The sequence below is a fragment of the Mycobacterium sp. 1165196.3 genome, from assembly GCF_001673415.1.
Classification (GTDB): domain Bacteria; phylum Actinomycetota; class Actinomycetes; order Mycobacteriales; family Mycobacteriaceae; genus Mycobacterium; species Mycobacterium europaeum_A.
The window spans coordinates 1-52,498 of record NZ_LZLU01000221.1 but is presented as its reverse complement, the minus strand read 5'-3'; the positions used below and the strand labels follow the sequence as shown (position 1 = coordinate 52,498).

Annotated in this window: 54 protein-coding genes, 1 tRNA gene and 3 pseudogenes; 33 read left to right on the top strand and 25 right to left on the bottom strand. The window is 63.9% G+C overall.

The annotated features are described in order from the left end of the window. The 4 genes and pseudogenes from A5659_RS27365 to A5659_RS22380 form a co-directional block, all read right to left on the bottom strand. A pseudogene (locus tag A5659_RS27365) lies at window positions 1–73 on the bottom strand (WXG100 family type VII secretion target); the annotation flags it as partial. Between the two features lie 158 nt (window positions 74–231). Further along, window positions 232–1,398: a PPE domain-containing protein gene (locus A5659_RS22390; protein ID WP_067184333.1), complete on the bottom strand. Its 1,167-nt coding sequence runs from the start codon at window positions 1,396–1,398 to the stop codon at window positions 232–234. Between the two features lie 56 nt (window positions 1,399–1,454). Next, entirely contained in the window at window positions 1,455–2,351 is an 897-nt protein-coding gene (locus A5659_RS22385) for a PE domain-containing protein (protein ID WP_066860520.1), read from the bottom strand. Between the two features lie 739 nt (window positions 2,352–3,090). Beyond that, window positions 3,091–3,420 (bottom strand): DUF732 domain-containing protein, encoded by a 330-nt coding sequence (locus tag A5659_RS22380; protein WP_066876612.1) that lies wholly within the window; start codon window positions 3,418–3,420, stop codon window positions 3,091–3,093. 184 nt (window positions 3,421–3,604) lie between these two features. Between A5659_RS22380 and A5659_RS22375 the strand changes: the two genes are divergently transcribed. From A5659_RS22375 to A5659_RS22325, 14 genes are all read left to right on the top strand, one after another. Beyond that, window positions 3,605–4,831 (top strand): bifunctional 2-polyprenyl-6-hydroxyphenol methylase/3-demethylubiquinol 3-O-methyltransferase UbiG, encoded by a 1,227-nt coding sequence (locus A5659_RS22375; RefSeq protein WP_067184329.1) that lies wholly within the window; start codon window positions 3,605–3,607, stop codon window positions 4,829–4,831. 30 nt (window positions 4,832–4,861) lie between these two features. Beyond that, window positions 4,862–4,938, top strand: a tRNA-Leu gene (locus A5659_RS22370). Window positions 4,939–5,282: 344 nt separating this feature from the next. Continuing rightward, the gene (locus tag A5659_RS22365) at window positions 5,283–6,251 is read left to right on the top strand and encodes a site-specific integrase (RefSeq protein ID WP_231997974.1); all 969 of its coding nucleotides are present in this window, start codon (window positions 5,283–5,285) and stop codon (window positions 6,249–6,251) included. A gap of 393 nt (window positions 6,252–6,644) precedes the next feature. Continuing rightward, complete coding sequence (locus A5659_RS27360; protein WP_082976159.1) at window positions 6,645–6,839, top strand: AlpA family transcriptional regulator; 195 nt, start codon at window positions 6,645–6,647, stop codon at window positions 6,837–6,839. A gap of 253 nt (window positions 6,840–7,092) precedes the next feature. Continuing rightward, a complete protein-coding gene (locus A5659_RS28855; RefSeq protein WP_255364657.1) occupies window positions 7,093–7,224 on the top strand; it encodes a hypothetical protein in 132 nt (43 codons plus the stop codon). After that, complete coding sequence (locus A5659_RS27910) at window positions 7,221–7,847, top strand: hypothetical protein (RefSeq protein WP_156749321.1); 627 nt, start codon at window positions 7,221–7,223, stop codon at window positions 7,845–7,847. The genes A5659_RS28855 and A5659_RS27910 overlap by 4 nt, the downstream gene beginning before the upstream one ends. Beyond that, window positions 7,844–8,137, top strand: a complete 294-nt coding sequence (locus tag A5659_RS22360; RefSeq protein WP_067184326.1) for a hypothetical protein — start codon at window positions 7,844–7,846, stop codon at window positions 8,135–8,137. Before A5659_RS27910 ends, A5659_RS22360 begins: the two co-directional genes overlap by 4 nt. Continuing rightward, a complete protein-coding gene (locus A5659_RS22355) occupies window positions 8,130–8,495 on the top strand; it encodes a hypothetical protein (RefSeq protein ID WP_067184322.1) in 366 nt (121 codons plus the stop codon). The genes A5659_RS22360 and A5659_RS22355 overlap by 8 nt, the downstream gene beginning before the upstream one ends. Before the next feature lie 124 nt (window positions 8,496–8,619). Further along, window positions 8,620–9,045 (top strand): hypothetical protein, encoded by a 426-nt coding sequence (locus A5659_RS22350; protein WP_156749320.1) that lies wholly within the window; start codon window positions 8,620–8,622, stop codon window positions 9,043–9,045. A 209-nt stretch (window positions 9,046–9,254) separates the two neighbouring features. Further along, window positions 9,255–9,707: a hypothetical protein gene (locus A5659_RS22345; RefSeq protein WP_067184315.1), complete on the top strand. Its 453-nt coding sequence runs from the start codon at window positions 9,255–9,257 to the stop codon at window positions 9,705–9,707. Between the two features lie 451 nt (window positions 9,708–10,158). Beyond that, the gene (locus A5659_RS22340) at window positions 10,159–10,992 is read left to right on the top strand and encodes a hypothetical protein (RefSeq protein ID WP_156749319.1); all 834 of its coding nucleotides are present in this window, start codon (window positions 10,159–10,161) and stop codon (window positions 10,990–10,992) included. 209 nt (window positions 10,993–11,201) lie between these two features. Continuing rightward, a complete protein-coding gene (locus A5659_RS22335) occupies window positions 11,202–11,765 on the top strand; it encodes a hypothetical protein (RefSeq protein WP_156749318.1) in 564 nt (187 codons plus the stop codon). Next, window positions 11,746–12,375: a helix-turn-helix domain-containing protein gene (locus tag A5659_RS22330; protein WP_082976158.1), complete on the top strand. Its 630-nt coding sequence runs from the start codon at window positions 11,746–11,748 to the stop codon at window positions 12,373–12,375. Before A5659_RS22335 ends, A5659_RS22330 begins: the two co-directional genes overlap by 20 nt. After that, a complete protein-coding gene (locus tag A5659_RS22325) occupies window positions 12,368–12,847 on the top strand; it encodes a hypothetical protein (protein ID WP_067184300.1) in 480 nt (159 codons plus the stop codon). Before A5659_RS22330 ends, A5659_RS22325 begins: the two co-directional genes overlap by 8 nt. A 226-nt stretch (window positions 12,848–13,073) precedes the next feature. On the opposite strand, the gene A5659_RS22320 is transcribed toward A5659_RS22325, so the two are convergent. The 6 genes from A5659_RS22320 to A5659_RS22290 all read right to left on the bottom strand — a co-directional run bounded on the left by A5659_RS22320 (window position 13,074) and on the right by A5659_RS22290 (window position 21,798). Further along, window positions 13,074–13,604: a hypothetical protein gene (locus A5659_RS22320; RefSeq protein ID WP_156749317.1), complete on the bottom strand. Its 531-nt coding sequence runs from the start codon at window positions 13,602–13,604 to the stop codon at window positions 13,074–13,076. Between the two features lie 627 nt (window positions 13,605–14,231). After that, window positions 14,232–14,975 carry a hypothetical protein gene (locus tag A5659_RS22310; RefSeq protein WP_067184290.1) on the bottom strand — a complete coding sequence of 248 codons (744 nt, stop codon included), beginning with the start codon at window positions 14,973–14,975 and terminating at the stop codon, window positions 14,232–14,234. 201 nt (window positions 14,976–15,176) lie between these two features. Continuing rightward, window positions 15,177–15,473, bottom strand: a complete 297-nt coding sequence (locus A5659_RS22305; protein WP_067184286.1) for a hypothetical protein — start codon at window positions 15,471–15,473, stop codon at window positions 15,177–15,179. A 50-nt stretch (window positions 15,474–15,523) separates the two neighbouring features. Next, entirely contained in the window at window positions 15,524–15,721 is a 198-nt protein-coding gene (locus tag A5659_RS28705; RefSeq protein ID WP_231997972.1) for a hypothetical protein, read from the bottom strand. 356 nt (window positions 15,722–16,077) lie between these two features. Continuing rightward, the gene (locus A5659_RS22295) at window positions 16,078–17,586 is read right to left on the bottom strand and encodes a hypothetical protein (RefSeq protein ID WP_067184280.1); all 1,509 of its coding nucleotides are present in this window, start codon (window positions 17,584–17,586) and stop codon (window positions 16,078–16,080) included. Window positions 17,587–18,930: 1,344 nt separating this feature from the next. Then, window positions 18,931–21,798, bottom strand: coding sequence for an NACHT domain-containing NTPase (locus A5659_RS22290; protein WP_197498144.1), 2,868 nt, complete (start codon window positions 21,796–21,798; stop codon window positions 18,931–18,933). Window positions 21,799–22,099: 301 nt separating this feature from the next. On the opposite strand from A5659_RS22290, the gene A5659_RS27350 reads away from it, so the two are divergent. The 4 genes and pseudogenes from A5659_RS27350 (at window position 22,100) to A5659_RS27340 (ending at window position 24,414) form a co-directional block, all read left to right on the top strand. Next, window positions 22,100–22,690, top strand: coding sequence for a recombinase family protein (locus tag A5659_RS27350; RefSeq protein ID WP_082976155.1), 591 nt, complete (start codon window positions 22,100–22,102; stop codon window positions 22,688–22,690). A gap of 96 nt (window positions 22,691–22,786) precedes the next feature. After that, on the top strand, window positions 22,787–23,185 hold the full coding sequence (locus A5659_RS22285; RefSeq protein ID WP_197498142.1) for a type II toxin-antitoxin system RelE/ParE family toxin: 399 nt from the start codon (window positions 22,787–22,789) through the stop codon (window positions 23,183–23,185). Further along, window positions 23,182–23,469, top strand: a pseudogene (locus A5659_RS28700) (XRE family transcriptional regulator); the annotation flags it as partial. The gene A5659_RS22285 and the pseudogene A5659_RS28700, both read left to right, overlap by 4 nt. Before the next feature lie 603 nt (window positions 23,470–24,072). Next, window positions 24,073–24,414 (top strand): AlpA family transcriptional regulator, encoded by a 342-nt coding sequence (locus A5659_RS27340; RefSeq protein WP_082976153.1) that lies wholly within the window; start codon window positions 24,073–24,075, stop codon window positions 24,412–24,414. A 24-nt stretch (window positions 24,415–24,438) separates the two neighbouring features. Here A5659_RS27340 and A5659_RS22275 read toward each other — a convergent pair whose 3' ends face one another. From A5659_RS22275 to A5659_RS22255, 7 genes are all read right to left on the bottom strand, one after another. Then, entirely contained in the window at window positions 24,439–25,428 is a 990-nt protein-coding gene (locus A5659_RS22275; RefSeq protein WP_067184268.1) for a hypothetical protein, read from the bottom strand. Then, the gene (locus A5659_RS29030) at window positions 25,429–25,929 is read right to left on the bottom strand and encodes an excisionase family DNA-binding protein (protein ID WP_369829397.1); all 501 of its coding nucleotides are present in this window, start codon (window positions 25,927–25,929) and stop codon (window positions 25,429–25,431) included. Window positions 25,930–26,704: 775 nt separating this feature from the next. After that, the gene (locus A5659_RS27905; RefSeq protein WP_156749316.1) at window positions 26,705–26,863 is read right to left on the bottom strand and encodes a hypothetical protein; all 159 of its coding nucleotides are present in this window, start codon (window positions 26,861–26,863) and stop codon (window positions 26,705–26,707) included. 25 nt (window positions 26,864–26,888) lie between these two features. Beyond that, window positions 26,889–27,269 carry a hypothetical protein gene (locus A5659_RS27900; RefSeq protein WP_156749315.1) on the bottom strand — a complete coding sequence of 127 codons (381 nt, stop codon included), beginning with the start codon at window positions 27,267–27,269 and terminating at the stop codon, window positions 26,889–26,891. A gap of 162 nt (window positions 27,270–27,431) precedes the next feature. After that, window positions 27,432–27,809, bottom strand: a complete 378-nt coding sequence (locus tag A5659_RS22265; RefSeq protein WP_067184261.1) for a hypothetical protein — start codon at window positions 27,807–27,809, stop codon at window positions 27,432–27,434. A gap of 342 nt (window positions 27,810–28,151) precedes the next feature. After that, window positions 28,152–28,544, bottom strand: a complete 393-nt coding sequence (locus A5659_RS22260; RefSeq protein WP_066876611.1) for a nuclear transport factor 2 family protein — start codon at window positions 28,542–28,544, stop codon at window positions 28,152–28,154. A gap of 95 nt (window positions 28,545–28,639) precedes the next feature. Further along, window positions 28,640–28,921, bottom strand: a complete 282-nt coding sequence (locus A5659_RS22255) for a hypothetical protein (RefSeq protein WP_066860553.1) — start codon at window positions 28,919–28,921, stop codon at window positions 28,640–28,642. A 295-nt stretch (window positions 28,922–29,216) separates the two neighbouring features. On the opposite strand from A5659_RS22255, the gene A5659_RS22250 reads away from it, so the two are divergent. From A5659_RS22250 to A5659_RS22205, 10 genes are all read left to right on the top strand, one after another. After that, window positions 29,217–30,323, top strand: a complete 1,107-nt coding sequence (locus tag A5659_RS22250) for a helix-turn-helix transcriptional regulator (protein ID WP_067022622.1) — start codon at window positions 29,217–29,219, stop codon at window positions 30,321–30,323. Between the two features lie 151 nt (window positions 30,324–30,474). Beyond that, entirely contained in the window at window positions 30,475–31,281 is an 807-nt protein-coding gene (locus tag A5659_RS22245; protein WP_067184258.1) for a hypothetical protein, read from the top strand. 124 nt (window positions 31,282–31,405) lie between these two features. Continuing rightward, window positions 31,406–32,161, top strand: a complete 756-nt coding sequence (locus A5659_RS22240; protein ID WP_067184255.1) for a dienelactone hydrolase family protein — start codon at window positions 31,406–31,408, stop codon at window positions 32,159–32,161. Window positions 32,162–32,170: 9 nt separating this feature from the next. Further along, window positions 32,171–32,443: a DUF6295 family protein gene (locus A5659_RS22235; RefSeq protein WP_067022617.1), complete on the top strand. Its 273-nt coding sequence runs from the start codon at window positions 32,171–32,173 to the stop codon at window positions 32,441–32,443. Between the two features lie 7 nt (window positions 32,444–32,450). Then, entirely contained in the window at window positions 32,451–33,221 is a 771-nt protein-coding gene (locus A5659_RS22230) for a DUF427 domain-containing protein (RefSeq protein WP_067184252.1), read from the top strand. 391 nt (window positions 33,222–33,612) lie between these two features. After that, window positions 33,613–34,722 carry a WD40 repeat domain-containing protein gene (locus tag A5659_RS22225; RefSeq protein ID WP_067184249.1) on the top strand — a complete coding sequence of 370 codons (1,110 nt, stop codon included), beginning with the start codon at window positions 33,613–33,615 and terminating at the stop codon, window positions 34,720–34,722. Between the two features lie 228 nt (window positions 34,723–34,950). Beyond that, window positions 34,951–36,579, top strand: a complete 1,629-nt coding sequence (locus A5659_RS22220; protein ID WP_067184246.1) for a fatty acid--CoA ligase — start codon at window positions 34,951–34,953, stop codon at window positions 36,577–36,579. Between the two features lie 19 nt (window positions 36,580–36,598). Continuing rightward, window positions 36,599–37,072 (top strand): SRPBCC family protein, encoded by a 474-nt coding sequence (locus tag A5659_RS22215; protein ID WP_067022606.1) that lies wholly within the window; start codon window positions 36,599–36,601, stop codon window positions 37,070–37,072. A gap of 25 nt (window positions 37,073–37,097) precedes the next feature. Continuing rightward, window positions 37,098–37,988: a class II glutamine amidotransferase gene (locus A5659_RS22210; protein WP_067184244.1), complete on the top strand. Its 891-nt coding sequence runs from the start codon at window positions 37,098–37,100 to the stop codon at window positions 37,986–37,988. Between the two features lie 23 nt (window positions 37,989–38,011). After that, the gene (locus tag A5659_RS22205) at window positions 38,012–38,881 is read left to right on the top strand and encodes a patatin-like phospholipase family protein (RefSeq protein WP_066860582.1); all 870 of its coding nucleotides are present in this window, start codon (window positions 38,012–38,014) and stop codon (window positions 38,879–38,881) included. Window positions 38,882–38,913: 32 nt separating this feature from the next. On the opposite strand, the gene A5659_RS22200 is transcribed toward A5659_RS22205, so the two are convergent. Continuing rightward, window positions 38,914–39,996 (bottom strand): patatin-like phospholipase family protein, encoded by a 1,083-nt coding sequence (locus A5659_RS22200; protein ID WP_197498140.1) that lies wholly within the window; start codon window positions 39,994–39,996, stop codon window positions 38,914–38,916. 99 nt (window positions 39,997–40,095) lie between these two features. After that, window positions 40,096–40,485, bottom strand: a complete 390-nt coding sequence (locus A5659_RS22195; protein WP_197498146.1) for a lipoprotein LpqV — start codon at window positions 40,483–40,485, stop codon at window positions 40,096–40,098. Between the two features lie 181 nt (window positions 40,486–40,666). Between A5659_RS22195 and A5659_RS22190 the strand changes: the two genes are divergently transcribed. Both A5659_RS22190 and A5659_RS22185 read left to right on the top strand, forming a co-directional pair. Further along, on the top strand, window positions 40,667–41,272 hold the full coding sequence (locus A5659_RS22190) for a cysteine dioxygenase (RefSeq protein ID WP_067184240.1): 606 nt from the start codon (window positions 40,667–40,669) through the stop codon (window positions 41,270–41,272). Then, window positions 41,269–41,706, top strand: coding sequence for a rhodanese-like domain-containing protein (locus A5659_RS22185; protein ID WP_066860588.1), 438 nt, complete (start codon window positions 41,269–41,271; stop codon window positions 41,704–41,706). The genes A5659_RS22190 and A5659_RS22185 overlap by 4 nt, the downstream gene beginning before the upstream one ends. 387 nt (window positions 41,707–42,093) lie before the next feature. On the opposite strand, the gene A5659_RS22180 is transcribed toward A5659_RS22185, so the two are convergent. The 4 genes from A5659_RS22180 to A5659_RS22165 all read right to left on the bottom strand — a co-directional run bounded on the left by A5659_RS22180 (window position 42,094) and on the right by A5659_RS22165 (window position 46,474). Further along, window positions 42,094–42,729, bottom strand: a complete 636-nt coding sequence (locus tag A5659_RS22180; protein WP_066860591.1) for a TetR family transcriptional regulator — start codon at window positions 42,727–42,729, stop codon at window positions 42,094–42,096. 111 nt (window positions 42,730–42,840) lie between these two features. After that, the gene (locus A5659_RS22175) at window positions 42,841–44,631 is read right to left on the bottom strand and encodes an alpha/beta-hydrolase family protein (protein ID WP_067184237.1); all 1,791 of its coding nucleotides are present in this window, start codon (window positions 44,629–44,631) and stop codon (window positions 42,841–42,843) included. A gap of 9 nt (window positions 44,632–44,640) precedes the next feature. Continuing rightward, window positions 44,641–45,423 (bottom strand): enoyl-CoA hydratase, encoded by a 783-nt coding sequence (locus A5659_RS22170; RefSeq protein ID WP_066881528.1) that lies wholly within the window; start codon window positions 45,421–45,423, stop codon window positions 44,641–44,643. 13 nt (window positions 45,424–45,436) lie between these two features. After that, window positions 45,437–46,474: an enoyl-CoA hydratase/isomerase family protein gene (locus tag A5659_RS22165; RefSeq protein ID WP_066860600.1), complete on the bottom strand. Its 1,038-nt coding sequence runs from the start codon at window positions 46,472–46,474 to the stop codon at window positions 45,437–45,439. A gap of 227 nt (window positions 46,475–46,701) precedes the next feature. Between A5659_RS22165 and A5659_RS22160 the strand changes: the two genes are divergently transcribed. Continuing rightward, window positions 46,702–47,553: a Bax inhibitor-1/YccA family protein gene (locus A5659_RS22160; RefSeq protein ID WP_066860603.1), complete on the top strand. Its 852-nt coding sequence runs from the start codon at window positions 46,702–46,704 to the stop codon at window positions 47,551–47,553. Window positions 47,554–47,745: 192 nt separating this feature from the next. Here A5659_RS22160 and A5659_RS22155 read toward each other — a convergent pair whose 3' ends face one another. Together A5659_RS22155 and A5659_RS22150 are read right to left on the bottom strand one after the other, a co-directional pair. Continuing rightward, complete coding sequence (locus tag A5659_RS22155; protein ID WP_067184234.1) at window positions 47,746–48,963, bottom strand: acetyl-CoA C-acetyltransferase; 1,218 nt, start codon at window positions 48,961–48,963, stop codon at window positions 47,746–47,748. Between the two features lie 92 nt (window positions 48,964–49,055). After that, window positions 49,056–50,018: an SGNH/GDSL hydrolase family protein gene (locus A5659_RS22150; protein ID WP_156749322.1), complete on the bottom strand. Its 963-nt coding sequence runs from the start codon at window positions 50,016–50,018 to the stop codon at window positions 49,056–49,058. 242 nt (window positions 50,019–50,260) lie between these two features. On the opposite strand from A5659_RS22150, the gene A5659_RS22145 reads away from it, so the two are divergent. After that, window positions 50,261–51,328 carry an alpha/beta hydrolase fold domain-containing protein gene (locus A5659_RS22145; RefSeq protein ID WP_066860612.1) on the top strand — a complete coding sequence of 356 codons (1,068 nt, stop codon included), beginning with the start codon at window positions 50,261–50,263 and terminating at the stop codon, window positions 51,326–51,328. Window positions 51,329–51,379: 51 nt separating this feature from the next. Further along, a pseudogene (locus tag A5659_RS22140) lies at window positions 51,380–52,441 on the top strand (cystathionine beta-synthase); the annotation flags it as partial. Between the last annotated feature and the right edge of the window lie 57 nt (window positions 52,442–52,498).

Genomic DNA, 52,498 nt, shown 5'->3' with positions numbered 1-52,498 from the left:
TCTGGGCGTGCACCTCGAAGCGGCCCGCCATCGCCCGCATCTCGTGCGGGTCGGTCATAAAACGTGTTGCCATGTCGACTGTCTCCTATCTTGAAGCTTCAGTTCGCCGAAGTCTTAACAGTTGTATTTGATGCAGTGGTGGCCGAGTTGTAAACAGGTTACGGCCTGCCGGTTAATTGCTCGCCTCAATTGGGTGACATGTACCCCCTTCTTCCCATATCACCGGACCTTCTAGACGACGACCTGCTTGGGCATGACGATCGGCTTGAAGCCGTACCGCGGGCCCGACCCGTACGCGCCGGCACCCTTTGCCGCCGCCGCCATTCCGGGCATGCCGGGCATCGCGCTGACCGGCTCGGCCGCCTCGGATGCGACGGTCCAACCCGAGCCCTCGAGCGGGGCGGTCGCCGAAACCAGTTGCGTCGCCGGGGCGGCCGCAGACCAACCGGGCGGCACCGACAGACGACCGACCATCGAGGCCTCCCCGACGGCCGCCGATGTCGCGGCGCCCAAGCCACCCGCCGGCCGCACCGAGTTGACGATGGTGCCCTCGGTGATGCCCGCAACACCGTCGGGCGCCACGTCGCCGACGGCGATGGCCGGCACGGTACCCAGGGTGTGGCCCAGCGACACCGCCGTCGGAATGGTGATCATCGTGAACCAGGCCGCGGTGTTGACCGCGCCGTTGATGGCGTTGAGGACGGAAGGTGTGCCGAGGAAGTTGTCGATCGAACCCAGGAGCCCGTCGGTTGTGAACGGCAGTGTCGGCGCCGCCAAAGTCGAGATGGGAGCATCCAAGGCCTGGACCGTGCCGCCCGCCGCGTCACCCGCGAGGGCGGCGTTGTCCACGGTTGCGGCGGCCGCCGGGTCGGTGGTCGAGGTCAGCGGCGTCACCGGCGTGAGCACCCCGGCCGCGGCCGATGCCGCCTGATACGCGGCCATGGCGGCGGCGTCCTGGGCCCAGTACTCGGCGTACAGGGTGTCGAGCGCCACGATCGCGGGCGTGTTCTGGCCCAGCACATTGGAGGCGACGAGCGCCGCCTGGGTGGCCCTGTTGGTGGCGATCACCGGCGGCGGCACCACAGCCGCGAACACCGCCTCGAACGCCGCCGCGGACGCCGTGGCCTGGGCACTCGCCTGCTCGAGCGTCGACGCCGTCTCGGTCAGGTAGGTGACGATGGGCTGGGCCGCCGCCGCGGCCGCCGCCGAGCCCCCGCCCGTCCACTGCTCGCTGGTGAGCAGCGAAATGATCGATTCCCACTGGGTCGCCGTGGTACTGATCTCGGCGGCCAGGTTGGCGTAGGCCGTCGCGGCGGCCATCAAAGGCGCGGCGCCCGCACCGGAGTAGATGAGCGAGGAGGTGATCTCCGGGGGTATTGCCGCAAAACTTAGAACCATTTTTGTCCCGCTCCTTATTTTGTCTGTTCGAATGCGACGTCTGGGGTGACCGCTGCTTAGACGGCCGTCGGCTTCGGCATGACGATCGGCTTCACGCCGTAACGCGGCGCACCGAAGCCGGCGCTGCTGCGCGCCGCCGAGGCCATTCCTGGCATGCCGGGGATGACCGTGCCCGCGCCCGCCTGCGGCGCGGCGGCGGTCCAGCCCGCCGTTTGGATCGCGCTGACCGGCGTGGCCACCGGTGCCGACGCGCCGGCCCAGCTCGGCGGCACCGCGAGGTTGCTGACCATGGTCGCCGAGCCCATCGAGGCCACCGGCATCGCGCTCATGCCGCCCGCGCCGCCTGCCGCGACGGTGGTGGCGCCGAGCCCCGGCGAGGCGGCAACATCCGAGGCCAGTCCGGCGCCCGCGGCGTCGGCGGATGTGTCGAGCAGACCACCACCGGCGAGCCCGATCAGGTTGGACGCGGCCGAGGCCCAGTTGCCAGCACCGATGTTCAAGATGTTGGCGCCGTTACTCGACAGGCCGAAGATCCCGCCGAGCATGTTCGGGTTGGTGCCGTTTCCGGTGCTACCGAGCAGCCAGGAAAGGAAGTCGAGGGGGGTGTTCGACGGAGTGGCCGCGGCGGCGCTGACGGGGGCGTCCAGAGCTTGCATCGTGGCCTGGCTCGCGTTGACGGCCTCGGTGTCGCCGTAGGCATTGGAGCTGATGCCCAGCGTTTGCGAGTACTGCTCCAGCAGCGCCTGCGCCTCGGCGGCGACGGTCTGGTACTGGGTGCCGTACGCCGAGAAGATTGCTGCCTGCTGGGCCGAGACCGGATCGGCCGCCGCGGGAGCAAGCACGGTGGTCGCCGACGCCGCGCCCGCGTTCTGCGCTGCCAGGTTGGTGTTGATCCCGCTGAGCAGCTGCTGCGCGGCTAACATCTCTTCGGTTTGTGTCGTCAGAAATGACATCCGTTGCTCCTAGTGTTGGAACGGACCGACCCCCTACGGCGAGCCGGCCTGTGTGTTTACGCCACGTCCCCTGTGCGTTGGGGAAAGGCTAGCTATCCACCGACCCCACGTTCCCGCCGAAAAGGCACACGTGACAGCCGTTTACGGCTTCTTAACGCCGAGTGTCGTAGTTTTAACAAGCTCCTGTCGGGCGATACCGGGACGTCATCTGAGCTCGGGCGGCGCAACAGGAAACCGCGCGCGGCGCGCGGATCCTAGCGGACGGCCGTCCGAGCCGCACGTTAGACATGTGGCAAATGGCGCTCCGGCGGTAGCGCCGACGGATCGCTGGCGCGTACCGGCGCCCCGGCGGCTCGACGTTCGGCCGCAGTCGTGCCAAATCCCCAAGCGCCCGTTGACGTTCGACCGTGGCCGGAATTCCGGGCGAGTCCAATCGACCCGAATTGCGGTTCTGGCCGCGCCTGCGCGCGGCGGTGTCACGCAAACTGGCCAGAGCTTGCGCTGGGTGCCCGGATAGCGTGCCGCCGGGCCCGCTGTGACGCACGCGACGCCATGGCCGTCGCGGACCGCGGACCTTTGCTCCCGGCGGTTAGGTGGTGTGGCTCCCGGTGTCAGGTAGCAAACCCGCGAGCGGCGAGGCGGGGTGAGAGACCAGGCTCCGGAAATTCCGGGCTGTGAGTGGCCGCCAACAGCGGCAGCGGCACCACGACGACGGTGCCGCCACCGCTGTTGGTGGCCCCTACAATTTGCTGCGGTTTTGCGGGCAGTACGCCGCGACCGCCGCTCCGACGATGATGTTGGCGCCGCCGTTGCTCAACCCGAGCGACTTCTTCACATCGCCGATGGTCTGAGCCGCGGTGTCCCCGCCATCGAAGTCCGTGCACACGGCATGCCCGACATTGATCATCGATTGGTCGGCGCCATCCGCCCAGCTGAGTCCGCGCAAATGCAGCGTCTGCAGGTACTGGTCATCCGCGGGGTCGGCACTCGCGATCGGCGCGGCGACCATGCCGACGACGCCGGCGGCCGCGATAGCGACCGGCGCGGCCCACCGTGCCGTGATTTTCACTCGTCGACTCCTCCGGGCCAATTCGTGCGTGCAGGAATCGAATCCTAATTGCGTCCGGCAAATCTGTCTCGACGAGTTAACCAGGCGTTTCTCCTCGCCCGGATATCGGCGAAGGCTTGTAAGTTGGTCGCCACCGCCAAACAAGGCAGCAAAACCCGCCCGTTGCGAAGGAGCCAGCGCCGTAGTGACCGACGATCCGCGGGGTGACGCCGTCTCCCGCCAATACGATCGGTGGGAGTATCCGCCCCCGGTGGCCGACCTCGCGGCGTGGTGCGAAAGCCACTGGGATTGGTTCGATCCGTTCTGGGCTCACCGGGTGTTGTGGCCGGACCGCGACTACAAGCCGGACCTCGACATCCTGATCGCGGGTTGCGGCACCTTCCAGGCCGCCCTGTTCGCTTTCAAAAATCCCGGCGCGACGGTGGTCGGGATCGACGTCAGCCAGAATGCGCTGAACCAGCACAACCGGCTCAAGGACAAGCACGGGCTGCAGAACTTGGAGCTGCACCTGCTGCCGATCGAAGAGGTGTCGGCGCTCGGGCGCGACTTCGACCTGATCGTTTCCAGCGGAGTCCTGCACCACATGGCGGACCCGCTGGCCGGGCTCACTGCGCTGGGCGCGTGCCTGCGCCGCGACGGGGCGCTTGCGGTCATGCTGTACGCCAAGTACGGCCGGATCGGCGTCGAAATGCTCGAATCGGTGTTTCGCGACCTCAAGCTGGCGCAGGACGACGCGTCGGTCCAACTGGTCAAAGAGGCCATCGCGATGTTGCCGGCCGACCACCCGGTGCGCGGCTATCTCAAGGCGGCCCACGACCTGGTCTCCGACGGCGCCCTGGTCGACACCTTCCTGCATCCCCGGGCGCGCAGCTACACCGTTGCGGAATGCCTCGACCTGGTCGCCGCCGCCGGACTCGCGTTCCAGTCATGGTTTCACAAGTCGCCGTACTACTCGCACGAGATGCTCACGCCGGCAAGCGGATTCCAATCTGCGCTTGGCCAATTGCCCGAGGCCGAACTGTGGTCCGTGATGGAGCGCCTGCAGCCGGCGAACGCCACCCATTTCTTTCTGGCCTGCCTCCCCGAGCGCCCCACGGAGCAGTACACGATCGATTTCGCGTCACCGGCCTCATTCGATTACGTACCGCTGCTGCGCACGGCGTGCCTGTTGTCCGGCGACGAAATCCATTGGCCGGGCGGCAAGCAAAAGCTCAACCCGGCCCAGTTGCCCTTCGTGCAACACGTCGACGGCCGCCGTACTATCGCCGAGATCATCGAATCCGTGGGACGCGCGGGTGCCGTCCCCGATGAGCACCGGGCTCTGCTGCGAGATTTCGGCCACAAGCTGTTCCAAGGGTTATGGCGGTTGGACTTTCTGGCCATGGCGCTGAACGCCGACCCGGCCGGATAGCCGGTCCCCGGTCGGCTACATTCGCGACGGGCCCCCATAGCCCAATTGGCAGAGGCAGCGGACTTAAAATCCGTCAAGTGTCGGTTCGAGTCCGACTGGGGGCACCAGGAAATCCCAGCTAGATTGCTTATCGGTAGAAATCGCACGTGCCAAACTGTATGCAGATTGTAAACTTCATGCCGTGCCGGGTTCAGAGAGACCGCAAACACCAGTACGTACGCCGGGGAGCGGCGGCGTCGTCGACTTGTGGAAAAACCGCGATGGATCACCTTCCAAACTAGCAACAGGCAGATGGGCGCAGGGCCAAGGCAAGCCGCAGGGAGTTGGAAAGCGGTGGAGGGCTTGGTACGTCGGAAACGATGGCCGGCAATACACAAAGCGATTCAGAACCGAGGTCGAAGCTGAGTCGTGGGTAGGCACCGAGCGCGGAAAGGTTGTCACCAACCAGTGGGTGCCGCCCGATGTCGGGGCTGATGCGTTCGGGGTGGTAGCAGAGCAGTGGCTTCTCACTAAGGGGCACCGAAAGCCCAAGACGCTGGCCGGTTATCGCAGCCTCCTAGACACGGTGGTGCTCCCAAAATGGGCGGACGTACCACTTAAGGCCATCACCTATGCCGATCTGTCTGCGTGGCTTTCAGGGCTAAAACTCTCCGCTAGCAGGGTTCGTCAGGCCCACCAAGTCATCGGTGCCGTTTACCGGTATGCCGTCAAAGCTGGCCTGGCGTCGAAGAATCCAGCCACCGAGATAGATAGGCGGCACGACCTTCCGGAGGAGCGCGAGGCGGAGCGGCACTACTTAACGCTTACTCAGCTGTTGGATCTGGCCGGGGAGACGGGAAGGTTCGAGGCTCTAACCCTCGTGCTGGGTTTTTGTGGTCTGCGGTTTGGTGAAGCGATTGCGTTGCGTCGGAGGGATGTTGGTGACCGAGAGCTGATCGTTAGACGGTCAGTCACGTATGTGCAGGGGCAGGGCATGGTGGAGACCGATACCAAGACTCGGCGCAGCCGCCACGTACCCGTTCCCGATCCGGTGTGGCATTTGTTGGATCTTCCCCACGATGGCGGCGACCTGTTATTTCCCGGCAAGAACGGGTTTCTGACGTTGGGGGAGTACCGCTGGCAGTTCGATAACGCCGTTAAGAGGCTTCAAGAAGCCGCGAAGGCCAAGCGCACGGAGGAAGCTGAGAACGGCAAACCGACCACCCCGGAGTTCCCGATAATTTCCCCGCATTCACTGCGCCACACCTGTGCGTCGCTCGCCATCTCCGCAGGTGCCAATGTGAAGGTGGTGCAGCGCCTGTTAGGGCATGCAACAGCCGCGATGACCCTGGACCTCTATGGCCATCTCATGGCCGACGATCTAACCGGGGTCGCGACGGCACTCGGCAACGCCATTACCGCAGCTCGATCCAGAAACTAGTCATCGCAGGGGCTGGCAAGTCCGCCTTCCAACCTCGGCAGCGATCAAACAGCGACTTCCTTGCTGCGCCCGTGTTCGCGCGTCATCTCGACTTTTCACCCCCGGCGTCACTACCCCATTTCACGTCTGCTTGGGGCTTTCGAGAGGTTCATGGCGGAAGATTAGGGATAGTTCTGCGAGCTTGTGGGACGGTATGGGTGGCATGTCCGCTAGCGCGTTTGCGATCCATTCGTCTCGAGTCATGTGAGAGCCTCTTAGCCTGTGATCCTGTGCATTGTAAGACGTATTGCCGGATCGATCGATCGTCTCGAAAATGTTGAAGCGGCAATCATCTTTAAGATTGTTGGTAGGGAGTGGCGAACTTGTGCCACCGATGACCGGCAAAGGGTGCAAATGGAACGGCTCACGACCGCGGAGGCGGCTAAATACTTGAAGCTTCCAGAGGCCACATTGAGATGGTGGCGACATGCGGGAGCGGGGCCGAAAAGCTACCGCCTGGGTGGGCGGCGAGTCTTTTATGACCTGACCGACCTCAAGCAGTGGGAAACCGATCAGAAAGCCACGAGTTCGGTAGGGGGTGTTGGGTGAGTCCGGGGTTCGCCACGGTCATCATCCGAGGCATAGGCGAGTTCAATCTTGAGCTGAAACGGTATGCGGGGAGCAACTGGCATGGTGAGCTCCACGATAAGGATTTGCTTGTGTCTTTATATCTTAACCCGCGACGCGGGCGCTGAGGGTTTCCTCGTATACCTCCACTCGGCATTCCGTGTTAAAATCATATTAGGAACATCAGTTTTCCTATTCTCACTCGCATTCTGCGAATTCTTTTCGGAGCATTTAGATGGAATCAACGCTGTTTATGAACCTGCCTGACTGGCTGGATGAAAAGCTGCGCGAGCAGGCCGAACGCGAAGCCACCAGCCGGCAGCGGTATATCCGCGCTCTGCTGATCAGGGAATTGGGAGCGCGGTGAGTGCAATGTTCCTCACTGCTCGCGAACCGTTCGTTATGACGTTCAGCAGATTCCACGAGAATCGCATAGGCGACTATGAGAGATTAAACCTGGACGAGCGACTTTACTCGCTGGCGATGGCGCGCACCAAACACAACTTACACACCCCAGTCGAACGCGGTGAAGTAGCGCAGCTCCTCGGCAGGATGAAAAACGGAGTGTGGGTAGCCGCGCCGCGTACCAGCCTTCTCGCTGCCTGCCAACGAAACATTCGAAACGAACTATTCGAACCGGACTCCGACGTTAATAGGTGTCTTATCCTCTCCTCCCGGGCCTTTTATATCAACCTCAAAGGACGCAACGCACCATGCAAGAAGTGCGGAGGACGCTCAACTAGTCAGCGCAAAGCCTATGCCTCGAATGATGTTGGGCTACAGGTTACCCATGAAGAGAATCTAAGAGTAATTCGCGAACGCGCAGATCACAGGCGCCTTTTTGACGAGAATTTCGACAGGTCTGACGATATTTACGACATTGCAGGTCAAGGCCATAATCCGAGGACTTTAGAGGACAATTGGCACCTCGCAGAACCGCCGTTCGATCCTGAATACGATACGGCAATTCCCGATAGGATTGAGGTATGAGCACGATCAATATCGACACCGACCACTTTCGGGAGATAATCGGTGCAAGGAAGTTGAATGACAAGCAAGCAGTCCTGGCAGTGAGAATGGTCCTCGCCGCGACTGACGACAATAGTGGCATCTATTGGTCACTGCTTCGCAAAGAGTGGAAGGGTCACTATTGGAACGCTGCGGTGCGCTGGGCGCAAAACATCGCCGACGAAGCCAGCCAACTCGGCCGGCTGGAAGATCTAAGGGACACCATGTTCTACGTACTCGAGCGAGCCATACCACCGAGACGCCATGGCTGACGAACACGAGCTAGAGATAGAAATCTTTCCCTATCCCAACCCGGCTCTCACAGAGCTTTTGGTCAGCGACGACATGGGGAAGATCGTCGGGGAGTACGGGCAGAAGGTCGAGACTGTGTTCCGGGCAAGCATTGCAGGCCGTGAACGCAAGGGCGATCCGCACCCTGGTCTCATGTCCAGCGAGGTCTACAGCAGGACCTACATCGGTGGCATGAAGGACGATCGATACGTGTGCGATGTCGGCTCGAATGTGGATTACATGTCCGCAGATGAGTGGGGCAGGAAGTCCCGGAATCCGTATGCCGGCCATCACGACCTACGCAACGCCCTCTACTCCGTGTTGCCGTATCAGCCATGAGTCAGACGGATCTTTACCCGTGTTCCGTTGAGGTCGTTGGACATCCGAGCCGCGGCGTTCTAGATGTTGTTTTCGACTTCGAGAGATCCGATATCACTCGGGTGAATCTCATGACGGATTTGGCGTGGATTTTGTACCGGAAGTTGTCACGCAAATTGGAGAACCAGTAAGCATCATGAGGATGTTCACTGTGCATCAGCCGACCGAGGCCGATCACGATTTCTTTCAGTGGACTGTCAGCGGCGAGCTAATTGTGGTCCCCGGCATCTGCCCATGGAACGAACGGACGACCATGCTCATGGTCCGCGAGGTGCACGTTCGAGAGGATGACCTAATCAGTGCCTGCCTCAACACCTTCGGGAACAGCGGGCACGATGACGAAACCTTCGGCGAACCGCTCGAATCGTTGGCCCGCGAAGTCGCATCCGATGCGATAGAAGCTGCGTCCAAATACCCGCTGGGAACACTGCTGATGCTGGTACAAGGGCGTGACGACGCAGGCCACTGGAACTACCTGCTTGAGCGCGCGGATGCGGTAACTCATGTCTAGATTCGGTCGCGGGTACCCGATGATGTCCGCGATACACCATCCTCCGCCAGTCCCTCGAGTATTGCCTGACGCCGTCGGACCCGGCGCTCAATTCGGCACGAGTGGTTCGTGGATACACCCGGTAGGCGGCGGCGCAAGCCTTGTCCTGGTTGGTTTCAACCTTCGCGTCCGGTCCAGGCACCCTGACCGCAAGCCTCGGTGGCTCCGCGATGGCACAGGTGGCAACCCAATATCAGTACTACTCCAATGGCGTCAACAGCTCCGGGCAGCTCACGGTTTTTGGGGCGTTTAACCCACCCAAAGGCAACCAGACCGTCGCCGTCAGCTTCACCGGCAGCTACAGCTACGCCCTCACCGCCAACTCAATGAGTTACGCCGGGGTGGTTTCACTCGGGACAGCAGTTGATGTCAGCGGCAGCACATCACCAGCCAGCCAATCCGCGACCGGCGGTGATGCTCGCAGCGGGTTCTTCCAGATATTCGGCGGCTACGCCAATTTCACCGGTTACAACCAGAACCAGCGCTGGGCAGCCAATATCAGCGGCAACTCGCGTTCGTGCGTGGTGGGCGATGCGCTCTGGCAAGCAGCATCAGTCTTTAACGCACCCATGGCGTCGAGCACCAACTGGGGCGGGATTGTCGTACCTCTGATTGCCCACTGACTGGCCCAGATGCAAGGCGTCCATCCAGTCGGCCCGGCTGCCTGGGGCGCGGTCGGGGTCCCGATTCTCGCGGTTGCCCGGAAGAGGGCTTATGCGCGACGAACTAACACACGTACAATAACGACTCCGGGCAACGCTTCCAGCACGGACAGAAACGGAGCTGTCATCATGTCTCGTCTCACCCGAATCCTCGTCGCCATGATGCTTGCCTGCAGCGCCGCTATGATGACGGGCTGCGGCGAGATACCACTGCAGTGCGGTTCGCAGTTCTGCAACGGGTAGCGGTTGATTCTGCGACCGTGGCAGTGACGTAGCGCCCCGCGTGTGCTGGTCACCGCCCCGTCATGTTTTCAGAGCGTTGAGGTACCACGGGCGCTCGAAATCTGCAGACCGCCATGGATTTCGCCGTGGCCGCTCGGCCCGGGCGCGTCATTAACTAGGCTTCCACGGCGTGGCTGAACAGCCGGTGCTAATTGGAATAGCTGACTTGCCGAGGCAAGAGCAGGCGGCTTGTTTAATCGCTATCCGAACACTCGAAGTCGCCGCCGCAGAGGCTTGGGATGTCGGCGCCCGTCAAGGCGTCGTCGACGTCATGCTGACACTTAAAGACGGGCGCCGGGCGGCATTCGAGGTGACAAACCTAGCGGCCGATGGCGCGCTTGAAACAGCTAGCTTGCTTGCCCGAGACCACCACCGGTGGCCACTGCCCGGTGAGTGGTTTTGGAGTATCGAGGTCGGCTCGCCGCAAGACCTACGTCGGCTCAAGCAGTGCTACCAGAAAATCATTCTGATCTGCGAATCGGCGGCCACCGCCTATCCCTCCCAGCATCCGCTTGCGTGGACGCCCGACGCGGATCCAGACCTGCAGTGGCTTATAGAGGATTCTTCATGCAGCATGGTCGGCCACCCAGAGCAACTCGCGAGCGCCATGCAGAAGCTGGGCGCAATGGTCACGCCGGCCGCTCGCGCCGGCTTCATTGACGACTCGTTATCAGGCTTTGCTCAGGAGCTGGGCACCGCATTCGAACGCCCACACATCCCGGGTCATTTTCAGAAACTCGCCAGGGCCGATGCCGACGAACACCACCTCTTCATCCCGCTTCACGGCAGCGCTCTCCCGTTCAGAATTTCCTCGGTACTCATGTTCGATGACGCGATCCCTCGCGAACCACCGCCCGTTCCGGCGCACATCAGCCACCTGTGGCTGGCACCTGAATTCTCGCGGCGAGTGCTCCTGTGGAGCCAACCAGACGGCTGGCGCAATGTGTTTCCCTACGACAATTAGCGCGGTCTTGACCCCGACGCTGCGATCGGGTCAGCGGGCCGCGACACCAATGTCCAGCCCTCTGGCCTGCCGGGGCCAGCACGGTTGTGGGTGTTTCAGTTGCGGAATCGGATGGGTAGATGGGTCGATAAGCCCTTAGAACTTATGGTGGTCGTCAATAGACGCATCCGCTTGCACCCGTGTGACGTAAATCACACCAGAATGGACTGATGAAACCGGAGGCTTTAGCGTTGACTAAAGTGGATAGTCATCGTATAGAGCGACGGCTTATCGCGAGGGGAGAGTTCCACGATGTCCATTGCGCTGTGCGGGCAGACAAGACGGGCTGCCCCGCGGGTGAGTTTCTCGATGCCCTGAAAACCGGCATGTGGGAGCCAGACCCCGACGCCGAGGAACTACCTGACGACGAACAGATCAGCGACTGGCACTGGTTCCTCAACGCGATCAGGCACTGGGCGAGTACCGGAGAACCGGTACACCCCGGCGCAGTCAACGACCTGGACGACGGTGTCTGGGAATTCAAGCGAGCCAAGAAGCGATTGAGCTTTTACGACACTGACGGCGCAGGTGGGTACACCCCGAAGCTGCGGATACTCGACCACCGCGACGCGGAGGCACCAAATAGCGATTATTGGCAGATTCCGTACTTCGACCACTGGATTCGCCTCGGGCACGCATTCCCGAAAGTCACCCAAGCCACACCGGAGTACGACCTTGAACAAACGACAGATGTACGAGAGGAGGACCTAGCGCATGACCGAACAACAGCTTGAAGTGAGCCTCGTCGAGGAAGTCGAAGCGACAGACGCCGGCGCCCAAGGCTTGGCCGCCGCAGACCTCGCCGGGCAAGTGAGCCGCGTTCTCCACGCGGCCCTGGCCGCCTCGGGAATGGACCAGAAAGATCTAGCCGAGAAGCTCGGCGTAACACAAGGCCGTGTCTCCCAGGTACTCAACGGCGACGGCAACCTTCGGATAGCCGCCGTCGCGCGCTACCTGCGGGCGCTTGGCTACGAAGCGACAATCGCGGCGCGACCCGTAGAAGGTGGACCGACGGAACTTCCCGCCCGCCGCCCGCCGCGGCAGCGGGCCCTCCCGGCGGCCAACGCAGCACTCGAGTCGCCGACGCGCTTCCTAGACATCGCCTATTCGGCGCCAGAGTCAGGGTTCGTGCGCGTAGGAGACGCGTGCATCGTTTCGGAGGCTGGCCTCAAGCAGCACCACCCTGCCGAAATTTGGAGCAGCGTGTTTTTGTACACGGGGGGATCCGTGGACGACTTGATGGCGACGACGTGCGAGCCCCGCACGATGACTCACGAGGTCGAGGGGCCATCGGGCCGCGTAGACCTAGACACCGAGTTCACAACCTACTGCCTCCATGAGTGACGACTCGTCGAGCGATCAGGCCACTTCGGGCGAAGTAATCACCGACATCGGCTCACTCCTTCAGCTCACCGACATCAAGTCGGTGGTCTTTAACGAGGTCTCGGCCAAACGGACCGAGAACGAGGACGCCGGCGACGAAGAAGAACTGGCCAGGTTCGCCATGCAGATCAGCTCACAGCTGACCACTGAAAGCATCGCCGTGCGATGCAATATCAACGTGACTGGCGCCGGAGGGAACTACATCTCGGACGCCACCGCCGTATTCGCATTGTCACGCCCGGTCGAGATCGATGAGCGGACCGTCACCGAGTTCGTACAACGCGTGGGTGTGATGGCCGTCTACCCCTACCTCCGTGCATCGATCTCAGACAGCGCCGCAAAGATCGGCCGAAAAGCTCCACTCCTCCGACTTCTGCGGCCGGGCGACGTCAAACTCGAGCGGCAGGCGCCCCCCGAGGAGCCAGCGCAGTAACGAGAGGCAGGCTCGGACGTCGGCCATCGCACCATGGCATGGCCCTGACAACCATGGTCACCCCACCTGACCTGCGCAAAACCAGACCATCCGCCCCCACCCCCGAAACTATTCGACCGGGGGGTCTCGAAGCGACCGCCAGGCCGTCAACTTTTTTACGTACAGCCCGAAAAGTTTCGGCTTGGTGGGCGATGGATCAGACTAAAACCTCTGGTCAAAGGCTGAATCACTCCACGAGACGTTCGAATTCTTCATCGGCAACGGCTCGCAGTTCTGCAAGCAGCTCGCGGCCGAATGGGCTGAGGTCGTACGCCCCGATGCCTGTCCCGAAATAGCCCGTCGCCGGCATGACAACACCCGTGTTCTGCAGGGTGGCGTGAATGGGCACCGGCTGGGCCTTATTGAATTCCTCGACTGGTCCACGACTGTTGTCTTCACAGCGTTCCACGGCTAGCTCGAGCGCGACGAGAGCGCGAACATGCACGGGCTCCAACTGGGACAAGGCGGCAACCTTGAGTACGCCCAGGTCGACAGCGGCCTCATCCAGTAGTGCATTTGCGACCGCTCTGCCCAATAGCCGCCGCTTTGCCTCGAAACCGGTTCGGGCGGCAGCGTCCAAAGCATTGCCGATGAGCGGCTCCAGGCGAGGATCCTCCGTCAGGCGAGCTAGCATCCTCTCCTCGCCCACCGCCGCCGCTATCTCCCGGGCAGTCGACTCGATCCGGTATCGCCGGCGCTCATCCACCGCGTCGTACACCGTTGACAAGGCACCCCCGACGTAGGGCACCAGGGACAGCCCAGCGCTAATCACGACAACCGCAGCCGGTCGAGGCCCAGTCATAGCCCTAGCTCCCGCCCGGAGGCTGGTTGGGAAAGGGGCCCCTGTGAGACGGCTGTGGTGGCCACGCCTGTGGCGGCCGAGACTCTGGGGCTTGCGGAGGTGATACGGGCGGCGGGTACCCCAGTAACCGGGGTGTACGAACTGGGAATTGGCGAGCGGAAAACATTGCGCTGGCCAGCAGGCCGACTCCCACGAATATCAGAGCTGTCGCCCAACTGTCTTTTTCGGAGAGTATGGGCGCGCATGCCACCTGGACATCGTTGTTGAGCGTGCCAGTGCCGGGGTCGAATGCCGAACCGCAACCGACGTTGGCGGAGGAGATGAGCGTTATCGGCGAGTACCCGATGACCAGGCCCGCGATGAAGGCGGCCACCCCGAGCGGCACCAATATTTTGGTTGGATTTATGAGATTCACGACGCCCCCTGCGGATCAATGCGGCCGCTTGATCTTGGCACCAATTCGACGCCGGCACACCTTGATTGCCTGTTTCGGCTAATTCGCTCCGACCAACTGGCCCGAGTGCCAAGCGACGGGTTAGGACGTCACCAGATGACGACTTCGGCGTTGTCGCCGCCAAAGCAGCGCGTCGATACCTTCGTCGACCCGTCGCTGAAATATGCCGGATATCTGCCGGCGCATGTCATTTCGTAGCCATCACCAGTAACTGGTGAGAACGCGGTGAAGCTCCCAGCCATGCCGGAGGCGTAAAAGACTTGGCGTACGTTCGCCGCGAACGCACAACTGGTGTGGTCGCCGACGACACCTTCATGCCCATCCGGGCAGATGGTGAAAACATGGGTGCCGCCAGGGGGCGGGAGCACCGGACCTGGTTTGACCGTGGGTGCTGGTGGCGGCAGGGCTTGCACCGTGACTGTTGCCGGCGCGGGCGCCGGGGGTATGACCGTCACCGTCGATGGCGGCGCCGCGGTGACCTTCGGCAGTGCCTCCGGAACGATCGTGGCAGGCCGTGTGGCTTCCGGGACTGGTGTCGGCTTGGTCTGATCGTGGAGATGGAACCCAAGCCATATCAACAGACCGACTGCGACAGCGACTGCGGCACCGGCGATGACGATGATGCTGGCGCGCTCTGCAGTGCGTCCCCACGAGTAATCGCCTCCGGCGTCGCCCTCCTCGTCGGACCACGCGAACTCGGACCCGGCGACCGTGAGGGGCGGTACTAGCTCAGTCTCATCGGCGGCCGGGGCCGCCCCGATCTCGGTCTCGTCCGCCTCGGCGGCAGCCTTGGTTAAGGGCTGCTCGTCGTCTTGGTCGTCGGTGCGGGCCATCGCGGGTCTCCTGTTTGATTCCTCATTGCATATTCGCACCGGGTAGGGACACCTGTCCGGGAAATGCGCCGCAGTATTCGCGACTATGCGTGCTTGTTAGGCCAGCCACCTGGGGTGCGCGCCTTACCCACGACAGGCGTCGTGCTGAACGAATCCGAGCGTGCTCCGCAGTTCAGTGAGCGGAAGGCACCCCGGTTCTCGCTAATGCGACGCGAGAAGTGCGCGGCCCTCGTCTTGGCAGCCGGCTATGAAGTCTGGCCCGGAGTCCACTTGGGCTATCTTCCCGCTTTTCAGATCGCTCTGAAGCACTTTCTGGCAGTACTGGTTCCAATCGGTGTCAGCACTTAACTGCACGTGGTAGTGCTGAATCTGCTCATCGATGGCTTGTTTACCTTGCAGGTACGACGGGGAGTTGGGGTCGGCCGCTGCTACAGGCGCGAAGGCGAACGACAAGGCGCAAATAACTGCTGCCAGCGTCAGTCTGCGGGTGAAAGCCACGAGACAAATTCTACATTGGCGTTGCTAGTTTGCTAGGTGTACGACTTCGTCTAGAAGGTCCACGAGCCGGAGGATTGTAGGACGAATCCCCGGTTCAAAATGGGATCGATGCAAGCGGTCAGCCGGTCTGCGCCCACCAGGCAGGTGGTGTTTGCTGCAGTAATTTTCTGGCCGACGTTGAGCAGCGGTGAAGTGATGGCCGGGCACGTGCCGTCGAAAAAACCGTAGGGGCTCAGGTCCGAGGGCATCGAGCTTGCCGTTCCGACTGATTGGCAGCCGTATCGCCCACGGGGAGCACCTTCCGGCAGGCCGGGTATTGGTCCGGAGCAACCAGCACTCACGTGGTCCTGCGGCCCATTGGCTAGCGAAGCCCACCCGCATTGCAGTCCGTCAGGGGTAGCGAAAAAGACGCCACCACCACCGCGGCCGAATCCGATTGTGTAGCGGGCGGGGTCCACTGGCTGAAAAGCGTTGATATCGGGGAATTTCGGCGGCGTAGCCGTCGCAACGCCGGGTGTACCGCGGGAACAGCCCACTGTTGCAGTCGTGAAGATTGCGATTATGACCGCTGTCGCTATCCTGCTGAACACACGCCGCCGCCTCTCTAATGTTGGACGCCGAAGGTGCTCGTCCATGTGCTCGGGTCGTAGTAACCCGGATGTGCCGGGTCGAACGGCCAAGTGCTTACTCGCAGCTGAATTGTCTCCAATCCGGTCACCGGATCGAGGGACGTGCCGGTGACGGTCGGCCCGTACACGCTGGGAAGATCCGTAGCCCTGATGAGGGTTACGGGAGTGGCGTTCATTAACCCTTCTGGGGTGGCGGCGGATATGGCTTGGACTGGGCCTTCGTTGGTCGAGCCGACAAAGGCAAACCCGCCACCTTTGAGTGAGATCAGTTGGCTTTCGCGATCACCGGGGAGGCTGACATTGCCAACCCGCTGTAAAGAATTCATCCAGCTATTCGGCTTGGCCGGGTCGATAGGGCCGGATACCCACATGCCGCGCGAGAGATCGCCCGTCTTGTTGCTGGTGTTACCGATGATCACCATCCGATTGTTGGCGGCATCATAGGTTCCGCTGGCTTGGTATATCCCAGGCAATTCACCGAGTTTGACGGGGTGATTGGGGTCAGTGAAATCCCACACCGACCCGTTGGTCGCGTATTCGTTGATGCCGGGTTGAACACTGCCATCTGGGTTGCTGAAAAACGCGTATCGGTGGCCGTCTGGCCCAAGCGCCGTTCCCGTCGGCAGCGGTCGGGTGCCCTCTGGCCCCTGCGCCTGCTGGGAAGCTGGACTACGCGGGAAGTTTGTTGGTGAGCCATCCGGGTTTTTGTCTCGAGGATCACCCCCGAAGGTTGGGCCTTGGCCGTCTTGAAACTGGTCTTGTAAGTCGTAGACGCTCTGCTCGCGTTGAGGCGGGGAGGCCGGTCCGGTGATTCTCGGGTCGCTGGGTGGCGGCCCCTGGCCGTCCCCGAAGCCGGCGGGCTTGAACTCGGAGACGAGAGCAGCGTCTTGCGGAGTTAGATTTCCGTTCGCCTGCGCTTGACGTAGCGATCTCGTGTATGTGTCGCGGATGGACGTCATCTGTTTGAGAGCATCTCGGGTGTCGTCTGCGGCGTCAGCTTTAGCGTCATCGATCAACGTTTCGAGCGCGTGGCGGCTTTTCGCATCGAGGGCGGGGTCCTGTAGGTCTTTCTTCGCCGCCACAATGAGTTTGTCGAGCAACTGCAACTGCTTTTCCAGTGTGGCGATCTCTGCGGCGCCCTCTTTCTGCGCGGCAGCCAGCATGCTGGCGATGTTTTCCAGATCATTGCCGATCTTCGGCAGCTGTTCTGTCTGCAAGCCAAGGGATTTCGTCAACCGCTGCACTTCAGCGGAGCCGTTGATCGGGTGATCACCGTTCTGGTGATTCCAGGCCATGTCGAAGCGCTTGCGGGCCTGTTCGAATTCTTCTTGGGCTGCGGTGGAGCATCGGCCGGCAGCATGGAAAGCCTCTGCCAGTTGAGAGATCTGAAAAGGGCTACCGGCCTGCAAGCTCTGGTTGATCGCCCATGGGTCACCGCCAGCTCTGGCGATGAGATCGCCAATGCTTAGCTCGATTAGTTGCATCGCACCGTCTGCCAACCCGCAATCTGTGCTTCCGATCAGCTATGACGCTACCTATGGTGCTACCCGCTCACGCCAGTTCCGGACGATATTGCGCAGCACCTCGCTGCCGTCCGCTCGTCGAGGAGCTGATCGATCAGGGTGGTACTTGGAGTGCGGTCACAGAGTTGACGAGCCACCCGCCACGCGCGGGTGACTAGCCTGAGTTCCCCGTCGATGGTCTCGATATCCCGCATGGATAAGCAGGTTATGGGTGGACGGCTTGAGACGCACTTCACCAACTATTTGAGGCAGAGCACAGCTGCGGGTTACGTTGGTGGCCGTCCTGCGCGTTCGCCAGCCGGTTGGGATCGGCAATGTCCGGGCTACCCCGATGGAATCAGCTGTCCCGGCTTAGACGACCCTCGCCACGATTCGCAGCCTAGGGGCCGGTAGCTCCGCCAGCATTGTCCCGCACGTTCTCAGCTGCACGTCGAGCGTTGTATTCACTCGCGAAAGTATCGGGTCTAACCGGGTAAGTTTCAGTGTCCGAGTAGTAGTCCGGAACGTACCCACCCGGGTAGTAGGTGCCGCGCGAGCTGTAACTACCGCTGTAACAACTGCTACTTGGATTCTCCTAGTGGGGCCGGAACCCCGATGATCCGCGTCCGCATCCACGAACCGTCAGGCCGAATACGGCCTGCCGGCCGGCTGGAAGATATTCCTAGCCATCTGGGAAGCCGTCGAGGCCGGCCTGTCGTCCAACGTCAAGATCGAGGTGCTACGGCGCAAGCCGCCCGACAGCGACCCCGTGACGATGTGCCGGATCACCCCCGTGAAGCCAAATGGCGTGGGCGACGCCGAAACCGTCAACCCAGGCGACTGGTTGATCGCGGACAACTCGGGCTGTACGGCATGACCAACGACGCGTACGCGCAAACATTCACCCCAGTCGACCAACCGCCGTCAATCAACCCGGCCTAGCCACGCATGGTGCGCCTCATGCTTGCGGGCCCGAAAACCGGCACAAAAACCGTGCCTCCTCATCCCCGGGCCCGTAGTAGGCGACACGAATCCGCCCTGGCAACCGACGTAGTCCGGGTCTTTGGGTGGCCGTCCAATCGACTTCCTTGATGCCGACCGTGCCCGGATGCTGTCCTTGCCTCCGGTGGCGCCAACGGTTCAGGCGGTGACCTCGACCATGGCTGAACAGATACACCGCGCTGCTTGCGCTGCGAATGCGCCACTCCTCCACCGAAGGGGAGCGGGTGCTATTGCGGATTCCTTCACGCGGTACCACTCTAGGCTCACGTAGCTCGGGCTAACCTGACGGATGCGACGCGTTTCCTGCTGCGAGCGGAAACGGGCTCAGCGCCCTAACCGAACGAAAGATGCCTCGTTGTAGAACCACTTCCGCAGCCAGATTGGCGCCGACGAGAGAAACCTCTTGGCCTCGTCGGCTTCAACTTCGGTCAGCGGCGCTCCGGGATCTCTCCTCTTATCCTGTGTTGACGCGATTCTGTTACGAAGTTTGACCGCAGCTTCGAAATCACCTGGCCAAAAATCAATGAGCCCCTCATCTAGGCGCTCGTTGAAGGTGTATCTTGGCCGGATTTCTCGGCTGGCGCACAACACCCAAAGCAGAATTTGCCTCAGCAAGTTATCCGAATCGCTGGGAGAGTCCGGGTATTTCCAACCGCGTCGATAAAAATGGGGCAGGGCAAATCTCGAAGACTCCGCGATGAGAGAGTAATTGAACGCTTCGATGGACGTTTCCGGAATCCGCGCACCGGACTTCAGGCGCGAAAATGCGACGGCAAAGGCATTTTCGATCGCCTCGTTCGTAGGTAGATCGCCGCCTTTAGCGAATCGTCGCAGCATCGCTCGCCACAGAAACCCGCTCGCGTATCCAGATTGGGTGGGGCAAATCAATGCATCCCAACCTAGCCACTGATAATCGGCATCTATGCTCTTGAGGGTCAGCCAATTGGCTATCGCGGGATCTGGCGCCCAATCACCGCCATCGCGAATTGCCAGCGCAGCGGCTCGTATCGGCTCGTCCCAGATCTCTATTAGCCTCCCAGTGGTCCCCCTCAGCACCCTTCCCGCCCAGTGCGAGCAAATAAGCAGAGCGACGGTCGGGTGCGCCGTTGCGGCGCTCGGCTCCAAGAAAAGGGAGATGAATTGTTCACGCGCCTGCGGGTTGAGATTAAGCACCAAATCGAATTCGTCAGTGTCGAAACCGCGATCGACGGCATCACGCAATACGCGATTGAGGACACGCTTACGGAGATCGCCGGAAACGTTGACACCCGTCATGAGCCGCAAGAGCAACAGTCCTGAAGCGCCACCCTTGAGCATTTCGCTCAATACAAGCGGGCCCCCGTTGTCTTTTCTGAAATCAAACGCCTGCACCATTAATTCGGGCACTACCGAGGTACGGTCCTTGTCGAATGCGGCTTTGATTTTCTCAAGGACTTCGATCTCGTTTTCAGCACGGCGAGTCAGCGCCTCCGCCGCAAAATACTCGAGAAACGTCCGGTGCGTGAAAGAGAAAATACGTTGTCCACGCTTGTTGCTACCAAAACTACCCAGGAGCCACGCGCGTCCTGCGCAAAAATTGACGAAGTCTTTGGAGGCGTTTTCGGCGTCCCCTGGATCGTAGCCTCCACGATCCCTGAGGAAGTGGGCCAAAATCTTGACGAGTTGCGCTTCCTCGATACCCGCCTGTGCGGCTGTCGAACTATAAACCCAGTAAGCGATCTCCTGCATCAGCCGTTCGGCGTACTTCGGCATGGAGGAATCATGTTCTACTTGGCGATGCGCATCCCAGCGGCGGAACAATAGATCCGCGCATTGCCGATAGACATCGCGGCGGTCGGTAGGAATAGCCCCGTGCTCTCGATAGAGCGCACAGAGGAGGGAAAGCATCAGTGGGTTGTAGCGCAAATCCGTGACCGAGTCGGAGTCGGCCAAGAAACTCTGAACTAGGTCGTTGCGGTCTTTGAGACGAAACCAGTTTCGGCAGTACTCACGGAACTGCTCATCATTGAACTCATCCAGCTCTAGATGACTAAAAAGTACTTCAGGAAGCTTTGCTTGTTCATAGCCCAAGATCCGAGTTGTCACCAGAATAGAGCAGACCGGGTACTGGTTTGCGATGCTTTCTATCCTGGCCGACATTTCGGCTCGCTTTTGCCGCTCAGTTATTTCGTCTAGCCCGTCAAACACCAGACAGACGCGGCCAAGGAGCAACATTCGCTCAAAGTCATCAGAGTCAATACGGATGCCGTGGTCGGCTTGTATGCTTTCGATTGCAAAATCGACAACAGACTTATGCCAAGTCGACTTCGCATACCTCCGGCAGGAAATCTCTACAACTGGTACCGGACTCGACTCACAAGTCACCTTCTTGTAATGACGAACGAATGTCGATTTGCCGGCTCCCGGATTCCCCATGAGGACTACTCGGAACGGACTCGTGGTGGGCGACAACGTTTCAGGCATGACCGCCGTCGTGGTTCCAGATTTCCTAAACGGTCGCCCCACGTAAAGTTTTTCGAAGTCCAACGACCCTTCAATTTCGGTATGCGTCAGGATCGGCGGCAGGTTGAGACTTCCAATTGCATTTGCTAACTCACGCGCCTTGGCCATCGCCGCTACCAGCGTTTGGAGATCTGTCATGCAGCGAATGAGACGCTCAAGATAGCCTACGTTTTGCTGCGGTGATTTAGTGACAAGAACTGGGGTCGAAATGAAGGTTGAGAACTCATCGATTTCGGTCGCAAAATCAGACACATCTATATTCGCGAAACTTCCGTCGAAAATCTGCTTCAAGCGAAGGATTACTTGCGGAATCTTCTCTTGCCACTCCCCGCCGTGATCCGCTATCCAACGTTTCGCTTGATTAGTGACGGCTATTTCAACTGCGTTGTCCACGTCTGCATCTTGCTCGGCCGTGTTACGTTTGCTAAGTTCAGATATGGCAAACAAAGCGAGGACGGGCTCCATGTCCGGTGACGCGAGAAATTTCTCAATTCCTTGGACGTCCCTCACACTGAGGTCAAGTTCGTCGTTTTCCGCGCTGGCGAATTGAATCCACTGCGGATCAAAGGTGCCAAGTAGTCGGAACTTTTTGCGGGCTAACTGGAAACCACCGACAGCGGACTTTGCCACTCCAGCAGCCGCTCCGGCCGCCTTCAAAGCAGCCGTAGTTGTCGCAAGAGGCTCGGGCACGACTCGGATCGTACTGTCGCCATCTGACACCATCTACTGCCTTAAAATCGCGTGTCGCGCCCAGCCGACTCCCCGGGCCCGATCGGTCGGCTGACTGACTCTGGCCGGGCTGACTAAGCGGATGGCGACATACTAGCTGGTGGCAACGGAGTCGTGATGTGTCTCATTTCTTTAGTAATGAGACGGTCGGGGTAGGTCTCTCTGCTGTATCCAAACTTCCACGTCGCGCTGTCTCATAAGTTGCCTCAAAACACTTGTCTCAATACTTGTGCTTCTGAGACTTTTGAGACATACTTAAGCCATGACTTCGACTGCCACAGGTGTTCAGATCGGGTATGCCCGCGTCTCCACGGGTCACCAGTCCCTTGATCAACAACTGGACGCTCTTACCGCGGCCGGCGTCGATCCAGAGCGGATCTATCAGGACAAGCTGTCAGGAACCTCAACACGTGAGCAGCGCCCAGGTCTAGCGGCTTTGTTGGACTACGCCCGCCCAGGCGACGCGATCGTGGTGGTTGGTATAGACCGGCTCGGGCGCAACGCTGCTGAGGTGATGACGACGATTCGCGAATTAGGGGAGCGTGACATCGTGCTCCGCTCACTGCGCGAAGGTATTGATACGTCAAACGCGACGGGTCGTATGGTGGCTGGCGTTCTGGCCAGCCTGGCGGAACTTGAACTCGAGCTTGGTCGTGAGCGGCGTTCGGCAGCTCGTGAAGCACGTCGGGCGCGTGGTCAGGCGATTGGTCGACCCAGAGCGCTCGATGCCTCCAAAGCCGCGCTTGCGCAGCGGATGCACGCGGCGGGTGAATCGGCTGGCACGATCGCGACGGCCCTCGGGGTGAGTCGCGCAACGGTTTACCGAGTCCTTGCCGAGTGCGGCCCGTCTTAACCGGCCAGTGTCCCCACCAGGGACAAGCGAGCTCGCGTCTTACCACGGACCAGCAGCTTCAGCCTAGAAGTTATAACCGATAAGTTATATTATTGGTTGGTGACGTGGACGGTCGACGTAGACCTGATCACCGACTGGCTGAGCCAACTTGACGACGATAGCTACGACCTCGCGATTGCGGCGATGGAAATCCTTGAGAATGTCGGTCCTGCGTTGAGGGAGCCGTTGGTTAAGAAGATCACCAGCTCGCGCCACAACAACATGAAAGAGCTTAGGCCGGGTAGCACGGGCGCTCAGAAGATCAGAGTGTTGTTTGCGTTCGATACTCAGCGGGTCGCTGTGATGCTTGTCGGAGGCGACAAGGCCGGTGACTGGTCGAGATGGTACGACGAAAACATTGCTATTGCGGATGACCTCTTCGACCAGCACCTTGAGGCCTTAGAGGAAGAACAGAAGAAGCAGGGAAAGCAAAGGAAGCGCGGGACGAAACGATGACTACCCTCCAAGAGTTCCGACGCAAGCGTCCCCCAAACCGTGGGGCCGTCGAGGCGCACAAGGCGCGGCTGCTTCAAGAACTTCACGCATACCGGTTACGCGAGTTACGGGAGGCGATGAACATTACTCAGACGGACTTGGCGGGAACCCTAAAAATCGCTCAGAACCGTGTGTCAAACATCGAGCGCGGCGACATCGAGCACATCAAAGTCGACACTCTTCGCCGCTACATCGAAGCGCTTGGCGGACGCTTGCGTATAGCGGTGGATGTCGGGGATGGGACTCTGGTAGAGATCGCCAGCCCCCTCCGCGAGAGTCCAGACGATGTATCGGCGTCCGGGCCGGTCCCGAGCGTGCAAGATAACGGCCCCGCCGATGTCGCCCCTCCCGCTTACGATCGCAGCGGGCATCCTCGTGGACAGCTGTCCAAGAGTCGCGGGGAAACGTCTCGCGTGCAAAGAAGCAAAAAGGACGTGAGTCGAGCTGCCAAGCTCCTAGCTAATCCCAGGTCGACGAGAGCGCAAAAGAGCGTCGCCGCAAGCAACTTGGCCCAGGCCAAAAAAAAGGGCAAGTAGTAGGCCGCAGCGGTGGAGCCTAAAGCGCAGTACAGACAATTCTCGGGTCCGCAGCGGTAGGTTGAGTGCATGCCGCAGTACATGGGGATCGATCACCGTAACTGGGAACGGAAATGCCCTCGATGTGGCGGCCAGATCGACTGGTGGTTCGCTCATGCATACCAAGTTGGCACGGCCAAGTTAACCGCGGTCTTCGTGCCCGACTGTCTGGGTAGTTGTGAAGAGGGCGCTGATATAGGTCTTGGTCCGAAGTGTCACACCGGCTTATCGAGAGCTTGGACCGCTAGGGAAGCTGGCTCGTTCGCTTAGCCCATGGTGAAAGCAGCATCCGTGAACTGGTACAGCAGGGCGGTTAAAGCAGCGGACCGGATCGACGAAGTACATACCTCGCCATGGAAGCTCGCAAGCACCTACGCGCTGCTTTCCATCGCGGAAAGCCTGCTTACACCCGGCGCGACAGCCTCTAGCCCAGATCGGTACGACGAAATCCTCACAACAGCCGAAGTCTCGGCGATAACGAAGATCCCAGCCGGCACCCTTCGATACTTCCGATATGCCGGTACCGGACCCCAATCATTCAGGCTCGGTCGGCAAGTGAAGTACCGGCGCGCTGATGTAGAGAAATGGCTGGACGAAGCCCGCAGGCGGGGTTAGTCCCCGGTCATTTAGCAGTCCGCGTCACTCATCAGACGGACGACTCTTCAACTCTTCCCGTAACGCCGCGGCTTCGGCTTCCAGTTTCTGCAACCGCCGCTCCAAGGTTTTGCGGGGCTTCGGTTTGGGCTTGACAGACTTGATCGGCTTCGGCATGGGCGCCAGGAATCCGACACGCTCGTAGGCCACCATGGATCGCAGGTTGCCGCAGGTCTTGCACTGGGCAAACGGCCTGGGGTTGGGATGGTTCTCGGCATATACGCGACGCCAGAACTGCTCGTCGTCCTGCTCCCTGTCCTTAACGATCTCGGCGAGAAACTCATCGAGCGGCAAGAACCCCTTCTCGCCAGGCTCTTTGTGGCCGATGCCGTCTTCGGGCTTCCAGTCGAGATCATCGACCCATTCCTGGTCGTAGTGCCCACAACTGAGCAACACCTCCCAGACGGCATACTCTTTCCTGGACCCGATCATCTCGCCGTCGATCTCCACTGGCTCGGAAATCCGTGGTTGGTCACGACGCCTGATCCACTCGACGATGTCGCGGACGGGACCGCCGCCCCACCACCTGTACCTTGGGCACTCGCTGTTGTATTCGCACAACCACTGACTAGGCGGCAGCTTTTCCTTGCCGTTCAGACTGGGGCGTTTTGGCCTAACCGGTGGATCTTCGCCGGCGGCTTCAGCCTCACGGTCCTCTCGCCACTCTGCGTTGAACCGCTCGTTTGCCTGTTTACGCTCCCGTTCTGACGCTTTTACCGAGGTGAAGTGGTAGCTATCCGATTGCGCCAGCAGTTCTTGAACATCATCACCATGAGTTTGCACCTCGCGTATGCAGCCGCAGTCCAGCTGGATGCGCCACCGGAATATCTCCTCGGGCTTGGGGGTGAGCAGGGCGAAGATCGCAGCTTGTCCGGGGCCTTCCTTCACATTGGCCCAGCGCCAGCGCTCGTACTCACGGATAGCTTCTTCGCGGGGGATGGGTTTGCCTGGAAGCTTGCGTTCAACCACGGTCATTTACTGCCCCTTTTTCGGTCGGCCCCCGGGGTCTTCGACAAACTGCTTACACCCGCATGTCCAGCACACACCAATCTTGGGTGGGTTGATAGTGCCGGGTGCGATGGTTGTTTTGAGGCCGTGACCCGCATCGGTGTGCCCGCACTTGCAGTAGCGCTTCGGTGGTCGCGAACTCCGCTGGGCGATCTTCTTGACCGCCGCTGATTCCTCGACCCTTTTGACCTCGTTTGACCGATCCGGAACTTGTCGCCTCTCGCGTTTGCGTGGCATTGCAGAGGGATCGTTCCAGTGAAATCCAATCGGTTGCATGAGCTTCTCATCGATCTCATCGAGGTCGACCCTGAGCGTGCGGTGGCGCCCGTAGCTGCCGATTCGGTAGCCCCTAATCTCACCCTCCGTGATGAGCTTTCGCACGAGCGTTGTGCTTACCCCTAAATACTCCGCGGCTTCGGCGACGCTGATGTACCGGCGGCTCATCGCGCACGCAGCCTGCGCAGACATGCAGGGCACATCGGTGCTTGGGCTTCTTTTGGCTGTCCGCACTTTTTGCAGGTCAGCTTTCGTCGCTGACGTGCTGCCGCAGACTTCATCGCTAGCCCTTGGTAGTAGGCCTTGCGTGCAAACTCGGCCCGCTTGGCACGCTCCTGAGTAGTCAGCTTGCCCTCCGGGTCGACCTCCTTCTCGAACCTATCCAGCATCGCCCGACGTGCCGGCAGAGTGCGAGCCGCGCGGTCCTCCGTCATCGCCCATGAGGTGTAGGCCCCAAGCCGACCGCGCTGACTGCGGAACTGCGGGGTGTCGTCGACCATGGCTTATTGTTCTCGCGGTTCGATGAACGGCCTCCTAACCCGTAAAGACAATCCGACGAGTGGTGCGCGAATACGGAGTGCGCGTGACCGCCCGCCAACTCGAAGCAGTTGTAGCGAACCTGACCATAGCTAACCAGGCAAACGATATCGCCAGGGGCTTGACCAGCGATAACGGAGTTTGTCCCATCCGCGAGCCCTCAAGCAGCCTGTTTAGGCCCAACAATCATGAGGCTGAAACACCAGCTAACTCCATTGCAATACGGTAGCTAGGCAAATGCGGTTAATAGCTATCTATGCAGCTCAGGGCAGGTAGTGGAGCCTCCCAGCAACCATGGTGCATTGCCTGGGGGTGGTCCCCTTCGACCGCGCCAGGGCTGACACACTCGCGAAGCCGGGTTTCCCCAACTAGTCGGCGCAGAAGTTTCGAACAGAATCAAATATAGCCATCGCACGATTAGCAGTAGCTGTCAGTGCGCCAGATTCGAGAATTGCGGACAGTAGACGGCTACTGCGCTTTTAGCCACAACTTCCGCGTCGGGAATGGTAAATGTTGGCCTAAACGGGCCTGGGTTGTTCCGCACATCAGCATTCTCGGTGGCCATGATGCTCTCCTCGATGAGGTTCATGGGCTGAGTGTCTGGTGGTGCGAGGTTAAAGCAGGTGTGGCGGCCCATCTCCATGTACCTCTGGCGTAACCCCTCGACGCCAGCGGTGATGCCCTTTGCTGCCAGAGCGGTAATGATGATCGTCGGGGCTCTGAACCGACGTAATAGCGACACTTGTGGCGGCCATCCGCTTGGGCGCGGTGAAGTGCATAACGGTGACTGCAGCAGCGGCGCCCAAGATTGCACTGAGCATTGCTGGCAACACGACCCGAGTACCGCGTTTAAACCAATGCTGTTGAGGTGTGTAATCCTCCGGCTCGAGCTCGGATGCCCACGCATTAATGGGTTGCGGTTGAGGAGTGTCGACCTTGGCGGTTTCCTCGACCGGCACCATTCCAAGTTCCGTCTCATTCACCGGGTCTGCCATAGATCAGATCGTAGCTATCCTCAACTGTTTTTTGAGCGGATCGGATAGTCGACCACACGTCCTCAATGGTTGGCTTGCGCGGTTTCTGGCGCTTGGGTTTCTTGGGGCCATAGTTCGCATTCGAGATGAGAGCGAACGCCAACACACCGCATGCGAAGGCGATCAAAAACCCGAACACGCGCTTAAGTCGCCGGTCGTGACCCACAGCGGGTCTAGCCTCTCAAGTTCATCCGCAGCCTTGACTAGGGTTGCCGCTAGCTCTCTGGCCTCATTGGGTGATAGCGGGTAGTCACCCATCAGCAGTTGAGCGCGGATAAGGTCACCACTCTCAGTTAGGAAGCCGTACACGACAACCTCGTCCGCGGGGTCGGCGTCCCCGTTGTAGACGATTCTGAATCCGGGATGGCCCTCTGGCCCGGTGCCGTCCCAGGTCTCTGCGTAGTCGGGCATCTCGATCGGTATCGCCCCTTCGGTGCAGTGGTTGGCGTCGTGGCCGTCCTGATTGCACATGAAGCAGCGGGTGACGGGGAGCGTCGTCATTGGTGGTCCCTCTCTGTCGGTCCGGAAGCTGGTGGAGTACGACTGACGGTACACACCTTGTAAACAGACAGCACCGAAACTCGCAAAGATTTCCAAAAGTGACCAACGGGTGAAGTGCCCAAAATCCCTGTGTAACGGGCTAATCTGCTCATGGAGCCCGGTCTCAGCAACCTGACAAACGTTCAGAAAGGCGGACTTAAAATCCGCCCAGTGTCGGTTCGAGTCCGACTGGGGGCACTAAAAATTGGCTGGACGTCGCTGTCCATTACCCAGAGCAGTCGGCCCGCCCCCGAGCGGGTCACGGGCCGCTGCTTCGTCGGAGAGTAGGCCTGGGACGGGTGATCAGGCCGTCGCCGCCACCTTCTTGCCGAAGATGCGCTCCAGCGCCGCGGTGTCGCCGTATGCCTGCACCCGCACGGTGCGACCGTCGCGCACGGTGAATACCGTTGCTGCGTCCGTGGTTTCGCCGGCCACGGTGGTTTGGCCGAGCATGATTACCAAGTCGCCGTCCGCGAGCATGCGCTCACTCGTGACAGAAGCTTGCTTCTCACTCATCTTGGCCAGCAGCTCTGCTATTTCCTGCTTGCCGTGGTAGGTGCCGCTGATGGCGCTGTCGCCCGGCTGGATCCACTCGACGTTCTCATCGAACAGGCTCATCACCGTATCGCCGTCACCAGCGTTGAAGGCTTCGTACCCCTTCTTGATCAGCTTCATGTTCTGTTCTTGCTCTGACATTCCCGTTGCCTTTCGTGATAGTCCGATGTTTCGGCCGTGACCGACATGGCCGGTCCAGCGTCCGACTGAAACGCGCTAGAGCGCGCATTGCCTGGTCAGAGGTGCTCCATCATGCGAGACATCCGTCCATCCTCGAAATAGCTGGTGTAACGCCGCGGATAGACAGGCCGCGGCTCGGGCAGTCTGAAGTGGATATGGCCGATGGCTGATATGAAAGCTGCACGAGACCAGTGACGATGAATCATTGCCGGCGACACCGCTGCGGCGGCCACTGCGGTGTTGAACAAGACCTCCGATTCGCTGATCACAACCGGTGACGAGGCGTTTCGGGCGGCGTCGGTGGTCGCTTGACCGGTATCCGGGCGGTCGATCGGCATGCCCGTCGCGGCCGGAGCTGGCTCGACATCGAGCGCCGACCGACCGGCTGGGGAGTGCGACTTGGGTAGTAGGTGCAACATGGCGGATGCCTTCTGGTGATTGCTGGCTCCGACTGGGAGTCACAGGGATCGAACACTTCAAGGGAAGCATCATGAGGTGGGCAAACACCTCATCTATATGGATGACATTTCGATCCGAACGGGATCCGACTATCCTTTGCTGAAGCCTGCGGGAGGTATACAGCGAGGAAGGCGAATCGATGCGGATACCAACCGGTGAATCGAAGCCCCGGCCGTGGTTACTGTCGAGGATTTCTCCCGCCTGATAGCTGGCATCTACGCTGCGGCGGTCACTCCTGATCGCTGGGAGGCGGCCTTGGGTTCGATTCGCCGCGCGCTGGACGGGACAGCCAGCGGGTTGTTTTTGGCAGACAGTACGGTCTGGTCCGTTCTCGATTCGACCCTTCCCGCGGCCGCCGCCAAGAGCTACGTGGAGTACTACCACCGCTTCGATCACGTGCTTGCCGCCGTCGGGCGAGGCCCGGTCGCCGCGGTACGGACGGGGACGGAGTTGATGCCGCTCGTGTCGAAGTCGGAGTTCTACGAAGAGTGGTTGCATCCCCTCGAACTTGGCGACGGGATGTTCGTCCGGCTGACGGGTGGGCCCACACCGACGTGTTTCATCGTCGGGGCACCGAGACGCACCGAGTCGTTCGACACGTTTGACCGTGTGAAGTTGATGAGGGGCCTGGTTCCACACCTGCAACAGGCCGTGCGCACACAAAACAAGCTTGCCGCTCTTAGCCACACCACTGCGGAGCTGGCGGACGCACTGGAGGTTGTCCGGCACGGAATCGTCGTCGTCGTCTCCCGCGAACACTTAGTTAAAGAAATGAATTCGGCTGCGGAACGGATTTTCCGCGCCGGAGATGGGTTTTGCATGCGGTCAGGATGCATCGCTGCGACGAGCGCGCACACTGAACGAGAGCTGCATCGCGCCATAGACGACGCGCTTCGAGGCGGATGCTCCACCATTCGGGCGGAGCGGTCGCTCATCTCTATTCGCCCCTCCGGTAAGCGGCCGTATGTCGTCCATGTGCTGCCATCCCACTGCCGTGATGCCGATGGGCCACTGAGGAAGCCAAAGGCCTTGGTTCTCATCATCGACCCCGAGGACGAGCCCGAACCCCCTGCGGTGTTGTTGCGGCGGCTCTACCGCCTCACCGATGCCGAGGCAGACGTTGCCTTGCGCATCGCGCATGGCGCGGGCTTGAAGGAAATTTCACAGGAGCTGTCGGTCTCAGTGACGACGGTTCGCACTCATCTGCAACATGTCTTCGACAAAACCGACACGCACCGCCAAGCTCAGCTGGTCCGCCTTCTACTCGTGCTACGTCCGTAGTCACGCGGGCCCGCTGTGCACCCGACCGTATTTGGCCGCCAACAAGGACGTTTGACTCACGCCCTGTCCCCTCAGGTCCGCCGATCGCGGACCAAGGTTTTGGGCCTGCCGCCGACGACGCCGCAAACCGCCACTCATACACTGACCCAGCATGGGCATGCTGTTCGGCCTCGCGCCGTGGATCGTGTATTGGGTACTCGTCGGTAACGTCCCGTTCGCGGCGGCCGTGCTGGTCGCGCTGGCGATCGCCGCTGTCAGCCTGGGCGCCGGCGGCGTGGCCGGCCGGAAGTGGCAGTTCTTTGACTTCGCTTCCGTCGCAGTGCTTTTGGTCCTCGCCGCGCTGACCTTCGCGCTCAGTGACTCGTTCCTGCAGCGGTGGATACTGCCGCTGAGCAACGCCGGGATCTTCCTGGTGACGCTGACCGGGGTGCTGGTCGGCAAGCCGTTCGTGGCCGAGTTCGCCGCCGCCGAACAGGCCCCCGACATCATCAAAACCGAGCTGTTCGGCCGGATCGTCAAGATCCTCAGCTGGCTCTGGGTGGCGACGTTCGCGGCGATGACGGTGTCCTCGGCGCTCCCGTCGATCCTGGCAGGCCCCGCGGGCCCGGCCGGCACCACCGCCGCCCTGATGCTGGACACGAAGACCCCGCTGTTCTTCCTGTGCTACTGGATCATTCCCTTCGGGCTGCTGGGGCTCACGGCGGTGGCGTCGCGACTGCTGCCCGACCGGATGCTGGTCGGGATCGACGACGTCGCACGGGAAACCTCGTTCGTCGCCTATGACGAAGCCACCATCGACGAGCTCTACTTCCTCGCCCAGGAGCACGCCAACCGCGAGGTGGGCCCGGGCAAGGAGGCCTACGCCGTCAAGGTCGGCGGGATGGGCACCCCGTTGACCGGAGACGAGTCCCGCAAGTCGTGGCCCTCGACCTACAAGGTGCGCGACAAGCGGCACTGAACGCCCACCGCGGTTGGGCTACGTTGGTTCTCGGCGGAGCGGCCCGAACCGCGGCACGCGCTCCGCGTCCGGCCAAGGGCACCCCATGACGGGTTCTCCGCCGGAGCGGAGAAAGGGAGTCGCGATGAACGCACCCAGCGCGGACGCCATGCGCGCGGAAACCATCACCATCACCGGCCACGGCGGCGACGAGATCGAGGCCTACCAGGCGGTGCCGCTCGCGCAGGGATCGCGGGGTGGCGTCGTGTGGATCCACCACATGCCCGGATACGACCGCGAAACCAAGGAGTTCGTCCGCCGGCTCGCCGTCAGCGGCTACAACGCCGTCGCGCCCAACCTCTACTCGCGGGAGGCCCCGGGTGCCGCGCCCGACGACGCGGCCGCCGCGGCGCGGGCCGCGGGCGGGGTGCCCGACGAACGATTGGTCGGCGACGTCGCGGGCGCGGTGGAGCACCTGCGATCGCTGCCGGGCGCCAACGACAAGTTCGGCGTCATCGGGCACTGTTCGGGCGGACGGCACGCCTACCTGGCCGCCTGCTCACTGCCGTTCGATGCGGCGGTGGACTGCTACGGCGCGTTCATCGTCGAGGACCCGCCCGAGGGCATGCCCAAGGCCATGAAGCCGATCCTTGACCTGGCCGGCAACCTCAGCTGTCCGCTGCTGGGCCTGTTCGGCCTCGACGACCGGTTCCCGGCGCCCGCCGCCGTCGCCACCCTGGACGCCAAACTCACCAAGCTCGGCAAGCCGCACGAGTTCCACTCTTATGAGGGTGCGGGCCATTCGTTCTTCTCCGTCGACCGTCCGGCGTACCGGCCGGAGGCCGCGGTGGACGGCTGGCGGCGCATCGATGAGTTCTTCGCCACCTACCTGAAAGGCTAGGCGTCTGCCATGTGCACCTATCTCACCGAACACGTCGAGATCGACGGCAGCGGCAAGGGCGCAACGGGATGGTTCGGGGCCAGCCGCGCCACGGTGTACGTCGACCATCCCGTCCACGCGCCTTATGGCCACACCGTCAACATCGACGTGATCAACCCGAAGCTCGGCCCGTCGGCGCGGGTGGCCCTGGAATTGACCGAGGAGAGCGCGCTGGCGCTGGCCGACGCCATCCACAAAGCGATCGGCCACGCACCGGCCGGGCTGGCCTCCAAGGACCAGTAGGTCAGCGATGAGCGCCGAACGCGACTACCCCGACATGGCTGCCGCCCGCGGCCGGATCGAAGCCGCCCCGCGGCGCGTTCGCGGTTACCTCGGCGATGCGCTGGTCTTCGACACCACCGGCGCCCGGTACGTGTGGGAGGTCCCTTACTACCCGCAGTACTACATCCCGCTCGCCGACGTCCGCACCGAGTTCCTGCGCGACGAAAACCACGCCCAGAAGGTGCAATTCGGCCTGTCCCGGCTGTACTCACTGGTGGGTGCCGGCCAGACGCACGAGTCCGCCGCGCGGGTGTTCGACGCCGACGGCGGCGGCGCGTTGGCCGGTACCGTGCGCTTCGAATGGAATCCGTTGCGCTGGTTCGAGGAAGACGAGCCGATCTACGGTCACCCGCGCAACCCGTACGCACGCGTCGACGCCTTACGCTCGCACCGCCACGTGCGGGTCGAACTCGACGGAATTGCGTTAGCCGACACCACTTCTCCCGTTTTGCTGTTCGAAACCGGTTTGCCCACAAGGTATTACATCGATCCTACCGATGTGGCCTTCGAGCACCTGGAACCCAGCGCGACGCAGACACTGTGCCCGTACAAGGGAGTGACGTCGGGCTATTGGTCGGTACGGGTGGGCGACGCCCTGCACGAGGACTTGGCGTGGACCTACCACTATCCGCTGCCGGCGGTGGGGCAGATCGCCGGTCTGATCGCGTTCTACAACGAAAAACTCGACATCACCGTCGACGGCGCCAGATTGGCTCGCCCGCAGACGCAGTTCAGCTAGTCGGCGCAAGGTGTGATCTTTCCCTCCTCGCCACCCAAGCCTGAGAATTCCTTACTAATTCGCCGCAGGCCCGTTCACGTAGGCGGTTAGCGGCCCGGGTGAAATCCGCCGGAAGCGGGTTTGCCTCACTTTCGCTACGGGTAAGCGTCTGCGGTACAGCGTGATTGGAAGTCTGAGCAGAACCTGAGTGCGAACAGTGACGTAGCTAACGTCGAGCATTCCTGACCTGCTTTGCGGCGATGTGCGGCCAGTAGACTACCGAAAACCAGTCTCGTCAGTGCCTTTCGGTGCTGAAAGCCGGTGGATCCGATGGTCGGATCGCCGCGAACATCTCGGCGGCGTCGACACTCGACCACTAGAGCCGACAACCACAGCAAAGGCGGTATCAAACGTGAACGATGTGAACGGCCCTACAGCCGCGCACCACGAACGAGACGGGCGAGCCTTCGAGCTGGACACCACCTCGGTGATCCGAGTCCCACTGCACAACGGCCCGATCAGCGATATCGACATCAGCCCCGACGGGCGCCGGCTGGTCGTCACGAACTACGGCCGCGACATGGTGTCGGTCGTCGACGCCAAGACCTGCCGCGTCTCGAGCACCGTCACCGGCCTGGCCGAGCCCTTCGCGGTCGCGATGAACGGCGCGGACGCCAACTACGCCTACGTCAGCACGGCGACCGCCGGCTATGACGCGATCGAAGTCATCGACGTCGTCACCAACTGGCGCATCGCCACGCACCGGCTCGCGCACAGCGTGAGCGGCCTGACGGTGAGCCCGGACGGCAGGTACCTGTACGCCAGCCGAAACGCGGTTCGCGGCGCCGACGTGACGGTGCTGGACACCACCACCGGTGAGCTCGAGGTGATCGAGCTGGCGACCGAAACCGGTACCACCACCGAATGCGTGCGGGTCAGCGCCGACGGCCGGCGCCTGTACGTCGGCATGAACGGGCCGACCGGCGGCAGCCTCGCCATGATCGAGACCCGGACGCGCTCCGACAACCGCCGGGTCGGCGGCCGGTCGCGCATCGTCGGCGTCATCGACCTTGGCCTGCCCGTGCGCGACGTGGCGCTGAGCGACGACGGCGCCACGGCGTACGTGGCGAGCTGCGATCCCGTCGCGGGCGCGGTGCTCGACGTGGTCGACACCCGGGCCACCGAGATCGTCGGCACCCACAAGGTGCCCGAGATCACCGGCCCGCTCACCAGGATGACGCTGAGTCGCGACGGCGCGCGCGCCTACCTGGTCAGCGATGACCGCATCACGGTGCTGAGCACCCATCGCCAAGAGGTCGTCGGCGAGGTCAAGGTGTCCCACCACCCGTCCTGCGTGGTGGAAAGCCCCGACGGCGCCCATCTCTACGTCGCCGACTACTCCGGCGTGGTGACCGCGGCGCGCATCGCCTCGCCCACACCGCTGCCGCGCGCCGGCGAGCGGGACCTGTCCATCGCTGGCTGGTTGCCCGAGCTGCCGGAGTGGGAGCCGGTGCTGGCCTAGCATCACCGGGGTCCTGTGCGTCTGTGAATCCTCGGCGCCGAGTGTGAATCCTCGTCGGGGTTTGTCGGCGTGTCGCCGCCCAGCGTTCACACTCAAAGCCTTGGTTGCACGCTCGATCGGGGTCGTTTCGGCCCGGTAGATGCCGCCACTCACCCTGAATTCGGGCTTAGGGTAAGAGGCGGTCGCCGACACGGGCGGTGCTGCGCTGAGAGTAAGGGCGGTAGATCAATGGACGGCACCATGCAGGACTTTCCGTTGACGATCACCGCGATCATGCGGCACGGCTGCACCGTGCACGGGGAACGCACCGTCACCACCTTCACCGGCGACGGATACCGGCGCACGACGTATCGGGAACTGGGTCAGCAGGCCGCGCAACTGGCGAATGGACTACGCCGCCTCGGTATCACCGGTGACCAGCGGGTGGGCACGTTCATGTGGAACAACGCCGAACACCTCACCGCATACCTCGCGTTGCCGTCGATGGGCGCCGTCCTGCACACCCTCAACATTCGCCTGTTCCCCGAGCAGATCGCCTTCGTCGCCAACGAGGCCGAAGACCAAGTGGTGCTGGTCGACGCGTCACTGGTCAAACTGCTCGCGCCCGTGCTGCCCGACCTCGAGACCGTGCACACGGTGATCGTGGTCGGCGACGACACCGAGCCGCTGCAGGGGGCCGGCAAGACCGTGCTGCGCTACGCCGACGTCCTTGACGGCGAGCCCACCGAGTTCGACTGGCCGCACATCGACGAGAACTCCGCGGCCGCGATGTGCTACACGAGCGGCACCACCGGCAACCCGAAAGGTGTTGTCTACAGCCACCGTTCGAGCTTCCTGCACACCATGGGCGCGTGTACCACCAATGGCATCGGGGTCGGGGCCACCGACAGCGTGCTGCCCATCGTGCCGATGTTCCACGCGAACGCCTGGGGGCTGCCCTACGCCGCGCTGATGGCCGGTGCCGACCTGGTGTTGCCCGATTGCCACCTGGACCCCCGGTCGCTGGTCCGGATGGTCGAGGACCTGCGGCCCACGGTGACCGGCGCGGTGCCGACCATCTGGAACGCCGTCCTGCATCACCTCGAGGACGACCCCGACCACGACATGTCGTCGCTGCGGTTGGTGGTCTGCGGCGGCTCGGCCGTCCCGGTGTCGCTGATGCGCACCTTCGAGGAAAAACACAACGTGCAGATCCGGCAACTGTGGGGGATGACGGAGACGTCGCCGCTGGCCACCATGGCGTGGCCGCCGCCGGGAACCCCGGAGGGCCAGCACTGGGCGTTCCGCGGGACGCAGGGCCAGCCGGTCTGCGGCGTCGAGATGCGCATCGTCGACGACGACGGTCAGGTGCTGCCCAACGACGGCAACGCCGTCGGCGAGGTCGAGGTGCGCGGACCGTGGATCGCCGGCGCCTACTACCTGGGTCGCGACGAGTCGAAGTTCGACTCCGGCTGGCTGCGCACCGGCGACGTCGGCCGCATCGACGAACGCGGCTTCGTCACTCTGACCGACCGCGCCAAGGACGTCATCAAATCCGGCGGCGAATGGATCTCCTCGGTGGAGTTGGAGAACCTCTTGATCGGCCACCCGGATGTGGTCGAGGCCGCGGTGGTCGGGGTTCCCGACGAGCGCTGGGAGGAGCGGCCGCTCGCCGTGATCGTGGCCAAGGACGGCTCCTCGGTGAGCGCCGGACAGCTGCGAAAGTTCCTCGCCGACAAGGTCGTTCGATGGTGGCTGCCCGAGCGGTGGACGTTCGTCGACGAGATTCCGCGTACCAGCGTCGGCAAGTACGACAAGAAGACCATCCGGTCGCGGTACGCCGAAGACGGATACCAGGTGGTCGAGGCCCACGACTGAGCTGAAAGGCGTTACACCGGTGCCAGATTCGCTCGTTGTTGATCAGTCCGTGGTCGCCCCGGTCGCGGTCGCAGACGCATTTCACCGCACGCTGCCCATCGCGCTCCCGGCGCTGTTTCACCGTTGGTATGGGCCGTTCCCGCCGATCAAGGAGGTGCGCGAGCAGACCGGCGCCTGGGATGCCGCGGGCCAAACGCGCATCGTGCACCTGGCCGGTGGTGCCCGCATGCGCGAGGAACTGACCAGTGTCGATCCGCCGCGCTCGTTCGGCTACCGGCTCTCGGAGATCACCGGCCCGATGGCGCTGCTGGTCGACCACATCCTCGGCGAATGGGTCTTCGCCCCCGCCCCGGGCGGCACCGAGATCACCTGGCGCTGGGACATCCGCCCGCGCTCGCCGCTGACGGCCCGCGCCCTGCCGGTGCTGGGCGGCCTGTGGAAGGGCTACGCGCGCCGGGCGCTGCGTCACCTGTCGACCTTGCTGACGGCGTGACCCGCGACCGCTACCGTGGGGAGCCATGTGCCGACTCTTTGGCCTGCACGCCGGGACGCACGCGTGTACCGCGACCTTCTGGCTGCTGGACGCCCCGGACAGCCTGGCCCAGCAGAGCAGGAGGAATCCGGACGGCACCGGGCTGGGCGTCTTCGACGAACACGGCCGGCCGCACCTGTACAAGGAGCCGATAGCGGCCTGGCAAGATGCCACATTCGCGACCGAGGCACACCGGATGACCGGCACGACCGTCATCGCCCATGTCCGATACGCGACCACCGGCTCGCTCGACATCCACAACACCCACCCCTTCCTGCAGGACGGGCGGATCTTCGCGCACAACGGCGTCCTCGAAGGATTAGACATCCTCGACGAGCGGCTGCGTGAGGTCGGCACCGAGGATTTGGTGTTGGGGGACACCGATTCCGAGCGGGTCTTCGCGTTGATCACCGCGTCGATCCGGGCCCGCGACGGCGACATCACCGCCGGCCTCACCGACGCCATGCGATGGCTCGCCGACCACGTTCCCATCTACGCGGTCAACGTGTTGCTGAGCACGGCCACCGACATGTGGGCGCTGCGCTACCCCGAAACCCATCAGCTCTACATTCTGGATCGATCCGACGAGGAGGCGTCGCATGACGCGGAATTCGACTTGTGCACCAAGCGGATTCACGCCCGGTCGGAGCATCTGTGTGAGCGGTCGTCGGTGGTGTTCGCCACCGAGGTGATGGACGACGAGCCACGCTGGCGGCTGCTGCCGGCGGGCGAACTCTTCCATGTCGATGCGGATCTGCACATCCACCGCAGCATGATCCTGCCCGACCCGCCCAAACATCTGCTGCGTCGCGAGGAGCTGAGCTCGCCGGTGGAGGAGTCGCAGCACGCCCTGCCGAACACCCGGCAACTGGCCTGATCGGTGCTGGCAAGGTAGACGGCGTGACAACCAAACGCGCGCTGGTGCTGGCCGGTGGGGGAATAGCGGGAATCGCCTGGGAGACAGGTGTTCTGCGGGGCATCGCTGACGAGTCACCCGCGGTGGCCCGGCTGCTGACCGAGTCGGACGTGCTGGTCGGGACCTCGGCGGGCTCGGCGGTCGCCGCGCAGCTGAGCAGCGGCCACACCCTGGCCGAGCTGTTCGACCGCCAGGTCGCCGAGTCGTCGGCCGAGATCGATTCGGGGGTCGACATCGAGGCGATCACCGAACTGTTCCTGACCGCCCTGGGGGAGCCGTACGAGGAATCGCTGGACAGGACCCGCCAACAGATGCAGCGGATCGGGGCCGTCGCGCTGGCGACCAAAACCGTTCCCGCGCCGGTGCGCCGGGACGTGATCGCGCACCGCCTGCCGTCGCACGACTGGCCGGACCGCGACTTGCGGCTCACCGCCATCGACGTCGCCACCGGCGAATTGACCGTGTTCGACCGCGACGCCGGTGTCGACCTGGTCGATGCGGTGGCGGCCAGCTGCGCCGTGCCCGGGGCGTGGCCGCCGGTGACGATCGGCGACCGCCACTACATGGATGGCGGGGTCGCCAGCTCGGTCAACCTCGTGGTGGCCGCCGACTGCGACACGGCGGTGGTGCTGGTGCCCTCCGGCGTCGACGCTCCCTCGCCGTTCGGTGCGGGGCCGGCCGCCGAGGTCTCGGCCTTCCCCGGCGCGGCCTTCGCCGTGTTCGCCGATGCCGATTCGCTGGCCGCGTTCGGGCCCAACGCCTTGGACCCGGACTGCCGCATTCCGTCGGCGGTGGCCGGACGCGAGCAGGGCCGCCGCGAAGCCGCCGCCATCGCCCGCTTCCTGGGCGCGTGAATGCGCTTGGCGCGCAAGGGTATTGAGACCGCTCAGTGCTCGGTCGTGGGCGGGGATTCCGGGTCGTCCTCGACGTCCAGCGCGTCGAGCGCCTCGTTCGCCAGCGCCCGCCCGGCTTCGATGACCTCCACCGCCCGGTGGAATTCCAAGGCCCGGCAGGTCGAGCGCGGGACCTCGATGAGTAGGTCGGGCGGGTAAACCGCCAGGGTGTGACGCGCCAGCGCCGCCTGGGCGATGTCGATGGTCCGGTTCATCACCTCGAAGCTGCCCAGCTTCGGCACGCCGAATCCGGCGCCGGGTAATTCGTCGACCTCGTGGTCGACGTCGTCGTCGGCCGCGGGCCGCTCGTCATCCGGGGCGTCCGCCCAGCCGTCGGCCTCCCCGCTCGGGCCGCCCAGTCTGCTCAGCACGGCCCGCGCCGTCGGCCGATCGAGCAGCGAACGGGCGGCGGCCGTGTCGAGCAGCGCGGAGGTGCTGCGCACCATGCGGGTCAACCACTCGACGGTGGCGCCGGGCTCCGGCTCGCGGTTGCCGATCGCCTCGCTGCCGGACAGGCTCACCGCGATGGTCAAATCGGCGTTGACCGCGGCGAGCGGGGCCATCGGCAGCGGATCCAGGATGCCGCCGTCGGCGAGCAGCCGCCCGTCGACCGCATGGGGGGCTATCACCCCGGGGATGGCGATGGACGCGCGGATCGCCTCGTCGAGGGGGCCGCGCTGAAACCACACCGACTTGCCCGCCAACAGGTCGGTCGCCACCGCGGTGTACGGGATGGGCAGGTCCTCGATGGCGACCGGGCCCAGGACGTCGCGCACCGCGTCCAAGATCTTGCCGGCCCGCATCACACCGGCCGCGCTGATGGACGGGTCCAGTAGCCGCAGGATGGTGCGCTGGGTCAGCGACTTCGCCCAGTCGGCGAACTCGTCGAGTCGCCCGGCCGCCTGCAGACCGCCGACCAGGGCGCCCATCGACGAGCCGGAGACGCCCACCACCTCGTAGCCGCGCGCCGCCAGGGCCTCGATCACCCCGATGTGCGCGTAGCCGCGAGCGCCGCCGCTGCCGAGCGCGAGTGCCACCCGGGTCGGTGCTGAGCGACGCGGAACTTCGTCAGGCACCCCTCCATTTTGCGCGGAGGCGCGAGGTGACCGGGCGGCCAGGGCAGTTTTTTCAGCCGTGATCTCAATTACGCGGCGGCGCGCACTCCGGGCGCGGCGCTACCCGCATTCGTTGTTGGCGGCCGCCCGCGCGGCGACGATCACGGCCGCCTGGCGGGCCGGGGTCAGCTTCGACCAGGGCGCGTTCCAGCTGCCCGCGGTGCCCGTCGGTGACGCCTGCACCATCGACAGATAGGGCTCGAACAGTGACGCACCGGTCTTGGGCTGGGCGTCCATCCACTGCTGCGCGGCGTGACAGGCCTGGTAGTACTCCTCTTCGGTGGAGTCCGCGGGCACATCGACCCTGGTCGTCACGCCCGAGGGGGACAGGCCGACCGCACCCGGGGGCGCCGAACCGGGGCCCTTGGGGATGCCGGACGGCCGCGCCGACGAGGACGAGGGAGCACCGGTGTGCGCGCCGTGCGAGCACCCCGTGGCCGTCAGGGCCATGCCCACCACGAAGGTCGCCACCACCACCGCGCCCCATCGCCGGGACCGATCACCGCACCAGCGCACGGTCTCAATCTATGCAACACTTGCGGCCGTGATGGAGCGCTTCGGATTTTGCGAGTGTTGTCGGCCGTAACACGCCGCCGCTTGTCCTTTCCGTTTTCGCCCTGGAGCTCCTCTAATGTCTGTTCCCGTAGCCACTGAGGCTGCCCTGCGCCCCCGCACCCTTTCCACCCCGTCCGCCGGTCCGACCCGGCTTCGCGTACCCGATCTGCTCTACGCCACCGACCGGGCCGCCGACGATGTGCTCAGCGGGCGCTGCGATCACCTGCTGCCGCCGGGAGGCATACCGCAGTCGCGGCGCTGGTTCACCCGCATCCACGGCGACGAGGAGCTCGACGTCTGGCTGATCAGCTGGGTGCCCGGGCAGCCGACCGAACTGCACGACCACGGCGGGTCGCTGGGGGCGTTGACCGTTCTGTCCGGATCGCTCAACGAATATCGTTGGGACGGAAGGGCTTTGCGACGCCGTCGGCTCGACGCCGGCGATCAGGCCGGATTCCCGTTGGGCTGGGTGCACGACGTGGTCTGGGCGCCCCGCCCAGTGTCGGCGCCCGTCGCGCTGCCGGGCGCGGGGGTGCCGGGCGCCGCGCCGGTGCAGCCGACGCTGAGCGTGCACGCGTACTCGCCGCCCCTGACCGCGATGTCGTACTACGAGATCACCGACCGCAAGACGTTGCGCCGCGAACGTACCGAACTGACCGACCAGCCGGAAGGATCGCCATGAGCCGCATCGACGTCGTCCTGAGATCCGCCCGGCGCCGGTTTCGCCGGTTGCCCGCGGTGGAAGTGCCCGACGCGGTGCGCCGCGGCGCGGTGCTGGTCGACATCCGGCCGCAGGCCCAGCGGTTTCGTGAGGGCGAGGTGCCCGGGGCGCTGGTGATCGAACGCAACGTGCTGGAGTGGCGCTGCGATCCCACCAGCGAGGCCAGGCTGCCCGAGGCGGTCGGCGACGACGTCGAATGGGTGATCCTGTGCTCGGAGGGCTACACGTCCAGCCTGGCCGCGGCGGCGCTGCTGGACATCGGCCTGCACCGCGCCACCGACGTCATCGGGGGCTATCACGCGCTGGCCGGCGCCGGCGTGCTAAGCGAGCTGGCGGGGGGCCGGGTCGATCCGGTGTTCGCGGACACCGGCTCGGCCGCCCGCCGCTGGCTCTAGGTCGCCTCGTCAGTCGTTGCTTCGTTGAGGTGGTCAGCAACGGCGACGTTGCGTTGGGAACCTGCCAAAGCCGGGCCCACTAGTTAACTGCAACCCCGACGGGTGATTCGACGCCGGCCGGGGGAACGCATGCGGCCGCGGCGACGGCGGTCATTGCGAGGACGGCCGCAATCAGGATCTTCGCGGTTAGACGTGACATCAGGACTCCGTTCTTCGGCCCCCTGGCAGAACTCTAGATGGATCGCGGGCAAATTTCAATCGCAATTGAATTAATGCATCGTGCGGGCGCGTTCCGTACGGCATCTTCGAGGTCACCGCCGCGTCGCCGGCGCTGGTTCGGTGGCTGTCCGGCAGGCACGGGACCGCATCTTCGCGCGCCGTGGCGGGTTATTGCGTCGCCAGGCCGAGCCCCAGCTCATCGGCGGGGGCGGTGAGGAACCGGTGCACGGCTGGCCCCACCAACCCGACCACCTCATCAACGCCGAGCGACGACAGTGGAGGCACACGCATGACGTACCGCAGCATTCCAGTGCCGACGAGGTTGGTCGCGGCCAGCATTGCGCGCAGACGCGCTTCATCGCCACCGCCCAGGGCGCTGGACACCGCGGTGAGCAGATAGTCGTGCAGGAAACCGCGAAATGCATCGTTGGCATCGCTGTTCGACGTCGCCGACTGCACCATCGACACCATGCTCGCGGCCGTATCAGGCTGCTCCCAGATACCGAGGTAGGCCCGCACTATGCGGCAGCCTAAGTCGTCGTCTTGGCGAGCGATCTCAGTCGTTAGCAAATCAGAGGGCAGCACCAGCTTCATCGACTCGCGGAACAATGCCGCCTTCGAGCCGAAGAGATACAAAACCATCGACGGGTCTACTCGCGCATCGTCTGCAATCGTCCGCAGCGTTGTTTTGTCGTAGCCATGGGCGGCGAACTGCCGCTTGGCCGCGCCAAGCACCGCGTCGCGCGATACCGGCTCGCCTTGGCGTCTACCGCGCCGCTTCTGAACTTCCCCAGGCGGCGACACGCTGCGAACGATATCATTTCAACACTCGTTGAAAAGCGGGCCGGCGCGGGTCGATCCGGTGTTCGCGGACACCGGCTCGGCCGCCCGCCGCTGGCTCTGGGTCGTCTGGCCCTAGGCCGTCTCGTCCGAGTGCAGCAGCGGGCGCAGTTTCGCGGTTTTGTCCGGGGTCCAGCCGGGCGGTGACAGCACGGCGGCCCAGCCGTCGGCGACGTCGGCGACGTAGCGGTGGCCATGGCCGTCGGGGACATCCACCGCCACGGCCATATCGGCCGACACCTGGAGGAAGGTCACGACCGGAATCCAGCGCGTCTGCGGCAGCACGTCATAGCCGCGCGGTTCGTTCAGCCAGTCGGGCTTGCTGAACAACAGGTCGGGCGTCCACCAGGCGATGGGATCCGACGCGTGCTGCAGATACACCACCCGCGGGTGGTCCCACGGCGCGTCGGGACGCGTCAAATTCTTTGCGCGAGCGACGAATCGGACATACCTGCCGTCCTGGTAGATCGGCAACCACTCCGGCGACCCGCCGTCACGGGTCGACGTCAGATCGGTCCAGATGGTGTTCTTGAAGGTCGGCCCGCTGAACAACGCCCCGTCGGTGCGCGCCAACACGTTGTTCAGGCTCAAGAACGGCGCCTCGCCGCCGAACGATCCCAGGCTCTCGCCGAACACCACGAGCTTGGGTCGCTGGGCTTCGGGCAGCTGGCGGATCAGCTTGTCGACGGCCTCGAACAGGGCCTGCCCGGCGTGCCGGGCGTTCTCCTTGTCCACCAGGAACGAGAGCCAGCTCGGCAGGAACGAGTACTGCATGCTCACGATCGCGGTGTTGCCGTTGTACATGTATTCCAGCGCCGAGGCTTCCGCCTCGTTGATCCAGCCGGTGCCGGTGGTGGTGCCCACCGCGACGACGGCGCGCCGCAGTCCGCCGGTGCGCGCCAACTCCTGTGCCGCGAGCTCGGCGGCGGCCGTGATGCCCTTCGACGAGTCCAGTCCGGCATAGGCGCGGATGGGCTCGATGGCCGGTGCTCCGTTGAAGGTGGCGAGTTGCTCGACCGTCGGGCCGCCCTCGACGAAGACGCGGCCCTCGCGGCCCAACGACTCCCACGACACCAGGGACTGCGGGCCACCGGATCGCAGCGGGGTTTTCGGGGGAGCGGTGTCGGGATTCATCTCCTCGTTGGCCGAGGCGAAGGTGTGGTTCATGGTCCGCATGGCGAACTTGAGCACCACGCCGTTGAGCAGGGTGATGGTCAGGACCACCAGCGTGACGACCACGATGGTGGCCGAGAGCCGAAACGGTGCGAACCGGTCAACCTGGTCGACCAAAACCCTGACCAGCCAGCGGGTGAATTGGCCCAGCTCGACCACCGTGAACAGCACCACCACCGACAGCACCCCGGCCAGCGGGTAGTCGTACCACTGAAGATGCGCCACGCCCATCAGGTCGCGCACGTCGTCCTGCCACACGTGGAACCAGATCGCCATGAGGACCTGGCCCACCACGCCGATCGGGATCAGCACCTTCCACGCCCAGCCTGGCGGCGCCGGGCTGTGATCCTTTTCGCGCATGAAGCGCACCAGCCAGACCGCGAACACGCCCAGGCCATAGCCGATGGCGCCGGAGAGCCCGCTGACCAGCCCCTGGAACAGCGGGCCGCGCGGCAGCAGCGACGGTGTGAGCGAAAGCCAAATGAAGACCAGGCCCACCGCGGTGCCGGTGAACGTGTAATGCCTTACCCACCAAGGCTTTTCGGTCCACGGTAGGGTGGGCGCGGCGCGACCGAATCGCGGTGCGGCCACCGGTGCCGGCGCGGCGTCCGGCTCGGCTCCCGCGGACTCCTCGACGGCGTCGGCCGGGAGGTGAGCTGCCTCGGTGTTGGTCGCGGAAACCCGTTCGCTCATGTACGCGTCCTAGCGGTGGGTGAAGTTCGGTGGACGCTTCTCGACGAAGGCCGCCATCCCTTCGGACTGGTCCTGCGTCGCGAACGTCGAGTGAAAGAGTCTGCGCTCGTAGAGAAGTCCTTCGGCCAGGGTCGACTCGAACGCGCGGTTGACGGCCTCCTTGGCCATCCTGGCGGCCGACCGCGACATCTGGGAGATGGTGGTCGCGACGGCCTTGGCCTCGGTCAGCAGGTCGTCGGCCGGCACCACCCGCGACACCAGACCGCTGCGTTCGGCTTCTTCGGCGCCGATGGTGCGGCCGGTCAGGATCAGGTCCATGGCCTTGGCCTTGCCGATGGCGCGGGTCAGCCGCTGGGAGCCGCCCATGCCCGGCAGCACACCGAGTTTGATCTCGGGCTGGCCGAATTTCGCTGTGTCGGCGGCGATCAGCACGTCGCACATCATGGCGAGCTCGCAGCCACCGCCCAGCGCGTGGCCGGCGACCGCGGCGATGGTGGGGGTGCGGACGGCGGCGAGCTTGCTCCACGGGGCGAAGAAGTCGGCGCCGAAGGCGTCGGCGAAGGACAGCTCGGCCATCTCCTTGATGTCGGCGCCGGCGGCGAACGCCTTGGCCGAGCCGGTGATGATGATCGCCCCGATACCGGGGTCGGCGTCGAAATCCGCTGCCGCGCTGGTGACCTCGTTCATCACCTGGGTGTTGAGCGCGTTGAGGGCCTTCGGCCGGTTCAGGGTGATGATGCCGACGCGGTCGTCGCGTTCGACGAGGATGGTCTCGTAATCTGCCTCTGTCATCCAAACCGCCTTTCTAGAAACTCAAGTCGTCGTCGACCGGGGTGAAATACGCCTCGACGTCGGCCGCGGTGACCGCGGACAGCTCCGCCGGGGACCACTTCGGGTTGCGATCTTTGTCGATCAGCTGTGCGCGGATGCCCTCCACCAGATCGTGTGAGCGCAGCGACGCCGACGACACCCGATAGTCCTGCACCAGAACGTCTTTGAGCGTTTCGAGGCCGGCCGCGCGCCGCACCGCCTGCAGGGTCACCGACAGCGCTACCGGGGAGCGGGTGGCGATCAGGTCGGCGGCGTCCTCGGCCGGGCCGGCGCCGTGCCCGCGAAGCGCGGCGACGATGTCCGCAACGGTATCGCCGGAGAAGCAATCGTCGATCCAATCACGTTGCGCGGCAAGCTCGCTGGCCGGCGGTTCGACGGTGTACTTGTCGAGTGCGCGCTCGACGCCGTCGGTGATCACCGCGCGGCGGAACGCCTCGACGTCGCCGTGCGGGACGTAGTGGTCGGCGAAGCCCATCGCGATGGCGTCGGCTCCGGAGAACGGCGCCCCGGTCAGCGCGGCGTGCAGGCCCAGACCGCCGGGCGCCCGCGACAGCAGGTAGACCCCGCCGACGTCGGGGATGAAGCCGATGCCGACCTCAGGCATGGCGATCTTGGAGGTGTCGGTGACCACCCGGGTGTTCGCGTGCGCGCTGACGCCCACGCCGCCACCCATCACGATGCCGTCCATCAACGCCACGTAGGGCTTGGCGAACTCGGCGATCTGGGCATTGAGCAGATACTCGTCGCGCCAGAAGCGACGCGCCTCGACCCCGTCCTTGCGCGCGCTGTGATAGATGGACACCACGTCGCCGCCGGCGCACAGCCCGCGTTCACCGGCGCCTGAGAGCACCACCGCGCGCACCGCGTCGTCGTCGGCCCAGTCGGTGAGGACGGCGGTCAGCGCGTCCACCATCTGCTGGTTCAGCGAGTTGATCGCCTTGGGGCGGTTGAGAGTGATCAAGCCGACGCTTCCCTCGACTTCGGTCAGAACCTCATCGGATCCGTCGGTCACGCTTTCGCCTCCCTCAAGCCGGTCCAGCCTCGAGGAAGAAATCTAGATCGTCACGACCGGCGCAGTACCCGCGGGTAAGGGTTATCTTTAACGCGACGACAACGGCGGAGGCTATATAGAGCCGGAAATACACCGGAAAACGCCCAGGTCCGCTGGGAACCAGGGCGCAACGCCGATCGTTGAGATTGTGTTCGCACAGCTCGAAGCCAATTAGAGAGGATCCGACGGTGCGGGAGACAAGCAACCCGGTATTTCGTTCGCTGCCTAAGCAGAGGGGCGGATACGCACAATTCGGCACGGCCGCGCCCCCGATGCAGGGGTATGGGGCCGACCCCTACGCGGCTCCCTACGCGGCCCCGTACCAGGAGGCCAAAGCCTCGCGTCCGCTGACCATCGACGACGTCGTCACCAAGACCGGCATCACGCTGGCCGTGCTGGCGATCTCCGCCGTGGTCTCCTACTTCCTGGTCGCCCGCGACGTGGCGCTGGCCATGCCGCTGGCGCTGATCGGCGGATTGGGCGGCCTGGTCCTGGTGCTGGTCGCCACCTTCGGCCGCAAGCAGGACAACCCGGGCATCGTGCTGAGCTACGCCGTGCTCGAGGGCCTGGTGCTGGGCGCGATCTCGTTCGTCTTCGCCAACTTCTCGGTGTCCAACGCCAACGCCGGGGCGCTGATCGGTGAGGCGGTCCTGGGCACGTTCGGGGTGTTCTTCGGCATGCTCGTCGTCTACAAGACCGGCGCGATCCGGGTGACGCCCAAGTTCACCCGCATGCTGGTTGCCGCGATGTTCGGCGTGCTGGCCCTGATGCTCGGCAACTTCGTGTTGGCGATGTTCCACGTCAACGGCGGCACCGGCCTGGGCCTGCGCAGCGGCGGCACGGTGGCCATCATCTTCTCGCTGGTGTGCATCGCGATCGCGGCGTTCAGCTTCCTGATCGACTTCGATGCGGCCGACCAGATGGTCCGCGCCGGCGCGCCGGACAAGGCGGCATGGGGTATCGCCCTGGGCCTGACCGTGACGCTGGTGTGGCTGTACATCGAGATCCTGCGTCTGCTGAGTTATCTGCAGAACGACTAGCTCTCGTCAACGAAAAGACCGGCACGCCCCCTTGGCGTGCCGGTCTTTTCGTGTTGGAGCGCTTTCGCGTGCAGTGCCGCCGTTGAGTGTGAAGCGGCGGCGGGGTTACTCGGCGTGTCGTCGCCGAGGTTTCACACTCACCGCCCAGGTTTCACACTCACCGCGCCGGGCGCCCAGTTGACGAGCAGCGGCCTAGCTCAGCCGCTCGATCACCATCGCCATGCCCTGGCCGCCGCCGACGCACATGGTCTCCAGGCCGAACGTCTTGTCGTGCGTCTGCAGGTTGTTGAGCAGCGTGGTGGTGATGCGTGCGCCGGTCATGCCGAACGGGTGGCCCAGCGCGATCGCCCCACCGGACACGTTCAGCTTGTCCTCGTCGATGCCCAGCTCACGCGCCGAACCCAGCACCTGGACGGCGAACGCCTCGTTGATCTCGAACAGGTCGATGTCGCTGACCGACAGGTTGGCGCGCGCCAGCGCCTTCTTGGTCGCCTCGATCGGGCCCAGGCCCATGATCTCCGGGGACAGGCCGCTGACCCCGGTGGACACGATGCGCGCCAGCGGCGTCAGGCCCAGTTCCTTGGCCTTGGTGTCGCTGGTGATCACCACCGCGGCGGCGCCGTCGTTGAGCGGGCACGCGTTGCCGGCGGTCACCGTGCCGTTGGGCCGGAACACCGGCTTGAGCTGGCTGATCTTCTCGTACGTGGTGCCGGGGCGCGGGCCGTCGTCGGTGCTCACCGTGGTGCCGTCGGGCAGGGACACCGGGGTGATCTCCCGCTCGAAGAACCCGCTCTTGATCGCTTCCTCGGCGCGGTTCTGGCTGCGCACACCCCAGTGGTCCTGGTCTTCGCGGCTGATGCCGGTCAGCAGGGCGACGTTTTCGGCCGTCTGCCCCATCGCGATGTACACGTCGGGCACGTTGCCGTCGGCGCGGGGGTCGTGCCACTCGTCGGCGCCCTCGGCCGCGGCGGCCGACCGCTCCTGGGCCTCGCCGAACAGCGAGTTCTTGGTGTCCGGCCAGGAGTCGGCGCTGCCCTTGGCGAAGCGGGAGACGGTCTCCACACCGGCGGAGATGAACGCGTCGCCCTCACCGGCCTTGATCGCGTGGAAGGCCATCCGGGAGGTCTGCAGCGACGACGAGCAGTACCGGTTGACGGTGGTGCCCGGCAGGAAGTCGTAGCCGAGTTCGACGGCGATGACCCGCGCCAGGTTGTATCCGGATTCGCCGGCGGGCTGGCCGCAGCCCAGGATCAGGTCATCGATCTGGTGGGGGTTCAGTGCGGGCACCTTGTCGAGTGCGGCGCGCACGATCTGGACGGTCAGGTCGTCGGGGCGCATGTTGACCAGCGACCCCTTCATCGCGCGGCCGATCGGCGAGCGAGCGGTTGAGACAATGACGGCTTCAGGCATGGTTGTTCCCTTCAGATCCCTGCAGATCCCACAGATGGGGCTGGCTCGCTTGGCACCGGGTGGTGGGTCCGCTCCGACCGGCGACAACAAATCTAGTCGCTGCCGACCTCGGGGCACGAAGACGGGGCAGGTCCGGGCGCCGGACGCCGCCACAGCCGCGACATGACACTGCTGCGGGTGTGCCGCTGACCGAGCACCGGCGCCGCCGCGGGCACCGGCGGGCTCAGCGGTGGACGCTCCACCTTCTCGCCCAGCGCGTCGCAGAGGGCGAGCAGCAGCGCGTCGGCCGCCAGCGCATAGGCGGGTGCCGAGGGGTGATAGCCGTCGGCGGAGAACATGGCCTCGGGTGTCGCGCGGAATTGCGGGGCCATCAGCTGCGCCAACGGCACCGGCACGCCGCCGGCCGACCGGACCGCCGCGGTCTGGGCGCGGGCCAGCTGCAGGCAGCGCTCGTGCGCCAGCGACCGCAGCGGCTGCGGAATGGCGCTGATGAATCCGAGGTCCGGGCAGGTGCCGACGATCACCACGGCGCCGCGGGCGCGCAGCTTGCGGACGGTCAGTGCCAGCCGCTGCGCCGACTGGCTGATGCCGTTGAGCGCGGTCACGTCGTTGGCGCCGACCATGATCACCGCGATGTCCGGCGGCGGGCCGGCCACGAACATGGCGTCGACCTGCCCGCACACGCCCTTGGAGGTGGCCCCGACAATCGCCTTGGTGCTCAACCGGATTCGTTTGCCGGTCTGCTCGGCCAGGCCCCGGGCGATCCGCACCCCGGGCACTTCGTCGGCGCTCATGCAGCCGTATCCCGCGGCGGTCGAGTCACCGAAGATCATCAGGTGCGAGTCGACCGCCATGCCGCGGTGCCACCGCTGGACCGGCCCGCCGCCGCGCTCGTACACGCCGTCCGCGCGGGGCGGGATGTCCCAGGACTTCGGAATGATCGTGCGCGCATGAGTGGCCTGGCCGACCAACAGACTGCGTGCCCCCAGGTAGGCGGTTCCTGTTGAGGCCAGCGCGCCCGCTGTGGCCAGGGCGATCGCCGAACGGCGTGGCACCCGCATGGTCACGCAATCGATTTTAGAGCGGCTTCGACGTTCGCGCGGCCGGCTGGAAAACGAACTGATCACGGTGCGAAGCAAAACCGGTATCGAATCAGCAATTTCCTACGTTGCACTAAGCAACCGCTGTCAAGCTGAAGACAAGGGATGGCTGAGCGCCTTGGCAAACGGCTGAACCAGACGCTCGGTCGCCTCGTCACATGCTGTATCGCACTACAACGGCGTAGGAAGTGTTGAGCATGACCGCACCTAGCAAGGAATCGGGGTCGTCGGCAAATACCGCTCGCCCACATGACGTCCTCAAGGCCCGCCGAGCGCAGGCGCGCAAGTTCGCGATCAGCGACGGCGCGCCGGTCGAGGTCCTGGAGTCCGGGCCCAGCGTGGCCGCGCGACTGGCCAACCTCACCTCACGGCTGACCATCCGGCCGATCCTGTCCGTCGGCAGTCACGTCCCCAACCTGCCATGGCCCTGGGGTCTCATCGACCTCACGGCCCGGGTGCTGATCCCCGCGTCGGCCACCGTCCGCGAGACCATCAAGCTGCCCCACGCCTCGGCGCAGCTGGTCCGCGCGCCCGGGGTGCTGCCCGCCGACGGCAGCCGCCGCGTGATCGTCTACCTGCACGGCGGCGCGTTTCTGACCTGTGGTGCCAACTCCCACGGCCGGCTCGTCGAAGCCCTGTCGAAGTTCGCCGACTCGCCCATCCTGGTGGTGAATTACCGTCTGCTGCCGAAGAATTCGGTCGGGATGGCGCTGGACGACTGCCACGACGCCTACCGCTGGCTGCGGCGGCGCGGATACCAGCCCGACCAGATCGTGCTGGCCGGCGACTCCGCCGGCGGCTACCTCGCCCTCACCCTGGCCCAACGCCTGCAGGAGGAGGGCGAGGATCCCGCGGCGCTGGTGGCGATCTCGCCCCTGCTGCAGCTGGCCAAGGAACCCAAGCAGGCCCACCCCAACATCGAGACCGACGCCATGTTCACGGCCGGGGCGTTCGATGCGCTCGCCGAGCTGGTGGCGACGGCGGCCGGGAAGAATATCGTCGACGGCAAGCCCGAAGAGGTCTACGAGCCGCTCGACCACATCAAGCCGGGCCTGCCGCGCACGCTGATTCACGTGTCGGGCTCCGAGGTGCTGCTGCACGACGCGCGGCTGGCGGCGAGCCGGCTCGCCGCGGTGGGCGTGCCGGCCGAGGTGCGGGTGTGGCCCGGACAGGTCCACGACTTCCAACTGGCCGCGCCGATGGTGCCCGAGGCCGTGCGCTCGCTGCGCCAGATCGGCGACTACATTCGCGAGGCCACGGAGTAGACGCCGCACAGCGGTTGTGCGCCGCGCGAATCCGCCTGAGACGATGAATGCATGCGGATCGCTCAGCACATCAGTGACCTCATCGGCGGCACACCGCTGGTGCGGCTGAACTCCGTCGTCCCTGACGGCGCCGGCATCGTGGCGGCCAAGGTCGAATACCTCAATCCCGGTGGCAGCTCGAAGGACCGAATCGCGGTCAAGATGATCGACGCCGCCGAAGCCAGCGGACAGCTGCGACCGGGCGGCACCATCGTCGAACCCACCTCGGGCAACACCGGCGTCGGGCTGGCCCTCGTCGCCCAGCACCGCGGCTACAAGTGCGTGTTCGTCTGCCCCGACAAGGTCAGCGAGGACAAGCGCAACGTCCTGATGGCCTACGGCGCCGAGGTCGTCGTGTGCCCCACCGCCGTACCGCCCGACCACCCGGACAGCTACTACAGCGTCTCCGACCGGCTGGTCACCGAGATCGACGGCGCGTGGAAGCCCGACCAGTACGCCAACCCGGAAGGCCCGGCCAGCCACTACGCGACCACCGGCCCGGAGATCTGGGCCGACACCGACGGCAAGGTCACCCACTTCGTCGCCGGCATCGGCACCGGCGGGACGATCACCGGCGCCGGCCGCTACCTCAAAGAGGTGTCCGGCGGCGCGGTGCGCATCATCGGCGCCGACCCCGAAGGGTCGGTGTATTCCGGCGGCACCGGCCGGCCCTACCTGGTGGAGGGCGTCGGTGAGGACTTCTGGCCGCAGGCGTACGACCGGACGGTGCCCGACGAGATCATCGCGGTGTCCGACTCCGACTCGTTCGACATGACCCGGCGGCTGGCCCGCGAGGAAGCGATGCTGGTCGGCGGGTCGTGCGGCATGGCGGTGGTCGCCGCGCTCAAGGTCGCCGAGCAGGCCGGGCCCGACTCGATCGTGGTGGTGTTGCTGCCCGACGGCGGGCGGGGCTACATGTCCAAGATCTTCAACGACGCGTGGATGTCGTCGTACGGCTTCCTGCGCAGCCGCCTGGACGGGTCCACCGAGGAGGCCAGGGTCGGCGACGTGCTGCGGGGCAAATCCGGCGCCCTGCCCGACCTGGTGCACACCCACCCGTCCAGGCGGCTGCGCAGGAAGCCGTACGACGACATCCACGCGTCGTTGAAGATCTTGGACATGTAGCCCCGC

Coding starts and splice junctions, on each gene's coding strand:
- A5659_RS27905 (WP_156749316.1), bottom strand. CDS start 26,863: ATGAACCTCATCGAGGAGAGCATCATGGCCACCGAGAATGCTGATGTG.
- A5659_RS28705 (WP_231997972.1), bottom strand. CDS start 15,721: ATGCCCTCGGACCTGAGCCCCTACGGTTTTTTCGACGGCACGTGCCCG.
- A5659_RS22260 (WP_066876611.1), bottom strand. CDS start 28,544: ATGTCAGAGCAAGAACAGAACATGAAGCTGATCAAGAAGGGGTACGAA.
- A5659_RS22255 (WP_066860553.1), bottom strand. CDS start 28,921: ATGCCGATCGACCGCCCGGATACCGGTCAAGCGACCACCGACGCCGCC.
- A5659_RS22175 (WP_067184237.1), bottom strand. CDS start 44,631: ATGAGCGAACGGGTTTCCGCGACCAACACCGAGGCAGCTCACCTCCCG.
- A5659_RS27350 (WP_082976155.1), top strand. CDS start 22,100: ATGACTTCGACTGCCACAGGTGTTCAGATCGGGTATGCCCGCGTCTCC.
- A5659_RS22245 (WP_067184258.1), top strand. CDS start 30,475: ATGGGCATGCTGTTCGGCCTCGCGCCGTGGATCGTGTATTGGGTACTC.
- A5659_RS22230 (WP_067184252.1), top strand. CDS start 32,451: ATGAGCGCCGAACGCGACTACCCCGACATGGCTGCCGCCCGCGGCCGG.
- A5659_RS22240 (WP_067184255.1), top strand. CDS start 31,406: ATGAACGCACCCAGCGCGGACGCCATGCGCGCGGAAACCATCACCATC.
- A5659_RS22210 (WP_067184244.1), top strand. CDS start 37,098: ATGTGCCGACTCTTTGGCCTGCACGCCGGGACGCACGCGTGTACCGCG.
- A5659_RS22295 (WP_067184280.1), bottom strand. CDS start 17,586: ATGCAACTAATCGAGCTAAGCATTGGCGATCTCATCGCCAGAGCTGGC.
- A5659_RS22170 (WP_066881528.1), bottom strand. CDS start 45,423: ATGACAGAGGCAGATTACGAGACCATCCTCGTCGAACGCGACGACCGC.
- A5659_RS22330 (WP_082976158.1), top strand. CDS start 11,746: ATGACCGAACAACAGCTTGAAGTGAGCCTCGTCGAGGAAGTCGAAGCG.
- A5659_RS22275 (WP_067184268.1), bottom strand. CDS start 25,428: ATGACCGTGGTTGAACGCAAGCTTCCAGGCAAACCCATCCCCCGCGAA.
- A5659_RS22265 (WP_067184261.1), bottom strand. CDS start 27,809: ATGACGACGCTCCCCGTCACCCGCTGCTTCATGTGCAATCAGGACGGC.
- A5659_RS22385 (WP_066860520.1), bottom strand. CDS start 2,351: ATGTCATTTCTGACGACACAAACCGAAGAGATGTTAGCCGCGCAGCAG.
- A5659_RS22145 (WP_066860612.1), top strand. CDS start 50,261: ATGACCGCACCTAGCAAGGAATCGGGGTCGTCGGCAAATACCGCTCGC.
- A5659_RS22345 (WP_067184315.1), top strand. CDS start 9,255: ATGGCACAGGTGGCAACCCAATATCAGTACTACTCCAATGGCGTCAAC.
- A5659_RS28855 (WP_255364657.1), top strand. CDS start 7,093: ATGGAATCAACGCTGTTTATGAACCTGCCTGACTGGCTGGATGAAAAG.
- A5659_RS27360 (WP_082976159.1), top strand. CDS start 6,645: ATGGAACGGCTCACGACCGCGGAGGCGGCTAAATACTTGAAGCTTCCA.
- A5659_RS29030 (WP_369829397.1), bottom strand. CDS start 25,929: ATGTCTGCGCAGGCTGCGTGCGCGATGAGCCGCCGGTACATCAGCGTC.
- A5659_RS22235 (WP_067022617.1), top strand. CDS start 32,171: ATGTGCACCTATCTCACCGAACACGTCGAGATCGACGGCAGCGGCAAG.
- A5659_RS22220 (WP_067184246.1), top strand. CDS start 34,951: ATGGACGGCACCATGCAGGACTTTCCGTTGACGATCACCGCGATCATG.
- A5659_RS22360 (WP_067184326.1), top strand. CDS start 7,844: ATGAGCACGATCAATATCGACACCGACCACTTTCGGGAGATAATCGGT.
- A5659_RS22190 (WP_067184240.1), top strand. CDS start 40,667: ATGTCTGTTCCCGTAGCCACTGAGGCTGCCCTGCGCCCCCGCACCCTT.
- A5659_RS22390 (WP_067184333.1), bottom strand. CDS start 1,398: ATGGTTCTAAGTTTTGCGGCAATACCCCCGGAGATCACCTCCTCGCTC.
- A5659_RS27340 (WP_082976153.1), top strand. CDS start 24,073: ATGGTGAAAGCAGCATCCGTGAACTGGTACAGCAGGGCGGTTAAAGCA.
- A5659_RS22155 (WP_067184234.1), bottom strand. CDS start 48,963: ATGCCTGAAGCCGTCATTGTCTCAACCGCTCGCTCGCCGATCGGCCGC.
- A5659_RS22185 (WP_066860588.1), top strand. CDS start 41,269: ATGAGCCGCATCGACGTCGTCCTGAGATCCGCCCGGCGCCGGTTTCGC.
- A5659_RS22310 (WP_067184290.1), bottom strand. CDS start 14,975: ATGGCCCGCACCGACGACCAAGACGACGAGCAGCCCTTAACCAAGGCT.
- A5659_RS22355 (WP_067184322.1), top strand. CDS start 8,130: ATGGCTGACGAACACGAGCTAGAGATAGAAATCTTTCCCTATCCCAAC.
- A5659_RS22325 (WP_067184300.1), top strand. CDS start 12,368: ATGAGTGACGACTCGTCGAGCGATCAGGCCACTTCGGGCGAAGTAATC.
- A5659_RS22335 (WP_156749318.1), top strand. CDS start 11,202: ATGAAACCGGAGGCTTTAGCGTTGACTAAAGTGGATAGTCATCGTATA.
- A5659_RS27900 (WP_156749315.1), bottom strand. CDS start 27,269: ATGGCAGACCCGGTGAATGAGACGGAACTTGGAATGGTGCCGGTCGAG.
- A5659_RS22195 (WP_197498146.1), bottom strand. CDS start 40,485: ATGGCCCTGACGGCCACGGGGTGCTCGCACGGCGCGCACACCGGTGCT.